This window comes from Pseudomonas sp. DY-1 (assembly GCF_003626975.1).
Lineage (GTDB): Bacteria > Pseudomonadota > Gammaproteobacteria > Pseudomonadales > Pseudomonadaceae > Metapseudomonas.
Map to the genome: position 1 here is coordinate 899,167 of NZ_CP032616.1, position 53,683 is coordinate 952,849.

58 protein-coding genes (2 of these 58 running past the window's edge) are annotated in these 53,683 nt (G+C 63.1%); 29 read left to right on the forward strand and 29 right to left on the reverse strand.

Annotated features, from left to right (window positions below):
• Positions 1-4,759, forward strand: partial view of a PAS domain S-box protein gene (locus D6Z43_RS04525; protein ID WP_162945802.1) — the 3' portion only. Its footprint begins 122 nt before the window's first position; 4,759 of the gene's 4,881 nt are visible here — the last part of the coding sequence; the start codon falls outside the window, past its left edge; the stop codon is at positions 4,757-4,759.
• A 1-nt stretch (position 4,760) separates the two neighbouring features.
• Complete coding sequence (locus D6Z43_RS04530) at positions 4,761-5,693, forward strand: diguanylate cyclase domain-containing protein (RefSeq protein WP_120655184.1); 933 nt, start codon at positions 4,761-4,763, stop codon at positions 5,691-5,693.
• Between the two features lie 179 nt (positions 5,694-5,872).
• Here D6Z43_RS04530 and D6Z43_RS04535 read toward each other — a convergent pair whose 3' ends face one another.
• A complete protein-coding gene (locus tag D6Z43_RS04535; RefSeq protein WP_120650805.1) occupies positions 5,873-6,466 on the reverse strand; it encodes a TetR/AcrR family transcriptional regulator in 594 nt (197 codons plus the stop codon).
• A gap of 214 nt (positions 6,467-6,680) precedes the next feature.
• On the opposite strand from D6Z43_RS04535, the gene D6Z43_RS04540 reads away from it, so the two are divergent.
• Positions 6,681-7,082 (forward strand): MbcA/ParS/Xre antitoxin family protein, encoded by a 402-nt coding sequence (locus tag D6Z43_RS04540; protein WP_120650806.1) that lies wholly within the window; start codon positions 6,681-6,683, stop codon positions 7,080-7,082.
• Positions 7,082-7,768, forward strand: a complete 687-nt coding sequence (locus D6Z43_RS04545; protein WP_174235572.1) for an RES family NAD+ phosphorylase — start codon at positions 7,082-7,084, stop codon at positions 7,766-7,768. Before D6Z43_RS04540 ends, D6Z43_RS04545 begins: the two co-directional genes overlap by 1 nt.
• A gap of 15 nt (positions 7,769-7,783) precedes the next feature.
• Here the strand turns inward: D6Z43_RS04545 and D6Z43_RS04550 are convergent, their stop codons facing one another.
• Complete coding sequence (locus D6Z43_RS04550) at positions 7,784-8,923, reverse strand: carboxylate-amine ligase (RefSeq protein ID WP_120650807.1); 1,140 nt, start codon at positions 8,921-8,923, stop codon at positions 7,784-7,786.
• Positions 8,924-9,130: 207 nt separating this feature from the next.
• Here D6Z43_RS04550 and D6Z43_RS04555 point away from each other — a divergent pair, with 207 nt between their 5' ends.
• Positions 9,131-9,361 carry a hypothetical protein gene (locus tag D6Z43_RS04555; RefSeq protein WP_162945803.1) on the forward strand — a complete coding sequence of 77 codons (231 nt, stop codon included), beginning with the start codon at positions 9,131-9,133 and terminating at the stop codon, positions 9,359-9,361.
• Positions 9,361-9,663: a hypothetical protein gene (locus D6Z43_RS04560; RefSeq protein ID WP_120650808.1), complete on the forward strand. Its 303-nt coding sequence runs from the start codon at positions 9,361-9,363 to the stop codon at positions 9,661-9,663. The genes D6Z43_RS04555 and D6Z43_RS04560 overlap by 1 nt, the downstream gene beginning before the upstream one ends.
• 166 nt (positions 9,664-9,829) lie before the next feature.
• Here D6Z43_RS04560 and D6Z43_RS04565 read toward each other — a convergent pair whose 3' ends face one another.
• The 5 genes from D6Z43_RS04565 to D6Z43_RS04585 form a co-directional block, all read right to left on the reverse strand.
• A complete protein-coding gene (locus D6Z43_RS04565; protein ID WP_120650809.1) occupies positions 9,830-11,284 on the reverse strand; it encodes an amidase in 1,455 nt (484 codons plus the stop codon).
• Between the two features lie 64 nt (positions 11,285-11,348).
• On the reverse strand, positions 11,349-12,383 hold the full coding sequence (locus tag D6Z43_RS04570) for an extracellular solute-binding protein (RefSeq protein WP_120650810.1): 1,035 nt from the start codon (positions 12,381-12,383) through the stop codon (positions 11,349-11,351).
• A gap of 16 nt (positions 12,384-12,399) precedes the next feature.
• On the reverse strand, positions 12,400-13,206 hold the full coding sequence (locus D6Z43_RS04575; protein ID WP_120650811.1) for an ABC transporter permease: 807 nt from the start codon (positions 13,204-13,206) through the stop codon (positions 12,400-12,402).
• The gene (locus D6Z43_RS04580; protein ID WP_120650812.1) at positions 13,206-14,132 is read right to left on the reverse strand and encodes an ABC transporter permease; all 927 of its coding nucleotides are present in this window, start codon (positions 14,130-14,132) and stop codon (positions 13,206-13,208) included. Before D6Z43_RS04580 ends, D6Z43_RS04575 begins: the two co-directional genes overlap by 1 nt.
• A gap of 28 nt (positions 14,133-14,160) precedes the next feature.
• The gene (locus D6Z43_RS04585) at positions 14,161-15,282 is read right to left on the reverse strand and encodes an ABC transporter ATP-binding protein (protein WP_120650813.1); all 1,122 of its coding nucleotides are present in this window, start codon (positions 15,280-15,282) and stop codon (positions 14,161-14,163) included.
• 245 nt (positions 15,283-15,527) lie between these two features.
• Between D6Z43_RS04585 and D6Z43_RS04590 the strand changes: the two genes are divergently transcribed.
• Positions 15,528-16,448 carry a LysR substrate-binding domain-containing protein gene (locus D6Z43_RS04590; RefSeq protein WP_120650814.1) on the forward strand — a complete coding sequence of 307 codons (921 nt, stop codon included), beginning with the start codon at positions 15,528-15,530 and terminating at the stop codon, positions 16,446-16,448.
• 112 nt (positions 16,449-16,560) lie between these two features.
• Here D6Z43_RS04590 and D6Z43_RS04595 read toward each other — a convergent pair whose 3' ends face one another.
• The 6 genes from D6Z43_RS04595 to D6Z43_RS04620 all read right to left on the reverse strand — a co-directional run bounded on the left by D6Z43_RS04595 (position 16,561) and on the right by D6Z43_RS04620 (position 22,383).
• Positions 16,561-17,271: an rRNA pseudouridine synthase gene (locus tag D6Z43_RS04595; protein ID WP_120650815.1), complete on the reverse strand. Its 711-nt coding sequence runs from the start codon at positions 17,269-17,271 to the stop codon at positions 16,561-16,563.
• Between the two features lie 178 nt (positions 17,272-17,449).
• Complete coding sequence (locus tag D6Z43_RS04600; protein ID WP_120650816.1) at positions 17,450-18,367, reverse strand: biotin-dependent carboxyltransferase family protein; 918 nt, start codon at positions 18,365-18,367, stop codon at positions 17,450-17,452.
• A complete protein-coding gene (locus D6Z43_RS04605) occupies positions 18,364-19,077 on the reverse strand; it encodes an allophanate hydrolase subunit 1 (protein ID WP_120650817.1) in 714 nt (237 codons plus the stop codon). Before D6Z43_RS04605 ends, D6Z43_RS04600 begins: the two co-directional genes overlap by 4 nt.
• On the reverse strand, positions 19,074-19,817 hold the full coding sequence (locus D6Z43_RS04610; RefSeq protein WP_120650818.1) for a 5-oxoprolinase subunit PxpA: 744 nt from the start codon (positions 19,815-19,817) through the stop codon (positions 19,074-19,076). The genes D6Z43_RS04605 and D6Z43_RS04610 overlap by 4 nt, the downstream gene beginning before the upstream one ends.
• A 26-nt stretch (positions 19,818-19,843) precedes the next feature.
• Entirely contained in the window at positions 19,844-21,070 is a 1,227-nt protein-coding gene (locus D6Z43_RS04615) for an OprD family porin (protein ID WP_120650819.1), read from the reverse strand.
• Between the two features lie 29 nt (positions 21,071-21,099).
• Complete coding sequence (locus tag D6Z43_RS04620; RefSeq protein WP_120650820.1) at positions 21,100-22,383, reverse strand: MFS transporter; 1,284 nt, start codon at positions 22,381-22,383, stop codon at positions 21,100-21,102.
• Between the two features lie 295 nt (positions 22,384-22,678).
• On the opposite strand from D6Z43_RS04620, the gene D6Z43_RS04625 reads away from it, so the two are divergent.
• The 3 genes from D6Z43_RS04625 (at position 22,679) to D6Z43_RS04635 (ending at position 25,351) form a co-directional block, all read left to right on the forward strand.
• On the forward strand, positions 22,679-23,632 hold the full coding sequence (locus D6Z43_RS04625) for a LysR family transcriptional regulator (RefSeq protein WP_120650821.1): 954 nt from the start codon (positions 22,679-22,681) through the stop codon (positions 23,630-23,632).
• Between the two features lie 185 nt (positions 23,633-23,817).
• Entirely contained in the window at positions 23,818-24,606 is a 789-nt protein-coding gene (locus D6Z43_RS04630; RefSeq protein ID WP_120650822.1) for a putative hydro-lyase, read from the forward strand.
• A gap of 163 nt (positions 24,607-24,769) precedes the next feature.
• Positions 24,770-25,351, forward strand: a complete 582-nt coding sequence (locus D6Z43_RS04635; RefSeq protein WP_120650823.1) for an MliC family protein — start codon at positions 24,770-24,772, stop codon at positions 25,349-25,351.
• Positions 25,352-25,364: 13 nt separating this feature from the next.
• On the opposite strand, the gene D6Z43_RS04640 is transcribed toward D6Z43_RS04635, so the two are convergent.
• Together D6Z43_RS04640 and D6Z43_RS04645 are read right to left on the reverse strand one after the other, a co-directional pair.
• On the reverse strand, positions 25,365-25,676 hold the full coding sequence (locus D6Z43_RS04640) for a DUF2892 domain-containing protein (protein WP_120650824.1): 312 nt from the start codon (positions 25,674-25,676) through the stop codon (positions 25,365-25,367).
• Between the two features lie 75 nt (positions 25,677-25,751).
• On the reverse strand, positions 25,752-26,030 hold the full coding sequence (locus tag D6Z43_RS04645) for a hypothetical protein (RefSeq protein ID WP_162945804.1): 279 nt from the start codon (positions 26,028-26,030) through the stop codon (positions 25,752-25,754).
• A gap of 289 nt (positions 26,031-26,319) precedes the next feature.
• On the opposite strand from D6Z43_RS04645, the gene D6Z43_RS04650 reads away from it, so the two are divergent.
• A complete protein-coding gene (locus D6Z43_RS04650; RefSeq protein ID WP_120650826.1) occupies positions 26,320-26,823 on the forward strand; it encodes a DUF1772 domain-containing protein in 504 nt (167 codons plus the stop codon).
• A gap of 92 nt (positions 26,824-26,915) precedes the next feature.
• Here the strand turns inward: D6Z43_RS04650 and D6Z43_RS04655 are convergent, their stop codons facing one another.
• From D6Z43_RS04655 to D6Z43_RS28255, 5 genes are all read right to left on the reverse strand, one after another.
• Entirely contained in the window at positions 26,916-27,479 is a 564-nt protein-coding gene (locus tag D6Z43_RS04655) for a DUF4256 domain-containing protein (protein ID WP_120650827.1), read from the reverse strand.
• Positions 27,480-27,521: 42 nt separating this feature from the next.
• Positions 27,522-27,977 (reverse strand): hypothetical protein, encoded by a 456-nt coding sequence (locus tag D6Z43_RS04660; RefSeq protein ID WP_120650828.1) that lies wholly within the window; start codon positions 27,975-27,977, stop codon positions 27,522-27,524.
• Positions 27,978-28,281: 304 nt separating this feature from the next.
• Positions 28,282-28,935, reverse strand: coding sequence for a DUF2931 family protein (locus tag D6Z43_RS04665; RefSeq protein ID WP_120650829.1), 654 nt, complete (start codon positions 28,933-28,935; stop codon positions 28,282-28,284).
• The gene (locus D6Z43_RS28250) at positions 28,928-29,974 is read right to left on the reverse strand and encodes a DUF2235 domain-containing protein (RefSeq protein WP_256660944.1); all 1,047 of its coding nucleotides are present in this window, start codon (positions 29,972-29,974) and stop codon (positions 28,928-28,930) included. The genes D6Z43_RS04665 and D6Z43_RS28250 overlap by 8 nt, the downstream gene beginning before the upstream one ends.
• The gene (locus tag D6Z43_RS28255) at positions 29,956-30,777 is read right to left on the reverse strand and encodes a PAAR domain-containing protein (RefSeq protein ID WP_256660945.1); all 822 of its coding nucleotides are present in this window, start codon (positions 30,775-30,777) and stop codon (positions 29,956-29,958) included. Before D6Z43_RS28255 ends, D6Z43_RS28250 begins: the two co-directional genes overlap by 19 nt.
• Before the next feature lie 507 nt (positions 30,778-31,284).
• Between D6Z43_RS28255 and D6Z43_RS04675 the strand changes: the two genes are divergently transcribed.
• The 3 genes from D6Z43_RS04675 to D6Z43_RS04685 all read left to right on the forward strand — a co-directional run bounded on the left by D6Z43_RS04675 (position 31,285) and on the right by D6Z43_RS04685 (position 32,542).
• Positions 31,285-31,671, forward strand: coding sequence for a GNAT family N-acetyltransferase (locus D6Z43_RS04675; RefSeq protein WP_256660946.1), 387 nt, complete (start codon positions 31,285-31,287; stop codon positions 31,669-31,671).
• 71 nt (positions 31,672-31,742) lie between these two features.
• A complete protein-coding gene (locus D6Z43_RS04680) occupies positions 31,743-31,967 on the forward strand; it encodes a VF530 family DNA-binding protein (protein WP_120650831.1) in 225 nt (74 codons plus the stop codon).
• 56 nt (positions 31,968-32,023) lie between these two features.
• Positions 32,024-32,542 (forward strand): thioredoxin family protein, encoded by a 519-nt coding sequence (locus tag D6Z43_RS04685; RefSeq protein ID WP_120650832.1) that lies wholly within the window; start codon positions 32,024-32,026, stop codon positions 32,540-32,542.
• A gap of 91 nt (positions 32,543-32,633) precedes the next feature.
• Here the strand turns inward: D6Z43_RS04685 and D6Z43_RS04690 are convergent, their stop codons facing one another.
• Complete coding sequence (locus tag D6Z43_RS04690) at positions 32,634-33,092, reverse strand: Ohr family peroxiredoxin (RefSeq protein ID WP_120650833.1); 459 nt, start codon at positions 33,090-33,092, stop codon at positions 32,634-32,636.
• 324 nt (positions 33,093-33,416) lie between these two features.
• Here D6Z43_RS04690 and D6Z43_RS04695 point away from each other — a divergent pair, with 324 nt between their 5' ends.
• Together D6Z43_RS04695 and D6Z43_RS04700 are read left to right on the forward strand one after the other, a co-directional pair.
• Complete coding sequence (locus D6Z43_RS04695) at positions 33,417-34,157, forward strand: sulfite exporter TauE/SafE family protein (protein ID WP_120650834.1); 741 nt, start codon at positions 33,417-33,419, stop codon at positions 34,155-34,157.
• 61 nt (positions 34,158-34,218) lie between these two features.
• Positions 34,219-35,043, forward strand: coding sequence for a bifunctional 2-polyprenyl-6-hydroxyphenol methylase/3-demethylubiquinol 3-O-methyltransferase UbiG (locus D6Z43_RS04700; protein WP_120650835.1), 825 nt, complete (start codon positions 34,219-34,221; stop codon positions 35,041-35,043).
• A 331-nt stretch (positions 35,044-35,374) separates the two neighbouring features.
• Here the strand turns inward: D6Z43_RS04700 and D6Z43_RS04705 are convergent, their stop codons facing one another.
• On the reverse strand, positions 35,375-36,160 hold the full coding sequence (locus tag D6Z43_RS04705) for a hypothetical protein (RefSeq protein WP_162945805.1): 786 nt from the start codon (positions 36,158-36,160) through the stop codon (positions 35,375-35,377).
• A gap of 124 nt (positions 36,161-36,284) precedes the next feature.
• On the opposite strand from D6Z43_RS04705, the gene D6Z43_RS04710 reads away from it, so the two are divergent.
• Positions 36,285-37,742 (forward strand): HAMP domain-containing sensor histidine kinase, encoded by a 1,458-nt coding sequence (locus D6Z43_RS04710; RefSeq protein WP_120650837.1) that lies wholly within the window; start codon positions 36,285-36,287, stop codon positions 37,740-37,742.
• Positions 37,743-37,746: 4 nt separating this feature from the next.
• Here the strand turns inward: D6Z43_RS04710 and D6Z43_RS04715 are convergent, their stop codons facing one another.
• The 3 genes from D6Z43_RS04715 to D6Z43_RS04725 form a co-directional block, all read right to left on the reverse strand.
• A complete protein-coding gene (locus D6Z43_RS04715) occupies positions 37,747-38,082 on the reverse strand; it encodes a DUF3703 domain-containing protein (protein WP_120650838.1) in 336 nt (111 codons plus the stop codon).
• Between the two features lie 150 nt (positions 38,083-38,232).
• Positions 38,233-38,619 (reverse strand): VOC family protein, encoded by a 387-nt coding sequence (locus D6Z43_RS04720; protein ID WP_120650839.1) that lies wholly within the window; start codon positions 38,617-38,619, stop codon positions 38,233-38,235.
• Positions 38,620-38,864: 245 nt separating this feature from the next.
• Positions 38,865-39,821, reverse strand: coding sequence for a GlxA family transcriptional regulator (locus tag D6Z43_RS04725; RefSeq protein WP_218569236.1), 957 nt, complete (start codon positions 39,819-39,821; stop codon positions 38,865-38,867).
• Between the two features lie 152 nt (positions 39,822-39,973).
• Between D6Z43_RS04725 and D6Z43_RS04730 the strand changes: the two genes are divergently transcribed.
• Positions 39,974-40,579, forward strand: coding sequence for a cysteine hydrolase family protein (locus D6Z43_RS04730; RefSeq protein ID WP_120650841.1), 606 nt, complete (start codon positions 39,974-39,976; stop codon positions 40,577-40,579).
• Between the two features lie 49 nt (positions 40,580-40,628).
• On the opposite strand, the gene D6Z43_RS04735 is transcribed toward D6Z43_RS04730, so the two are convergent.
• Complete coding sequence (locus tag D6Z43_RS04735) at positions 40,629-41,063, reverse strand: helix-turn-helix domain-containing protein (protein ID WP_120650842.1); 435 nt, start codon at positions 41,061-41,063, stop codon at positions 40,629-40,631.
• Between the two features lie 81 nt (positions 41,064-41,144).
• Here D6Z43_RS04735 and D6Z43_RS04740 point away from each other — a divergent pair, with 81 nt between their 5' ends.
• The 3 genes from D6Z43_RS04740 to D6Z43_RS04750 are packed head-to-tail and all read left to right on the forward strand — an operon-like array spanning position 41,145 to position 42,469.
• Positions 41,145-41,630: a DUF2938 domain-containing protein gene (locus D6Z43_RS04740; protein WP_120650843.1), complete on the forward strand. Its 486-nt coding sequence runs from the start codon at positions 41,145-41,147 to the stop codon at positions 41,628-41,630.
• Positions 41,631-41,669: 39 nt separating this feature from the next.
• A complete protein-coding gene (locus tag D6Z43_RS04745) occupies positions 41,670-42,245 on the forward strand; it encodes a flavodoxin family protein (RefSeq protein WP_120650844.1) in 576 nt (191 codons plus the stop codon).
• Complete coding sequence (locus tag D6Z43_RS04750; protein ID WP_120650845.1) at positions 42,242-42,469, forward strand: DUF2798 domain-containing protein; 228 nt, start codon at positions 42,242-42,244, stop codon at positions 42,467-42,469. Before D6Z43_RS04745 ends, D6Z43_RS04750 begins: the two co-directional genes overlap by 4 nt.
• 81 nt (positions 42,470-42,550) lie before the next feature.
• On the opposite strand, the gene D6Z43_RS04755 is transcribed toward D6Z43_RS04750, so the two are convergent.
• Positions 42,551-43,117, reverse strand: coding sequence for a hypothetical protein (locus tag D6Z43_RS04755; protein WP_120650846.1), 567 nt, complete (start codon positions 43,115-43,117; stop codon positions 42,551-42,553).
• Positions 43,118-43,310: 193 nt separating this feature from the next.
• Between D6Z43_RS04755 and D6Z43_RS04760 the strand changes: the two genes are divergently transcribed.
• The 3 genes from D6Z43_RS04760 to D6Z43_RS04770 all read left to right on the forward strand — a co-directional run bounded on the left by D6Z43_RS04760 (position 43,311) and on the right by D6Z43_RS04770 (position 47,409).
• Positions 43,311-43,802 (forward strand): sigma-70 family RNA polymerase sigma factor, encoded by a 492-nt coding sequence (locus tag D6Z43_RS04760; protein ID WP_120650847.1) that lies wholly within the window; start codon positions 43,311-43,313, stop codon positions 43,800-43,802.
• A gap of 83 nt (positions 43,803-43,885) precedes the next feature.
• Positions 43,886-44,857, forward strand: coding sequence for a FecR family protein (locus D6Z43_RS04765; protein ID WP_120650848.1), 972 nt, complete (start codon positions 43,886-43,888; stop codon positions 44,855-44,857).
• A 116-nt stretch (positions 44,858-44,973) separates the two neighbouring features.
• The gene (locus D6Z43_RS04770; RefSeq protein WP_120655187.1) at positions 44,974-47,409 is read left to right on the forward strand and encodes a TonB-dependent receptor; all 2,436 of its coding nucleotides are present in this window, start codon (positions 44,974-44,976) and stop codon (positions 47,407-47,409) included.
• 178 nt (positions 47,410-47,587) lie between these two features.
• On the opposite strand, the gene D6Z43_RS27780 is transcribed toward D6Z43_RS04770, so the two are convergent.
• The gene (locus tag D6Z43_RS27780) at positions 47,588-47,731 is read right to left on the reverse strand and encodes a hypothetical protein (protein ID WP_162945806.1); all 144 of its coding nucleotides are present in this window, start codon (positions 47,729-47,731) and stop codon (positions 47,588-47,590) included.
• Positions 47,732-47,883: 152 nt separating this feature from the next.
• Here D6Z43_RS27780 and prpD point away from each other — a divergent pair, with 152 nt between their 5' ends.
• Positions 47,884-49,368, forward strand: coding sequence for a 2-methylcitrate dehydratase (gene prpD, locus D6Z43_RS04775; RefSeq protein WP_120650849.1), 1,485 nt, complete (start codon positions 47,884-47,886; stop codon positions 49,366-49,368).
• Between the two features lie 85 nt (positions 49,369-49,453).
• Here the strand turns inward: prpD and D6Z43_RS04780 are convergent, their stop codons facing one another.
• On the reverse strand, positions 49,454-49,780 hold the full coding sequence (locus tag D6Z43_RS04780; RefSeq protein WP_120650850.1) for a hypothetical protein: 327 nt from the start codon (positions 49,778-49,780) through the stop codon (positions 49,454-49,456).
• Between the two features lie 272 nt (positions 49,781-50,052).
• On the opposite strand from D6Z43_RS04780, the gene D6Z43_RS04785 reads away from it, so the two are divergent.
• The 4 genes from D6Z43_RS04785 to D6Z43_RS04800 all read left to right on the forward strand — a co-directional run.
• Positions 50,053-51,075 carry a hypothetical protein gene (locus D6Z43_RS04785; protein WP_256660947.1) on the forward strand — a complete coding sequence of 341 codons (1,023 nt, stop codon included), beginning with the start codon at positions 50,053-50,055 and terminating at the stop codon, positions 51,073-51,075.
• Positions 51,076-51,307: 232 nt separating this feature from the next.
• Complete coding sequence (locus D6Z43_RS04790; protein WP_120650851.1) at positions 51,308-52,288, forward strand: quinone oxidoreductase; 981 nt, start codon at positions 51,308-51,310, stop codon at positions 52,286-52,288.
• A gap of 11 nt (positions 52,289-52,299) precedes the next feature.
• A complete protein-coding gene (locus D6Z43_RS04795; protein ID WP_120650852.1) occupies positions 52,300-53,148 on the forward strand; it encodes a TauD/TfdA family dioxygenase in 849 nt (282 codons plus the stop codon).
• Positions 53,149-53,218: 70 nt separating this feature from the next.
• Positions 53,219-53,683: the 5' end (the start) of a 3-keto-5-aminohexanoate cleavage protein gene (locus D6Z43_RS04800; RefSeq protein ID WP_120650853.1), read on the forward strand. 588 nt of this gene lie beyond the right edge of the window; 465 of the gene's 1,053 nt are visible here — the first part of the coding sequence; it begins with the start codon at positions 53,219-53,221; the stop codon falls past the right edge of the window.

Below are 53,683 nucleotides of genomic sequence, written 5' to 3' on the forward strand. Positions count from 1 at the left end.
GGCTGCTCTGACCAGGGCGGTCGAGCGCACCAGCCAGGCCGTGACCAACCGCATGCACATCTACCAGTTCGGTCTGCGTGGTGCGCGGGGTGCCATACAGGTAGTTGGCGAAGACCAGATTACCCGCAGTCTGTTCCACACCTACGGTCGGACGCGTAACGTGGAGAGCGAGTTTCCCGGGGCTCGCGGATTTGGCTTCATTCGGCGCGTTCCTGCTGTGGAAGAGGCAGCGTTCCTGGAACGGGCGCGGGCCGATGGCAAGCCGGATTTCTCCATTCGCCAGTTGACGCCCCATGATGGTGAACGCTTCGTCATCCAATACATTGAGCCCGTGGAGCGCAACCTGGCCGCAGTCGGGCTGGATATTGCCTCAGAGCAAAATCGGCGGGCGGCCGCCGAAGCGGCTATCCGCACCGGAGAGGCGCGTCTAACTGGCCCCATTACCCTGGTCCAGGCGACCGGAAAGCCACTTCAGTCCTTTCTCTTCCTGATGCCCATCTACCGGACGGCGGTCACGCCGGCATCCGAGGCAGATCGGCTGTCGCAGAGTTTCGGCTGGAGCTATGCCCCGCTGTCGATCGAGGAAGTGCTCACTGGCCTGCCGCTGCCGTCCGAGGGCGTCAGACTGCTGCTCCGTGACGTGACCGACCCTAACGCGCCAGTTCAGTTCTACGAACGTCCGCAGGTTGATAGCAGTGACGTGGAGCTGATGCGCACCCACGTTTCCCAAGATGTATTCGGGCGGCGCTGGAACATTGAACTGGTGGCCTATCCCCGTTTCGCCCGTGAGTTGAATCAGACCTCGCCCCGAACTGCTTTCGGCGTCGGGGGACTGCTTACCCTGCTGCTCTCCACCCTGGTCGGGGTCCTGGGCGTCAGCCGCAGGCGTCGCGCCGATGTGCTGTCGGAGCAGGCCAAGCTCGCGGCCATCGTCGAGAACTCCAATGACGGAATCATCGGCCAGAACCTGGACGGCATTGTGACCGCCTGGAACCGTGGTGCTGAGAAGATATTTGGTTTCAACAGCGACGAGGTGATTGGTCGGCCCCTGGCGGGGCTCATCCTGCCCCTTGACCTCGCTGAAGAAGAACGGGCGCTGCTCAAGAGCACGGGGCGGGGCGAGCGCATCGAGCACTTCGAAACTCGCCGCCTGCACAAGGATGGCCGGCAGCTGAACGTTTCTGTGACCGTCTCACCGATCTGTGACGAGAGCGGCGCGGTGATCGGTGCCTCCAAGACCGTGCGCGACATTTCCCTGCAGAAGCAGGCTGAGGCCCGGATCCTGGAACTCAATGCCGGCTTGGAGCATCAGGTCGCCGAACGCACAACGGAGCTGCGCGAACTCAACCTGCTGCTGGGCAATGTGCTGAACTCCGCGTCACAGGTGTCCATCATCGCCACTGACCTGAACGGCATCATCACCGTTTTCAACAGCGGAGCGGAGCAACTGCTGGGCTACCGTGCCGATGAGATGATCGGTGTTCGGACGCCCAACATTCTCCACGTGCTGGAGGAGGTTGAGCAGCGCGGCGAGGAGCTGAGTCAGGAGTATGGCGAGAAAATCGAAGGCTTCCGCGTCTTCGTCCATAAGCCTGAACTGGAAGGGGCAGAGGCGAGGGAGTGGACCTACATACGCAAGGACGGCACACACTTCAGCGTTACCCTGGTCGCGACTGCAATGCGTGACTCCGAGGGAAAACTGGCCGGCTATCTCGGCATTGCCATCGACACCAGTCAGCGCAAGGAGGCAGAGCAGAGGCTGGCTGACAGCCTGGCCGTGACACGCACCATCCTGGATACCGCGGTCAACCCTATCATCAGCATCGACCAGAGCGGCGTCATTCAATCCTGCAATCACGCCACGGAAAAGGTCTTCGGTTACCAGCCCGACGAACTCATCGGGCAGAACGTACGCATCCTGATGCCGGAGTCTTTCAGTCGCGACCACGACCAGTATCACGATGCTTTCCGTGACCGAGACGCCGCCGGGGAAGTTGGCATCAATCGCGAGGTGGAAGCCCATCGCAAGGACGGCAGCGTCTTCCCGGTGGAGATCAGCCTGGGCGCCATGCAAATAGGCGGGCAGCCCATGGTGGTGGGCGTGCTCTTCGACATTTCCGAGCAGCGCCGGCAGCGCGACGCTATCGCTTCCGCTCGTGACCAGTTGGCCCTGGCCTCCGATGTGGCGAAGCTCGGGGTCTGGTCCTGGACACCCGATGATGATTGCCTGCAATGGAACGACCGGATGTTCGAAATCTACGAACAACCGATGTCTCTCAGGGACAGTGGGCTGAATTACCAGCATTGGCTGGAGCGTTTGCACTCTGACGATGCCGCCGACAGCGTCGAGCGACTCCAGGGGCTGGTAGACGGTCGCGGCGCCTTTGAGACAATGTTCCGACTGACGTTGCCCAGCGGCGAAGTGCGTTACGTGCAGGCGGCTGCGCGGATCGAACGCGCTTCCGATACCGGACGGCAGAAAGTCACGGGCATTAACCGCGATATCACGGAGGAGCATGAACTGCAGTCGCGCCTGTTCTTCGCCAAGGAACAGGCCGACGCGGCCAGCGCCGCCAAGAGTGCCTTCCTGGCCAACATGAGCCATGAGATCCGTACTCCCATGAACGCCGTGCTCGGCATGCTGCACCTGGTTCAGTCCACCGAGTTGAGTACTCGCCAGCTCGATTACATCCGCAAGGCCCACGGTGCGGCAAAATCCCTGCTGGGTTTGCTCAACGACATTCTCGACTATTCCAAGATCGAGGCAGGCAAGCTGCAGCTCGACCTTCATGCGTTCGAGCTGGAGGGGCTGATGACAGACCTGGCAGTGGTGTTGGGGGGCAACCAGGGCGGGAAGGATGTCGAAGTGCTATTCGACCTGGATGCATCGTTGCCCAAGGTCCTGATGGGGGACAGCCTGCGCCTGCAACAGATCCTCATCAATCTGGCGGGCAATGCGTTGAAGTTCACCGAACGGGGGCAGGTCACGGTAAGCCTGCGCGAACTCGCTCGCCGGGGCGCGCGGATTAAGCTGCGGGTTTCGGTCAGCGATACCGGTATCGGCATCAGCGAAGAACAGCTCGGGCGTATCTTCGAAGGTTTCAACCAGGCAGAAACGTCCATCAGCCGACGCTACGGCGGAACCGGCCTGGGCCTGGTGATCTGCAAACGGCTGGTCGAGCTCATGGGCGGGACCTTGCAGGTGGAAAGTCGGTTGGGCGAAGGCAGCCGATTCTGGTTCGAAGTGGAATTGGGCGTGGTGGAAAGCGTCGATTCCTTGCCCACGGACCCGGCGAGTGACCTGGACTTGCGCGTCCTGGTGGTGGACGACAACGTGGCTGCCCGCGAGCTACTGGCCCGGACCGCCACCGAGCTGGGCTGGGAAGCGGACCAGGCGTGCGGCGGGCGTGAAGCGTTGTCGCGCGTGGCCTCTGCTGCCGCGGAAGGTCGCCCATTTGACGTCGTCCTGATGGACTGGCGCATGCCCGATGTCGACGGACTGGCCGCTGCTTACATGCTGCGAGAGGCGGCGGGTGATGCGCTGCCGCCCCTTGTGGTGATGATCACGGCATACGGTCGCGAAGTGCTTGCGGACATCCAGCAGGATGGCCGGGCTCCCTTCGCCGCGTTCCTGACCAAACCTGTCACGCCGCAACAACTTGCCGCCACTTTGCGCAGTGTCGTGACCGGGCAACAGGTACTGTCTGAAGGCGCACCAATTCGCGCGGAAGGTCGCCTATGGGGTATGAAACTATTGGTGGTCGAAGATAACGCGCTCAATCGACAAGTGGCCCAGGAACTGCTGCAAGGTGAGGGGGCCGACGTTTCCCTGGCTGAAGGCGGCCATCAGGGGGTCGATGCCGTCTTGCTAGGGACGCAAAGATTCGATGCCGTGCTGATGGATATCCAGATGCCCGATATGGATGGTCTGGAAGCTACTCGCCTGATCCGCCAGAGCCCGCTTCACAAGACGTTGCCCATTATTGCCATGACCGCCAATGCCTCGACTTCCGAGCGTGAGGCGTGCCTGGCTGCTGGGATGAATGAACATGTGGGCAAGCCCGTGGACCTGGAAAGACTGGTGACCGTGTTGAGGCAGTCGCTGTGTGGGGGGCAGGCCGCCCCCGCTTCTGAAGGTACTGCACACGCAACGGAGATTGAGTCCGCTGAAGGCGTGCTCAGGAGATTTGGTGGAAATCTAGTGCTGTTGCGGCGTGTGTTGGGCAACTTCGCCGGGGATATGAGTAATCAAATGGCCCGTCTGGAGCAAATGGCGAAGGCTGCCGACACACGGGGCGTGCTGATGCAACTGCATACGCTCAAGGGAAGCGCTGGAACCATGGGCGCCAGTGGTCTCTCTGCCCGCGCGGCGGCGCTGGAGCAGGAGCTCAAAAAAGCCGATGAGACCGAGGCGCAGGCGTTCATGGCCGACACCGGCTGGCTGCTGGAACTGGGAGGTCTGCTGGCTCGTAGCGATGCTGAACTCAAGGCGCTCTTCGCGGCTTCTGGCGATCAGGCGCAGAGCGAGATTGTGGAGGTCGGCAACGGGAACGACTGGCAGCGCACTCTCAAACAGTTGCAGGAGCTGCTCGCCAGCGGCAATCTCCTGGCCATCGAACGGACCGAAGCCCTCGAAGCCACGGTTCCAGCCCGCTGCAGGGAGGTCTACGACGATCTGCGGCGGGCTGTCGAATCCCTGGATTTTCGTGCTGCCAGGGTGTTGAGCGAGAAACTCATAAATGCGTTGGAAGGGGCTTGAGATGGAAAAGGGGTCCTATGCTTCAAGGGTAAAGCCCAGGCTGTTGCTGGTGGATGACCAGCCGCTCAATATTCGCGCGCTGAGCGAGTTATTCCGCTTTGACCACGAGATCTACATGGCCACGGATGGGGAACAGGCGATCGAGTTGGCCGAGAGGCTGCATCCAGACCTGGTCCTGCTCGATGTGGTCATGCCCGGTATCGATGGCTATGAAGTTTGCCGCCGGTTGAAGAGCAGCCCGATTACCGTTGATATTCCGATCATCTTCGTCAGCGCCATGGGAGAGGAGGAAGACGAGGCAAGGGGGCTCGAGATGGGGGCTGTCGACTATATCGGCAAGCCGTTCCATCCGGGAATCGCCCGTGCCCGGGTGAAGACACACCTGACCCTCAAGCTGCAGAGCGACCGGCTCCGAAACCTGGCGACGCTGGATGGCCTCACGGGGATTCCCAATCGTCGTGCGTTCGACCAGCGGCTAGCCGCGGCCTGGAACCAGTCTTGCCGTGATGCTGGATGGCTGGGACTGATCCTGATCGATATCGACTACTTCAAACGGTTCAACGACCACTACGGGCATCTGATGGGCGACGAGTGCCTGTGCAGGGTGGCCGCGGCACTCGAAAATGCGATCAGGCGGCCATTCGACATGGTCGCTCGTTATGGTGGTGAGGAATTCATCTGCATCCTGCCAGGCACCAATCTCAATGGTGCCGCCACTGTCGCGACGCAGCTGGCAGCGAGTGTCAGGGACATGCAGATCCCCCATGCCCAATCAGCGGTAGCGGACAGCGTCACGATTTCCCAGGGCGTTGTCAGCCTCATGCCTGTGATTGGCCAGGATCCGACCCAGCTTGTGTCCCTGGCGGACAAGGCACTTTACAAGGCGAAAGAGGACGGTCGCGCACGGTTCAGCTTGGGCGAGCCGGTGCTCTGAAGGCTCTCCGCCAAGGCCACGTGTCGGCAACTCGCCCCTGAACGACGGACCAGTTCGATGGCTGCCCGCTTGAATTCGGGGCTGTATTTCTTGCGCTTCATGAACACTCCTTCAGCTCTGTGTGAGCTTACTCGAAAGTGTCTGTGTTAACGGGGTAGAACCCCGACGGCGCTACCGCCTCAGGGCAGGCGCATGGCACCGTGCACGCTGCCCAGTACCATCCGCTTCATCAACTCCAGCCCTTGTTCAGCCGGCAGGCCGCTGGCGTCCAGCCAGGCAGGCAACTGGTTGAGCAGTGACACGATGCTGGCTACGGCACCGCGTCCGGCGGCATCCAACGGGTGGCCGGCCAGTTGCTGCAAGGGTTCCAGCAGGGCGGCTTCATAGGCCTGGCGCAGTGTGCGGGCCTGTTCCAGGCGCTCGCCGGATAGGCAGCGGGCTTCCAGTTCGGCGAGGCGAAAGTGCAGGCCCATGGGCTGATGCAGGGCGAGGTGGGCATCGATCAGCGCGGCCAGGCACGCGGCCGGGTCGCGGTGTCGTCGGGTGGCCAGGGCGGCATTGTCCAGCAACTGCTCGTAGAGTTCTTCGATGAACTCGAACAGCAGCGCTTCCTTGCTTTCCACATGGTAGTAGATGGAGCCTGCCTTGATTCCCAGCTGTGCCGCCAGGTCGCGCATGCTCACCTGGCCGTAGCCTTGCTCGGCGAACAGAGCCAATGCCAGGTGACGGTTTTCCAGATAGCGGGAGGGGCGGGTGGTCGTGGCGTCGAGCATGGTGTTGGCCCTCGAATGGCGTGCCCCGGCACTCTATCCAGCGCATGCGGCAGGGCCTAGGTCGAAAGCGCTCCAGTACCTTGGCGTTTTTTTCCATTGATCGGCTGTGGGCCCGCAATCGAGGCCTGGCCTTACTGCGTATCAGAACTGAATGCTTGAAATAATTCGGATCAGGAGTAGAGTTGAAGCCATAGCAAATCTCCCAGGAGACGCCATGAGCATTCCCGTCGGCCATGTCATTCCGGACCTTCAGAGCGGCGAAGCCGGCCGTGTGGCCCTGAAGTTCTTCTTCAACCTGATGGACAAGTGGGGTTGCACCAAGGAACAGCAGCGCACGCTGCTGGGCTCCATCGGTAACACCACCTACTTCAGCTACAAGAAGCTGCCCAGTGTGCGCCTGCCCCACGACACGCTGGAGCGCATCTCCTACCTGATGGGCATCCACAAGTCCCTGCGCATCCTCTTCAGCAACCAGGAGGCGCGAGCCTACGAGTGGGTGCACAAGCCCAACAGCGCCGCACCCTTCAACGGCCGTAGTGCCCTGGAGTACATGCTTGGCGGTCAGGTGGTGGATGTTGCCGATGTGCGTCGTTACCTCGATGGAGTGCGCGGCTGATGACCCAGGAGTTGCTGGTGGAACGGATTCCTGACTGGAACAAGGCCTATCGCCTGGTCAACAGCGCCTTCCCGCCGATATCCGTATTCGAAGACACTCTCGATCCTGCTGACCTCGAGTTAGCCTTCGCCATCGAGGCGATGACCAACGACCGCCTGCGCGACCAGGTCGGGGAGATTTCCCGTGTCGCCGCAAAGGACCGTGTCAGCGGCACTGGCGCCACAGTGGTCATGGCCGTGTTCACCCATATCGGCCGCAGCAGTCGCTTCACTGATGGCAGCTTCGGTGTCTATTACTGCGCCAGCTCGATCGACGCCGCCATCGCCGAGACCCGCTACCACCAGGAACGCTTCTGGCGTGCCACCCAGGAGGAGAGCATAGAGGTCACCCTGCGTGCCTACGTCAACAAGGTGGTCCAGCCGATGCTCGATGTACGTGACCGCACGGAACTGCACGACCCCGACCCGGCGAGCTACGCCACCAGCCAGGTCTTCGCCGGGCTGCACCGCAACGAGGGCAAGTGGGGCTTGCTGTACAACAGCGTGCGCCTGCGGGGGCATGAGTGCGTGGCGGCTTTCCGTCCGCCAGCACTGACGCTTCCGGTACAGGGAGCGCACTTCCGCTACATCTGGGATGGCCGCACGCAGAGCTTTTCCTGCGTGATGAAGATGAGCCCCGTCGGCTGACCGCTTCCCCCGAGATCACCCGCCGGAGGTTTCCGCGATGAGTTCGTCCACGACCGCCACCAGCGCCTGCTGGCGAGGCAGGCCGGCCTGCAAGGCCTCGCGGTAACGCAGCAGCTGACGGTCCGCGCTGCTGCCGTAGCGCAGCACATGCCGGCCGCGCACGAACGCCTGGCTATCTCCCTCGGACTCGGCCAACGCACCGAAGCAGCCATGGGCCCTCGCCAGCCAGGCACCGGCGGAGAGGCTGGCCTCGCCCGAGGCATCCAGGTACATGCCGTGGATGCCGAAGCGCATGGCACGCCAGTAGTTTTCCTTGAGTACCAGGCGTTGCAGCTGGGAATCCTGCGGATCGCCGTCGTCCTGGGCCATGGCCCAGCTCACCAGCGCGCGGAACAGGGCGACGATGCACAGCGCATCTTCCACCGAGGGGCAGGCATCCGCCGCCATGAGCTCCAGGCTGGGGAAGCGCGGCGATGGGCGCACACACCAGGCCAGGTCGCTTTCGCGGCGTATCGATCCCGAAGCCATCAGCCACTGCACGTAGGCATCGAAGGCAGGTTCGTCCGGGAAGTGCTCGGGAATGCCCTTGTGCGGCCACTCGGCGCAGACAGCCTGGCGATAGCTCATCAAACCGGTCGGTCGGCCGTTCCACAGGGGTGATGAAGTGCTCAGGGCGAGAAGTAGCGGGAGCCAGCCGAGCACCCGGTTCATCACCCGGATGCGGTCGATGTCCGGCGGGACCAGCACATGCACGCGCATGCCACAGACCAGACTGCGGTGGGCAATCATTCGCTGGTCTTCGAAGAGCGGTTGGTAGTGCGAGTCGTCTGATGGCACCTGCACGTGCCAGTCGGCGAACGGATGGGAGCCGGCGCAGATGGGCGCCAGCTGAAATTCCCCGGCGAGGCTCGCGAGACGCGTGCGGCGTTCCAGCAGGCAGGCGCGTGCTTCGGCAATTTCAAGCAGGCTGGGTTGCACCATGTCCAGCCGAATCAGGCTCTGGAACATCTCCTGGCTGAAACCTTCCTTGAACGCATTGCTGGCCGCCTGCAGGAAACCGTCGGGTAGCTGCGACGGCAGATTGCGGCTGCGCTTGTCCACCAGAAAGAATGTTTCCTCGACGCCGAATCCGGGTGCGAGCGGATCTTTAGGCATGCCGGCCGCCTCAATCTTGCCTAATGCAAAGTGACGTACCGGCTGGCCGAGGTTTCAAGGACCGTTTGTCAGCAAAGGCTCTGCAATGGGAGTGTCATCGGGGCGAGGGATGCTTTCCGAAGAAAAAACCGACCGAAGACATTTACGTGGTGAGTTTCCCTGCTAGGTTTTTCAGTCCGGCCACTCGATTGGTGGGGAGGACTGAGAATGAATAATTTGATGCTTCGCCAGGTTGAGGACACCTTGAACAAGATGAGCGTCACGTTTCAGTTCGAATGCTTGTGGGAGCCCGATGGCAGCTACTCCATCACTCTGCGCAACCAGCATCTTGCGATACCGCGAACCAAGGTGGCCGGCATCAGCCAGCGTGAGCTGAAGGATGAGACCAGTACCCAGCGGCTGGGACTGGAGCTGATGGACCGGGTCCTGGAAGACTGATGAAGCACCAATCCCAGTCGCCGAAGCTGCAGGTCCTGCACCAGCCTTCCGGCAAGAACCCCAAGGTGGTCGAGCGTGTCGCCATCTTCATGGTGATCGGTGTTTTCATGCTGGGTGTCTACGGCCAGTATTCCGGCCGTGGACCGGGCATCGAAGTCGCGAAGAGCAAACCGGTGAAAATGCCGGTGTTCGAGTTCCAGCGCCTGAGCGCCAACCCCGCTGAACGGACTGCCTCTTCCGGGCAGCGCCCCCAGCAGGACAACCGCAGCGCCCAGGGGCAGCAGGCGCGGGTGCAGTTGTAGCCGACTGCGCATGATCCCCCTGTAGGAGCGACTTCAGCCGCGAAGCGGGCTGAAGGTTTGCCTGTCAGGCTTGCAGGCCGGTGCGTGGTAGATCGCGAATGAATTCGCTCCTGCAAGGACGAGTGCCTTCCCGTGGGGGCGGGTCCAAAAGGTCGGTCGTTACTGCTCAAACCACCAGGCACCCTGGCACATGCCGGGTCCAGGCGCTGGCCTGTTCATAGGCATGGGCCAGTTGCAGCACGGCGAGGTCCGCCCTGGGCGGGCCAATGATCTGCAGCCCCATGGGCAGGCCGCGGCTGTCGAAGCCCACCGGAACGTTGGCCACCGGGCAGCCGGAGAGGGTGGCGGGGATCACCACTTCCATCCATCGGTGGTAGGTGTCCATGGCTCGGCCCGCAATCTCCTTCGGCCAGTGCTGGGTCTTGTCGAACGGGAACACCTGGGCGCTGGGCAATAGCAGGTAGTCGTAACGTTCGAACAACTGGCAGATGGCGCGGTACCAATCGGTGCGTGCCGCAGAGGCGCGGGACACGTCCATGGCCGAGAGCCCGAGGCCGTTCTCCACTTCCCAGATAGCTTCCGGCTTGAGCTGCTCGCGCCTGGCCAGGTCGGCATAGTGTCCACCTAGCGAACTGGCCACCTGCCAATGCCGCAGGGTGCGCCAGGTGTCCCAGAGCTGGGGCATGGCGTACTCGGGCCGGGCATCGTCGATGCTGCAACCGACGGATTCGAAGTCCTTGAAGGCTGTGCGGCATAGCTCAAGTACACCGCGTTCCATGGGCAGGTAACCGTCGAAGTCGCCCAGCCAGCCGAGGCGGGCACCCTTGAAATCCCGCTGCAGGGCGCCGGCGAAGTCCTGGCCGCCTTCGGCGATGGACAGCGGCGCGCGTGCATCGCCACCGGCCTGTACCGACAGGAGCAGGGCGACATCACGGGTGTTGCGGCCCATTGGGCCTTCGTAGCCGAGCTGGTCGAAGAACAGGTCGGCGGCATCATCGAAAGGCACCCGTCCCTGGGACGGGCGAAAACCGATGATGTTGTTGAAGGCCGCCGGGTTGCGCAGCGAACCCATCATGTCGCTGCCGTCGGCCACCGGCACCAGGCGCATGGCCAGGGCTGCCGCCGCGCCACCGCTGCTACCACCCGCGGTGCGGCTCGGGTCGTAGGCGCAGCCGGTGGCGCCGAACAACGGGTTGTAAGTCTGCGAGCCGAGGCCGAATTCCGGTGTGTTGCTCTTGCCAATGATGATTGCGCCAGCGGCCTTCAGGCGTTCGACCATGATGCCGTCGCGTTCGGGAATATGGTCGCGGTACAACGGTGAGCCGAGGGTCGTGCGTATGCCTCGGGTCAGTGAAAGATCCTTCACTGCATGGGGTAGACCGTGCATCCAGCCCTTGTACTCACCTCTGGTGAGTTCCGCGTCACGCTGGTCGGCTTCGGCGAGCAGTTGCTCGGCCGGTTGCAGGCTGACCAGGGCGTTCACGTGCTGATTGAAGCGTTCGATATGGGCCAGGTAATCCTTCATCACCTCGCGGCAGGACACCTGGCGCTGGCGGATGTGCAGGGAAAGCTGGTGGGCCGGCAGTTGCACCAGCTCACTGATGGGTTCGTTCTTGCTCATGTTCCTGCCTTGGGCAAACGGCGGGTTGCGGGAAGCCCCGTCCGCTTGGACGGGACCGGGCGGGTCAGCGCATCAGGTTGGTCCAGACGCGGTCGGCCAGGCGGATGGCGCCGGCGCCGCAGGTCTTGCTGAAGAGCACCTTGGTGCCGTCGGGGATATGCAGCTCCGGGGCATCCTTCAGGCTGGCATCCAGATAGGGCTCCACGCCCTTGACCGGGCTCTGGTGCTTGAGGAAGTTCTGCGTCAGCGCGGCGTTTTCCGGCTGGCTGAGGAAGGCGATGAAGCGCTTCGCGTTATCCGGATTGCGCGCCCCCTTGGGAATCACCAGGTTGTCCACCCAGGCCATCACGCCTTCCTTCGGATAGAGGTAGTGCAGGCTCGGCTTCATTTCGCGGGCACGCATGGACGAGCCGCCCCAGAACAACGACATGTCGATCTCTCCCGAGGCCAGGTTCTCGCGGATGGAGCCGGCCTTCGAGCTGTAGGTCTTCACAAAGGGCTTCTGCGCCTTCAACAGGTTCAGCACCTGCTGCATCTGCTTGGGGTCTTCGCTGCACAGGGGGATGTCGAGGTAGACGCTGGCGGCATCGATCACTTCGCTGGCCGAGTCGAACATGTTGATCTTGCCCTGCAGTTCGGCTGGCGGCTGGAACAGCAACGCCAGGCTGTCGGTCGGACCCTTGTAGATGCTGGTGTCCACCACGACGCTGGTGGTGCCCCAGATGAAGGGCACCGAGTAGGCGCCCTCAGGGTCCCAGGTCGGTTTCTTCAGGTTGTCGACGAGACCGGCATAGTAGGGCTGTTGTGCCGGGTCGAAGCGTTCTAGCAGGTTCTCCTGCACCAGGATCGGAATGAACTGGTGGGAGGGGATGGCCACGTCGTAGCCGGTGCCGCCCTGCTTGAGTTTGGCCAGCAGGGTTTCGTTGGAGTCGTATGAGTCAACCGTGACCTTGATGCCGGTTTCCTTCTGGAACTTCTCGAGGATCTGCGGCGAGAAGTAGCCGCTCCAGCTCACCACATTGAGTTGGCCATCCGCCTGGGCAGACAGGCTCAAGCCAAGCGCCAGGCCGGCGGCCAGGGTTTTCATCACTGTATTCATGGGTTGGCTCTCCGGTTCAGTGTTTCTTCTTGCCGAGCAGGTAGGACAGGGTCACGAACAGCACGGAGACCCCGAGGATCAAGGTGGAAACGGCGTTCACATCGGGCGTCACGCCCATCCGCAGCAGGCCGAAGATGAAGATCGGAAGCGTAGTGGTGCCGGCCTGGGAGACCATCATCGAAATCACGAAGTTATCCAGCGAGACGATGAAGGCCAGCATCAGCCCCGAGACGATCCCCGGCATCAGCAAGGGCAGGGTGACCTTGCGGAAGGTTCGCCACTGGCCGGCATAGAGGTCGGCGGCAGCCTGTTCCAAAGAGAGGTCCATGTCGTCCAGGCGGGCACGGATCGGCAGGTAGGCGAAGGGGATGCAGAACACCGTGTGGGCGATGATCAGGTTGCCGTAGCCCAGCGATAGGCCGAGGGTCGAGAACAGCGCCAGGGTGGCGACGCCGACCACGATCTCCGGCAAAACCAGCGGCAGCATAATGGCTCCGATGGACAGGCGCATGCCCTTGAACTTCGCGCCCCGCGAGGTGCCCAGCGCCGCCAGGGTGGCGATGGCCGTGGCCGCCAGGCTGGCGCACACGGCGATCAGCAGGCTATTGCCGGCGGCCTGGCGCAGCGCCTGGTTGGCGAAGGCGGCTCGGTACCAGTCGAGGCTGAATCCGGTCCAGATGGTGGCCGACTGGTTGGCGTTGAAGGAGAAGACCACCAGCACCAGGATCGGAGCGTAGAGGTAGAGATAGAACAGGAAGCTGAATCCGCCGAAACCGGGGAAATCCTGCACGCCCAGGCGGGCCTTGCCGAACAGGCGCAACATCAGACACCTCCGCGAGCGGCGCGCTGGCGTTCGGCACGCAGCGCATAAACGGTCAGGACCAGCATCACCGCGGCCATCAACACCAGCGACAGGGCTGCGCCGAAGGGCCAGTTACGGGCGTCGCTGAACTGCCGGAAGATCAGGTTGCCGAGCATCATCTTCGTCCCACCGCCCAGCAGTTCCGGGGCGATCATGGCGCCGAGGCAGGGCACGAAGGTGAGGATGGCGCCAGCGAGGATGCCCGGCTTGGCGATGGGCAGGACGACCTTGCGCAGGGTGCGCACGCGGCCGGCGTAGAGGTCTTGGGCGGCCTCCAGCAGGCGCATGTCCATTTTTTCGAGACAGGCGTAGATGGGCAGCACCACAAAGGGCGCATAGGTGTAGACCAGCCCCAGCAACACTGCGCCGTCGGTGTAGAGCAACTCCAGCGGCTGGTCGATCAGCCCCAGGCCCATCAGGCTGGTGTTGATCACGCCGCTGCCACGCAGTAGCAGGATCCAGGCGTAGGTACGAATGAGCAGGTTGGCCCAGAAGGGCACGGTGATCAGGAAGATCAGCAAACCACGGCGATGGGGCGGCTGCATCGACAGCCAGACCGCCACTGGGAAACCAACCAGCAGGGTGACTAGGGTTGTGGCTGCGGCGATACCCACCGAGCGCAGGGCGATCACCAGGTAGGAGTCGGCGAAGGCGAGGCTGTCGTCCAGTTGGCGCTCGAAGAGCAGCGACAGATAGGACTCGGTGCTGAAGACGCGATTGACGCCGCCGTAGGGGTTGGCCTCCATCAGCGAATAGGCGACCACTATCAGGATCGGCAGGATCAGGAACAGGCCGATGGCAACCAGGGCGGGTGACACGCCGAGGAAGCTCTGCATGGCCTGGCGGCGCGCAAGCAGGGCACCGGACGCAAGGGATGTCGGATTCATGGCAGTTGACCGTTGGCAGGTGGCGGGTTCAATCCAGCAGCACGCTGGCGCTGTCCGGGTCGAGCAGCAGGGCGGCGGCTTCGCCAGGGCGGAAGCGCTGGCCCTGGCCACCACGGTTCGGCGTACGCACGGTCAGGCGGCTGCCATCACCGAGGCTGACGTGGTAGTGCAGGTCGGTGCCGAGGTAGATCTGGTTGTCGACGCGGCAGGGAATGGCGCCGCCCTGGGCCGGCTCTACCAGATGCAGGCGTTCCGGGCGAATCGACAGGCAGACGTCCTGACCAGGCCTGACGCCTTCACGGGCGGCCGCGCGGAACGGCTTGCCGCCCGGCCCCTGGTAGATCGCCTGGTTGCCGTCTTCCTGCAGCAGCCGTGCCTCGATGAAATTGGTCTCGCCAATGAAGTCCGCCACGAAGCGATTGCGTGGTTGCTCGTAGATCTCGTCCGGGCGTCCGACCTGCTGGACCTGGCCTTCGGAGAGCACGGCGATGCGGTCGGACATCGCCAGGGCTTCTTCCTGGTCGTGGGTGACGAAGATGAAGGTAATGCCGGTGCGCGCCTGGATGCTCTTCAGTTCCTCGCGCATGGCCTGGCGCAGCTTGAGATCGAGGGCTGAGAGCGGCTCGTCCAGTAGCAGGACCTTGGGATGCGGCGCCAGGGCGCGGGCCAGGGCCACACGCTGTTGCTGGCCGCCGGAGAGCTGGCTGGGACGGCGCTCGGCGAAGCGTTCCATCTGCACCATCGCGAGCATCTCGCGGACCCGCTCGGCCACCTGGGTGCGGTTCATGCGCTTGCCCATGGGGTGGGACTCCAGGCCAAAGGCGAGGTTCTCGGAAATGGTCATGTGGGGGAACAGGGCGTAGTGCTGGAACACAGTGTTGACCGGCCGTTGGAATGGTGGCAGGTCGGCGATGTTCTCGCCGTAGAGGAGGATTTCCCCAGCGCTGGGGAACTCGAACCCGGCGATCATCCGCAGCAATGTGGTCTTGCCGCAGCCGGAGGGGCCGAGGAGGGTGAAGAACTCGTTGTCGTGGATATCCAGATCCACGCTCTTCAGGGCTACCGGCCCGTTCTGCGGGTCGCCGTACACCTTGCGTACCGAACGAACCGAGACCGCCGCCGCAGGCAACGGGACATGCACAGCATTCATCACTACTTCTCCTGTTCCCTGTGGTTCGGGCGGCCGCGTATGCTGGCGGACGTCCCGGGCCTCGGGCTTTCGATTGTTGTTCTAGGCAGTCCCGGCAGTGCCGGGGCAACAGGGAGTTGATCGGGCGAGGTTGTTGTTCTTCGTGCCTCGGGACCGATCATCTGGCAGGGGATGCGGCCTATAAAGCTCAATTTTCTTACATGTGCTATTAAAAAAACTAACAACTTGAAGGTGCCTTCGCGTCCATGCCCATTCGCCGTTTGCCACCCCTCAACGCCGTGCGCGCCTTCGAGGCTGCCGCTCAGTTGGGCAGCTATGTCGCTGCATCGAAGGCCCTGCATGTCACCCAGCCCGCCATCGGTCGCCATGTGAAGCTGCTGGAAGAGTGGCTCGGTGTGCGGCTGTTCGACCGCACTCCGCGTGGCGTCGAGCTCACGCCGGCTGGGCGTCAGTACTATGCGTGCATCAGTGCCGCCTTGGCGCAGATCGCCGATGCCGGTGACGAGGTGTCGAAGAAGGGCACCGTGCGCTGGCTGAAGATCCTCGCTGTGCCAGCCTTCGCCAAGCGTTGGCTGACCCCCAAACTGGAGGCCGTCAGTCGCATGCGGCCGGGGCTGAAGATCGTTATCGAGCCCAATTCCACCTTCACCGAAGTCGATGGCAAGAGCGCTGACCTGGGCATCGTCTATGGCATGCCGGGGGACTACAGCGGTGCCCGCACCATCCTCATGCAGCCAAGGGTTTTTCCTGTGTGCTCACCGGAATACCTGGCCCGCACCGGACCGATCGAAGGTGCTGAGGCGCTCGCCCGCCTCGATCTCATCCACTACGACAGCGAATGGTGGAACCTCTGGTTCGCCCGTGTCGGCGTCGACGTGCAGGTGAGTGCGGATGTGCTCTACGTCAGCAACGACTACGTGTTGTCACTGGCCGAGGGCGGGCGTGGGATTGCCCTGGCCAATGAAGTGCTGGTGCGTCGTGAACTGGAGAATGGCCTGCTGGTAAAGGCCGTCGATGTGGATGTGCCGCTGGAGAGCTACCAGCTGCTGACCCCGCCGGGGCCGGTGTCGGCGGATGTGGAGTGGTTCAGCGAATGGATCTCGATGGTCTTGCGGGAAGAGTTTCCGGAGGCGTTCGAGGGGGATGCAGGGGTGAAATCGTTGTAGGGGCGATTTCAATCGCCAAGCAACCCGAAGGGATGCCATGCAGGGCCAGAGGGGGACACTGCGTGTCCCTTGGCCAATGAATTCGCCTCTACAACAAAAGGCTCAGACGGCCTCAGAACTTCTCGGCTTGCCCCAGATAGCGCCACTGTCCCACCGGCACCTTGCCCATGGGCACGCCGCCAATGCGGATGCGCTTCATGCCAACTACCTTCAGGCCAACGGCTGCGCAATAGGCCGCAATCAGTCCCTGCTTCGGGTTCTTCAGGGCGAAGCGCAGGTTGGTCTCGTTCTGCCAGCTGGCCTTCACCGGGGGCAATTCGCCGCCTTTGATGCGGATGCCGCGCTTGAGCTTGTCCAGACCGTTGTCGGCCATGGTGCCGGACACCTCGACCACATACTCCTGTTCCAGTTTCGCGGCGTCTTCGTTGAGCTTGCGCAAGGCGCGCCAGTCCTGGGTCAGTACCAGCAGGCCACTGGCGCCCGGCTGCAACGGCAGGGTGGTGGTCAGGCGGGCGAAGTGGCTACGCAGCAGGCGTACGCTGGCGCGATCTTCCGACCAGCGGCTTTCAGCGGTGAGCACGCGCTGAGCGGCTTCGAAGGAAAGGCCGGCGGGTTGGTTCATCAGCAGTGTCACTGGCTCCTGTGGCTCAGGCGTAGCGCCAGGGAGCAGGGCGACTGTCTGACCCTCTACCTTGAATTGCGGCTGTTCCACCACCTCGCCATCGACGGTGACCCAGCCACCCTCGATATAAAGTTCGGCCTCCCGGCGGGAGCAGCCGGTGAGTTCGACGATGCATTTGGACAGGCGGATGGGGTCGGTCATGGGAACTGCCAGTGGAGGGGAAAGGGCGCAATGGTAAACCCTTTGGCGGCTTTCCTGTGGGCTTCCTGCCTGTAGGGGCGATTTCAATCGCCAAGGGCTGCGTAGCAGCCCATTCCCGGTCGGTGGGGCAGGTCTGCGGCCTGCTTGGCGAATGAATTCGCCCCCACCGAAGGAGCGCTCAGCTCCACCACCCGGCCAACGCCTTGCGATGTTCCTGATGGGCGGCTTCCTGCACCGTAGGCACGAAGTGCAGTGCGGCACCGGGCAGGCATTGCGCCAGGCGTGACACGGCCAGCGGAGTGAGGGCGCCGAGACGGGGGTAGCCGCCGATAGTCTGGCGGTCGTTGAGCAGGGCGATGGGCTGGCCGTCCGGTGGAACCTGCACGGCGCCCAGGGCGATGCCTTCGGAAATCATCGACTGGGTCCTGCATTCCAGTTTCGGCCCGAGCAGGCGCACGCCCATGCGGTCGGCGCGGGTGTCCACTGTCCACTGGCTGTTGAAGGCGTCGAACAGGCTCTGCCCGGAAAAGTCGCCGATCTGCGCGCCCAGGATCAGCTCCAGGCGGGCTGCTGCGCTGAAGTCTGGTATCTGCGCGCGCGGCATGTTGCGCACTTGTGGAGTCTCGTCCTGCCAATGGAGTTGGTCACCCACGGCCAGGGCCTTGCCATTCGCGTTCAGGCCGCCCAGCTCTTCACGAGCCACCGTGGACAGGCTGCCCAGTTGCCGCTCGCCCTGGAAGCCGCCCGGTGCTGCAAGGTAGGCGCGAGCACCCTGGCGAGGATGGGCAAAAGCCAGGCGCTGGCCGCTGCGTACCTTGAAGGCGCCCCAGGCGGGCAGTGGCTGGCCGTCGAGCGCGGCGCCCAGGTCGGCACCGGCGATGGCCAGGTTGCCGTCCCGCTGGCAGGTGAGGCTGAAGGCGCCAAGGCCGACCTCCACAACTGCTGCATCCAGCTGATTGCTCAGCAGCCAGTTTGCCCAGCCCATGGATACCCAGTCCAGCGCGCCGCCCTGGGTAACGCCCAGGTGACGGCAGCCGAAACGGCCCCGGTCCTGGAGCAGGATGAAGGGCGTGCTGCGGTCGATCACGAGGCTCATGGCAGGGTCTCCAGCGGGGTGTCGTCGCCGCCCAGGCGGATGAATTCGGCACGGTCGACGGGCTCGAAGCGCACTCGGTCGCCAGCCTGCAGCAGGCTGTAGCCGGGAAGCTCCAGGTCGAACAGGCGCACCGGCGTGCGTCCCAGCAGGTTCCAGCCGCCGGGGCTTTCCACCGGGTAGACCGCAGTCTGCCGTTCGGCGATGCCGACGCTGCCGGGGGCGATGCGCTTGCGTGGCGTGGTCAGTCGTGGCGCGGCGAGCGCTTCCTCCACCAGACCCATGAAGGCGAAACCGGGGGTGAAGCCGAGGGCGAATACCTGGTACTCGCGCTGGCTGTGCCGCTGCACCAACTCAGCCACGCTCAGGTGCTTGCGCTGGGCCAGCGGCTCAAGGTCCGGGCCCACGCTCGGGTCATACCACGTGGGGATGACATGGCTGCGGCCGCTGGCACGGGTTTCCGGGCAGAGGTCGGCGAGGGCACCGGCAATCAGTTCACGGGCCTGGCGCGGGTCCAGTTGCTGGAGGTCGTAGTGCAGCAGCAGGGTGGTGTAGGAGGGCACCAGATCTACCAGCGCGGCGCCGAAGGTTTCACGCAGGCGAATGCCGGCTGCCAGCATCCACGGCATGTTGGCTTCGTCGATGCGGTCGAACAGGCGCAGGATGAAGGCGTCGATCGAGGCGACTTCGATGCGCAGGAGCGGCGTGGTCATTGGGCCTCCAGTGCTTCACGTATGCGTTTGACCGCGGCGATCGAGCCGGGGTTGTCGCCGTGAACGCAGAGGGTGTGGGCCTTCAGCGGCAGGTCGCTGCCATCGCTGGCGCGCAGGGAGTCGCCACGGGCGAGGGTGATGGCCTGGGCCACCACCTGCTCCGGGTCGTGGTGTACCGCACCGGGCAGGTTGCGCGACACGAGGTAGCCGTTGCCGTCGTAGGCCCGGTCGGCGAAAGCTTCGAACCAGAGTTCCACTCCATGCTCATCGCCGATGGCCTGGGCAGCGTCGTTGTCGCGGGTGCTCATGAGCATCAGTGGCAATTGCGCGTCGTAGGCCGCCACGGCGCGCATCACGGCGGCGAGGATGGCCGGGTCGCGCATCATGTCCTGGTACAGCGCACCATGGGGCTTCACGTAGCTGACGCGGGCACCCTGGGCGCGGCACAGGCCGTCGAGGGCGCCGATCTGGTAGAGCATCAGGTCTTCCACTTCGGCTGGCGAGCAGGCCAGGGAGCGGCGCCCGAAGCCCACCAGGTCCGGATAGCCGGGATGGGCACCGATGCTTACCCGGTGCTTCACCGCCAGTGCGATGGTGCGGCGCATGGTGCCGGGGTCGCCGGCGTGGAAGCCGCAGGCGATGTTGGCGCAGTCGATCAGCGGCATGACTTCGGCATCCAGGCCCATGGTCCAGGCTCCGAAGCTTTCACCGATATCGCAATTCAGCAGCAGTCTGCTCATGGTCTGTTCTCCAGGCAGGTCCCGTCCTACCACAGCGCCAGGCTGTAGCTGAGGATCAGGCGGTTCTCATCGAGGTCATTGGCGAAGTTGGAGCGCACCGTGGCGTTGCGCCATTTCAGTCCGAGGTTCTTCAGCGGGCCGCTCTGGATCACGTAGGCGATGTCGGTGTTGCGTTCCCACTCCTCACCGTCGTTGCCAGTGGCGCGCTGGACGTGATCGCCAGCGATATAGCGGCTCATGAAGGTCAGGCCGGGCACGCCAAGGGCGGCGAAGTCGTAGTCGTAGCGCAGTTGCCAGGAGCGTTCGCCGGCATTGGCGAAGTCTCCGATCTGCACGAAGTTCACCAGGTACGGGTCGCTGCCGGCGATGTAGGGGAAGGGGTCATCTCCCGACATGCGCTGGTAGCCAGCCCCCAGGGCATGGCTGCCAGCCTTGAGAGTGAAGAGGGCGCCGCTGGCCTTGTTGTCCAGGTCGCGGAAGTTGCCGTCCTCGCGGGACAGGGCGTAGCGCAGGTCGCTCTTGAGCGACAGCTGTTCGCCCAGGGCGAGGGTGTGCACCAGCCCGGCAAAGGTCTGGCGGTAGATGTCTTCCAGCTGTCCGTAGTGCAGGCTCGCGGTCAGCGCCGGGCTGACGCGATAGTCGCCGCCGCCGAAGTTGAAGGCGTCGCTCTGGCCACCGATGCGGTTGGCGCTGAACTCCTGGTAGTCGCTGGAGCTGTTCAGCTTGATGCGGTCGAGACGGCCGCCCTGCAGGGTCAGGTTGTCGATCTCCTGCACGTTGAGCAGCGCGCCACGGAACAGTTGCGGTAGCAGGCGCGAGTCGTTGGCTGAAACGATGGGACTCTTGAAGTGCAACGCGCCAGCCTTGAGTACGCTGTTGGATACCTTCAGCTTGCCGGTCAGGCCGAGCTTGGAATAGTCGTCCTGGGAGCCGCCGGATTGGTCGGCCGGCAGCAGGCCGGTGCCGGCGGTGCCGTCGCCGGAGTCCAACTTGACCCCGAGCAGGCCGATGGCATCGGCGCCAACGCCGATGGTGCCTTCGGTGTAGCCCGATTCCAGGCGCAGCAGGAAGCCCTGGGCCCATTCTTCGGCCTTGTCGCGGGCGCCGCTCTGGCGGAAGTCGCGGCTGAAGTAGAAATTGCGCAGCTCCAGGCTGGCGTGGCTGTCTTCAAGCAGTTCCGACTGGGCGAGCAGGGGCCAGCCCAGTCCGCTGCCGGCTATCAGCACGGCAGCCAGACGGGTGTTCGGGTGCATGGGGGAATCCTGGGTGGGATGGGGCTCGGTCAGATTTCCAGTTGCTTGCCGCGTGTTTCCGGCAGGCTGAGTGCCGCGAGGATGACCACCCCGTAGGACACGGCGGCGAACCCGCCGATGCCCACGCCCAGCGAGACGTGCTGGCTGAGGATACCGATCAGCATCGGGAAGAGAGCGGCGACGGCGCGGCCGATGTTGTAGCAGAAGCCCTGGCCCGAACCCCGGATGCGGGTGGGGAACAGCTCGGTGAGGAAGGAACCCATGCCGCTGAAGATGCCCGAGGCGAAGAAGCCCAGGGGGAAGCCCAGCCAGAGCATGGCGGCATTGCTGACCGGTAGCTGGGTGTAGAGCAGCACCACGATGAAGGAGCCGACGGCGAAGAGGATGAAGTTCTTCTTGCGGCCGATGAGGTCAGTGAGGAAGGCACTGATGACATAGCCCACGTAGGAGCCGAAGATCACCATCGCCAGGTAGCCGCCGGTGCCCAGTACGGTCAGGCCGCGCTCGGCCTTGAGGAAGGTCGGCAGCCAGGACGTGATGGCGTAGTAGCCGCCCAGGGCTCCGGTGGTCAGCAGCGAGGCGCGCAGGGTGATGCTGAGCATGCCGGGGGCGAAGATCTCGTAGAAATTGACCTTCTCGGCGCCCTGGTTGTGCTTGCGGGCTTCCTTGTAGATTTCCGGCTCTTTCACCAGGCGACGGACGACGATGACGAAGATCGCCGGCAGCAGGCCCAGCATGAACAGGGCGCGCCAGGCGTCTTCCGGCGCGAGGATGCTGAACATCAGGGCATACAGCAGGGCGGTCATGCCCCAGCCGAGGGCCCAGCCGGATTGCACCAGGCCCACGGCCTTGCCACGATCCTTGGCCTTGATGACTTCGCCGATCAGCACTGCACCGGCAGTCCACTCGCCGCCGAAACCGAAGCCCATCAGGGTGCGGGCGATCAGCAGTTGTTCATAGCTCTGCGCGAGGCCGCAGAGGAAGGTGAAGAAGGCGAACCAGAGCACCGTCAGTTGCAGGGTCAGCACGCGGCCGATGCGGTCGGAGAGGATGCCGGCAACCCAGCCACCGGCGGCGGAGGCGAGGAGGGTGAGGGTGTGGATGAGGCCGGCTTCACCGGTGGTGATACCCCAGATGGCGATCAGCGTAGGAATGACAAAGCTGAGCATCTGGGTGTCCATGCCGTCCAGGCCGTAGCCTATCTTGCAGCTCCAGAAGGTCCGTCGTTCCTGCTTGCTGAGGGCCCGGTACCAGCCGAAATGGCCGCCCTGGTCGATGTCCAGGCCGCCCGCGTGGGTCGCGTGTTTTTCCATGGGGTTCTCCGATCGCTGTTCTTGGCGTTGTATGAGCATTCGGCGGATGCGGAGTCGACGCCCGCAGCCTGTGGGCGGATTCTTGTGCCGGGGTTGGTGGACCGTCCAACTAATTAAAGCGGCCGCCGGGGATAAGAAATTCCGATACCCGATCAGTGGTGCCAGGATCGAAGATGCACGCGCTGTGCGCAGACGGCGTTCGTCGTTCCGAAGACGGCCTGGCACAGGAAGTGCTTGAATCTACTGTATCTTTTCGCCCTTGCTGCGTTTGACTCATTGCTTGCCGGTAATCGCCATGAACCTGAAGTTCCTTGAAACCTTCGTCTGGGTCGCCCGCCTGAAAAGCTTTCGCCTGACCGCCGAAAAGCTGTTCAGCACCCAGGCGTCCATCTCCAGCCGTATCGCCGTGCTGGAGGATGAATTGGGCGTGAAACTGTTCGTGCGCGATTCCCGCGGCGTGACGCTTACGCCGGAAGGGCACAAGGTGCTGGAGTACGCCGAACAGATGATGGACACCATGCATGCCTTGCGCCAGGCCATCGATACCAGTGCGGCCACCCAGGGACGCATCCGCATCGGTGCCATGGATACGGTGATCCACACCTGGCTTAGCCCGCTGGTATCGAAGGTGAACGAGCTGTACCCAGCGGTGGAGATCGAGCTGATGGCCGACACCGCGCGCAACCTCTCCGATCAGCTGCAGAAGGGCTACCTGGACCTGATTTTCCAGACCGACCCGCTGCGCCACGAGTCGGTGCTCAACCTCGAACTGGGCGCCTACCCGCTGTGCTGGATCGTCTCCACCGGCTCCATTTACCACCGTGACTACGCCTCCCTGGCCGAACTGGCCCGCGAGCGTATCGTGACCTTCTCCAAGCACTCGCGTCCGCACCAGGATGTGCTCGGCCTTCTGCATGCCAACGGCGTGACGACGCCACACCTGAGCTGCGTGAATTCGGTGGCGGCCATGACCCGCCTGCTGCGCGATGGCTTCGGCATCGGTGCCTTGCCGCCGGCCCTGGTAGCCCAGGAACTGGAGCGCGGCGAGCTGACCATCCTGCGCATCGGGCCGATGCCGCCCGTCCTGCCGCTGGTGGTGTCCTGGCGCGGCGGCACCGGCCTGGAACTGGTGGACCAGGTGGTCGATGTGAGCAAGTCGGTGGTGGCGAACTATGCCGAGAACGTGGGCAGGGAGTGCTTTGTCCCGGCCGAACTGAAAAAGGGAGAAGGGCGCCCGCGCAGCCTCTGACGTGAGTGTCTCGCGGCAGGGGGCGCCGTGCTTACCCTGCGATGCGACAGGGTGCGGAGCCAAATTCAGGCTCTTCCAGCCTGGATGTTCAACTTTCCCGATGCCCGGTCCCGGAAAATTCTTGTTGGACGAGCCGGTTCCCGCGCTTCTAAAACAGCGTCCAGAACAATAACCGGAGCAGGCCCATGACCATGCAGCAACTCGCCCAACTTCCCCCTCGTGAACTGCGCCGGCTGATCCGCCGTGGCGACTACAGCGGCCACACCAGCGGCTTGGGCCAGCGCCACCTGCAGGCCAATATCGTGATCCTGCAGAAGTCCTGGGCGGACGAATTCCTCCGCTTCTGCGTGCTCAATCCGCGCTCCTGCCCGCTGCTGGACGTGACAGAACCAGGCTCGCCGTACTTCGAGAAGCTTGGTGTGGACGTCGACGTGCGCAGCGACGTGCCGCGCTACCGCGTGCATCGCCGTGGACGTGCGCTCGAGGAAGTGACTGATATCGGCGAACTCTGGGAGGCGGATTTCGTCGCCTTCGCCATCGGTTGCTCCTTCTCCTTCGAGCAGGCCCTGCTGGATGGCGGCATCCATCTGCGGCATATCGAGATGGGGCGCAACGTCGCCATGTATCGCACTGCCATCGACACTCACCCGGCGGGACGACTGGCGGGCAAGACGGTGGTTTCCATGCGTCCGATGAAGGCCGCCGATGCCGTGCGCGCGATCGAAATCACGGCGCGTTTCCCCATGACCCACGGAGCGCCGGTGCATATCGGCGACCCTGCCCTGATCGGCATTCGTGACATCGCCGCCCCGGATTACGGCGATCCGGTGCCGGTGCATGCCGACGAAATCCCGCTGTTCTGGGCCTGCGGCGTTACCCCCCAGGCCGTGCTCGCCGAGGCCGAGCCCGAGCTCTACATCACCCACGCGCCGGGGCACATGCTGGTGAGCGACAAGCTCTACGGCGAGGTGTGAGGGGCGCCTCTCCTTGCGGGAGCGATTTCAGTCGCGAATGAACTCGCTCCCGCATCGGTGGAGTTGTTGAGCTGGGAAGCCCCTGGCTTGATGACTTGCGACATTTCCGACGCTTTGGTCTTAACTTTGTCTCCAGACTCCCACGGAAGGACTGGAGACCGACATGATCCCCGCAAAAGGACTGATCCTGGCGCTCAGCGCCACCAGCCCGCTCGCCATGGCCGACGCCGGTCCATCGTTCGACTGTGCAAAGGCCCAGGGCATCGAGCAACAGGTCTGCACGAGTGCCGAGTTGAGCGCACTCGATCGGCAGATGGCCGACGCGTACAAGAAAACGCTGGCTGCCACGGATGCGGCCACCCAGAAACGCCTTCGCGCCGAACAGCGCGGTTGGCTGAAGGGGCGTGATGATTGCTGGAAGGCCAGCGACCAGAACCAGTGCCTGGCCCTCAGCTACCAGACCCGTCTGGTGGAACTGCAGATCCAGTCCGGCGCGGTGACGGCGCCGAAGGCGGTGGAGTTCGCCTGCGGTGACAACAGCAAGCCCTTTGCCGCGAGCTTCTACAACAACGTCGAGCCCAACGCCGCTGTCCTCACCTACGGCGGCGACCAGGTCATCGCCATCAGTCAACGAACTGCCAGCGGCGCCCGCTACGGCAATGACGGCGTGGACTTCTGGGAACACCAGGGTGAAGCCAGGGTGGACTGGTACGGCACCCAACTGACCTGCAAGGCCATGCGCTGAGCCCAGCCACTGCTCAGGCCTGGGGCGCCTTGCCGGGACCTTCCTTCGTCAATTTGTCTGCCGCTCTCTGTAAACGCTGCAGGTCGATGCGGAGTTGGTGCAGTGCCTCACGACGGTCGTGCAGCACTTCCTTGACATAGCAGTGGCCGGTCAGCCCGCGCAGCAACAGTGCGGCGCCGACCCCGATATCCCAGACGCCCAGCACGCCACCGCGGTGAAAACCGTGCCTGGCCATCAACAGGCCACCGACTATGGACCCGGCCCGCTCCAGTCCATGCACGTTCTGTTCGTACGCCGGGCCGTTGATCTGCCATTGGTTATCCATGGTGCGAATCCTCCCGTGTTGGTTTGAACCTTGACCGGTCAGTGGCTCGTCGCGTTCAGGTGCCGGGACGAGCGGTCAGCTGCGCGCCTGGTTCTTTTCGGCCTTCTTCGCCGGGCTCATCAAGTACACGGTGAGGATGAAGCGCGCGGGTACCAGAGACAGCAGGCCGAGCATGCCAAACACCGCAACCAGGATGACGCCACCCGGGGTGGATGTGACCTCGCTGAACATCGCCAGGCCAACGGCCAGCAGGAACATCACGACCCCGAACCATTGCAGCCCCTGGGCCCAGCGGAAGATCGGCGACTGGCGAACTTCGCGCAAATGCCGGTTCGATTCGTTCTCTTCAACCATGCTCGTGTCCTCGTAGGTTGCAGTTGCGACCGGACGGCGGCGGTTCCCGGCATTCATCAGCATGCATGGGGTGGAGCGGTTCAGCCAGATGGGCGACGAGTGGGCGGAAACTGGTCATCCCGTCGTTGCTGGACTATGCCTTTATCGATTCCAGATACATCTGGAAGTGGCCTGCAGGGCGTCATGCCGCCCAAGGCACCCGAGTCGGGTCGAAGCTTCAAGGCCCGATGACGCCCGGGAAGGGCTCCGGGAAACCGCCGTGAATGAAAGGAGTCCGGAGAGACAGACCATGCCCTTCATCGATGACCTGGCCTTCTTGCTCGCGTTCTTCACCAGCATCGCCTGCGGCCTCATGGGCGGGTTGTTCTTCGCCTTCTCAAACTTCGTCATGCGGGCGCTGGAGCGCATAGCGCCGGAAGCCGGCATTACCGCCATGCAGGCCATCAATATCACGGTGATGAACCGCATCTTCCTCGGCGCCTTCCTGGGCACCACGGCGGCCTGTGCGCTGCTTGTGCTCTACGCCTTCGTGCATTGGGAGGTGTCTGGCACCTTCTTCCTGCTCACCGGTAGCCTGCTGTATCTGCTGGGCAACTTCGGTGTGACGCTGTTCTGCAATGTGCCGCGCAACAACGCCTTGGCGAAGCTGGATGCGGAAAACCCGGAATCGGTCGCGCCTTGGCGTACCTTCGTCGTGCAATGGACGCACTGGAACCATGTGCGCACCGGCACCGCGTTGAGCGCCTCGATGCTGCTGATGATCGGGCTGTTCCTGATGCTGGCGATGGATTGACCAGACTGGCTCGGGCCTGTGCGTGCACCTTGCGGAGCAATGCGAGCAGTTCCCGTGGTGACCCTGTTCCCCCTTGAGTCGGGCGCTTCCGATCAGCGCGAGGCCGAACGCGGAATACTCAACGCACCACGGAACCCCCTGGCCGCGTAATAGGACTGCGCACCGTTGTGATAGACAAACACGCAGTCGTAGCGACGGTCGCAGAAGAGGGCGCCGCCGAGCTTGCGGATGGCGGCAGGTGTCTGTATCCAGCTGGAGGTCTTGCTATCGAAACATCCCAGCTCCTGCAAAGCCCGATACTTTTGCTCCGTCAGGATCTCGATGCCCATGGCGGCGGCCATGTCCATGGCGCAGCCGGTAGGCTTGTTCTCCTTTCTGGAATCCAGACTCTCCCGGTCATAACACAGGCTTCTGCGTCCGATAGGGCTTTCCGCGGAGCAGTCGACGAAGACGTAGGCATCGCTTTCCCGAAGGTGAAACACCACATCCGGCTCGCCACCCGTTCGTTCCATCTCGGCCAAGGCGTGTAGTTTTTCCGGCTGGCATTCCAATCTGGCCCGCACCGCGGGCCAATTGATTTCCTGGTGTCGCCCCATGTTCGCTTCGAAGCGCGCTTGCAAGGTTCCGAGTAAAGCTTCGCGTTGCCCGATGTCCATGACGTTTCCTCCCTGTGATTCGTGACTTTTCCGTGGTCGTGGCTACTGGGTCAGCTCGTATAACCGGTTGTGGATGGCACTCTGCTTGAGTCCGTGCATCAGCTGACCTTGGGAGAACGCCTTGTCCACCTCCATCAGGCAGGTTGCAACGGTCTTGCTGTTCGCCCCGTTGGTTTGTATCGCCCAGTTTGCCCAGCCATTGTCGATACTCTGCAGATCGAGACGGTAATCGGCGGTGGTGGCATGTCCCTCCCATTTCTGCGAGCCCGCCGTCTGATACATGCAGAATCCGGCCTTGAAGCGAATGCCGGTAGGGGTGTGGATTGGCAGCATCCGGCCGTTGACGTTGGTCATCGTGAATCCTTGGGGAGCTGCCCCCAACTGATTCCAGCCAACCCCCACTGCAGCCTGCGCCACCAGGTTAGCTACGTCGCGAATCACGCCTGCCGCATGGCCGCTGGTGAGCCCGTCGTGCGCTCGAAAATTGAACGTCGCCATCCGTGGAGCCCTCTCGTCCTCAGGTTGTACGGGAGAGCAAGCATAGACGCTACCGACAGCTCGGCGAGTGCAGGGAATGTTCGAGGATCTCAGGGCGGATGGCCTCAGTCTGCTATTTCCAGGCTGCTCCGCAAATCCAGTCGCTCGATCCTCGGGCTTCTATCGCGATCTTGGCTGGGCTCCCAAGAGGGCGCTGGATGACCGTGGCGATGAAATCGTTAAGCCCGCCCCCCCAGGGGAGAATCTTTCCCACGAGACGCGCTGTAGCCTTGTGCAGGGAGCGGTTGATACTTTCCGCTCGGGCTTACCAGGAACAATAGGGAATCCCGTGCTTCTCGATATAGGATTTGGATGTGTCAGACAAAGGCCTATGTTGTCCCCCTGACGTACCATCATAGGGGCCCACTTTCACGACAGTGGCCTGCACTCGTGTCACATCGATAGCGGAGAGACAGGGCCCCAAGAGCCAGACCTTGGCAATTCCGCCGGGGGCGAGGCCGACAGTCAGCATCTTGCGATAGTCCTCGCGCCACTGGCCCCTAGCCGCGCAATAGCCCAACTCCGACTTCACCATTGCTTCCCGGGTGGCTTCGGGAATGACGATATAGGCCTCATAGGTCTGCGGCTCGGCCAGCGACTGCCAGCGCACATAGAGCAGGCGTGGAAGGTCGGCGCCTAGTACCTGTTTGCCCGCGCCGGCCCCCGGCTGCTCTGGCCAACCTCGTGGATCGCTTCTGAGGTTTTTCGGACTCTGGGTCGAGGCAATACCACTCATGGCGCTGCGAAAGACACGATCACGCACGTCCACCGCATCGGCGGTCTCGATCCAGACCTCCATGTAATTTGGGGTGCCGAAGCCCAGCCTCCAGGAATCGTAGGGTAGCCGGTGGGTGCCATTGGCGCAGCCGACCAGCCAGAGCAACAATCCCAGCGACACAAGGGTCCTGAGCTTATTCATTGGGGTGCTCCCTGCGCTGCATGCCCTCGGCGGGGCGGTTGATGAATACGACATCCAGGGCGCTGTTGTTCCAGCCCTTGGCGGCATTCCAGTGGGCTGAGAGGTGGATGTAGCGGCGGCGCAGCAGGGCGTCTTCCTCAGCGGTCAGCGGCGTGTACGCTTCCCGCAAGGCAAAGGCCTGTAGCTTGGCGGCGATAGGTTGCAGCTCGGTGGGCAATGCCGTGCGCCAGTCGTTCGGGTCAATCGGGTCGAATGCCACCCCGGCGCGTACCGCCAAGTCACGCATGATGCGCAGGTACACCAGCGATAGCTCGCCGCGTACCTGGCGCTCACTGGAGATTGCGGCGTACACCCGTTTTTCGGCCTGGGTGTCCCGCGCCCGGCGCTTGGTCTGTACCGACCAGGTGACGATGTCGAGTCCTTCGGGCGGTACATAGGCGCGCCAGTGGCGTGATTCATGGCTGAAGTGCAGTTTGGTGCGCGTGTACGCGGCACTGCGTTCGTTGGCCAGTCGATCGATTTCGAAACTGCTGTCAGGCTTGCTCAGCAGCAGCTTCTCCCTCGCCAGGGGCAGATAACCGTCGCCGATATCCGAATGGCTGCCGGGGAGTTCGATGTCCTGCTCGGCCTGGGTCAGGGAGCAGTTGTGGCGGTACTCATCGCGGGCCACCAGGTGAACCACCTTGCGGGCCATGCCCGGTGCAAGCCGCAGGTGGAGCCCAGGGTTGTCGGCATTGTGTGGACTGAAGTCGCCGTCACGCAGCGAGACGATGCCAGCCACGGTGTCGAACAGCCCGATGAAGTTGAGGACAAAGTCACTCCGATGACGCCAGGCGAACCCGGTCGCCAGTAAGGGCGAGCCGACGGGTAATGAGCGGGCCAGTAGGCTGTTTGGCCCCATGAGCAAGTCATTGGCACAGTGTCTTGCCGCTGCCGCCCCCCGGTTGAAGCCGAACAGGTCGACCTCGATCCGACGAACCTTGAGGCCAGGATTAGCATCTTGTAGCAACCGCAACTGCTTCAGAGCCAGTGCAGGCATCTGTTCGACCCTCGCCACCACACCGGTTCCCCCTTGCCGCTCCCCTGACTGTAAACAGAGTCGCCCAGGCCGCTGCGGGTGCCGATGCCTTCGAGGTAAACCTTGAGATAGACCTCTTCGGCTCCTCGCGGCAGCTGTTCCTCGGTTTGGTCCGGATAATAGAGGCCATAGAGCCGCGCCACATTGCTGACTTCATTGCCGTAGCTGTTGTCCGGCGTGTTGCCCTGGCCGTCATAGCCGTAGTTGGCGCAGTACTGGCGGATGTCTTCGCCCACTTCCGCCGACATGCCCAGGTTGACTGCATGGCAGCCAGCCGTCGCTGCGCTGTTGGCCTGGTTGTTGCCGGTGCCGTCGAAGAACAGCCCGAGACGCAGCACAATGCCGGTGTCCTCCAGTTCCTCTTCTTCCTCCTCCTCTTCCAGCAGGCTGTTCGTGACCGGCTTGGGGGTGGCCTCTGGCTGGACAGAGGAGAGCGGCATGGCCGCTACAGCAGGCGAGGGGATATCCGCTGGTCCGGAGGGGGCACCATCGGAGCGGTAGGTAGCGCTTGGCAACGAGTGGATCAGCTGGGCCCGGCATGGGCAGGTGCTGAAACTGTCCAGGGTGCCAGCCGCACGGGCGCCCGTCATGAAGTGATGGATGCCGCCGGCGATCACGTATGGCTTGCCGTCCTTGCCGCAGGTCACTTGGTCCCCCTCGCGCGCGAGTGGGACGCCATGCAGGCAGAAGCTCGGGTGTCCTTCCAGCACCACTCCGCCACAGGTGGTCTTGTCGCCACGACGAATGAAAAATCCGATAGCCACTGAGTTCCCTCTCTACGAGGCGCCCAACGCAAGCGGGGCGCACATCTACGTTGATGGTGGATGGCGCCGGCTTGCCGGTAGACCGGTTCTAGAAAAGCGCCCGGTCATAGGTTCGAAGGCGGGGCTGAATCGGGTAAATAGGAAATGTCAGAAGCCGCTGGAGTGAAGGACGGCGCGACCACTCAGAGGTGGCCGCGCAGCGCCGTAGGCGAAAAGGCGAGGGGACGGAATACTGAAAGGAGTGAGTGATTGGCACCGGCTTGGGTCACGGCAGCCGAGCCCGAAGGCAATTGCCCGGATACACGCGTTCGCGCGTGAGTCGGGGAACGACCACACGGCCCCGTTGCGGAGAGTTGACGCAGCCCTCCATCAGTTCAAAGGCTTGGGAAGCAATCGCGGCGGGCGCGGCTCGATTGCCAATTCAACGAATGAACAGGCGGCAGAACCTACCGCAAGGCAGTTCCCGGCGATGCGCCGGCGTGCATCGACATTCGCGGGCGCACACGCGTGAACGCTTTTTCCGAGCGAGAATTGCGGGCACTTGGAATTACTGTCGAGACCTGGAGCGCGGGCATCGAGGTCGGCAGCTCTCCGGGCCATATCTGTTGCGAAAACGGTGCCGTGGTCGGCTACTGCTTCGGTGATCGGGACAGTGGCGAAATCATCGTATTGGCGCTCTTGCCCGAGTACGAAGGGGAGGGAATAGGGAAGGCGCTCTTGCAACGGGTGGTCGAGGATTTCAAGGCCGTGGGCTTCAACCGACTGTTCCTTGGCTGCTCAGCCGATCCGGGCGTTCGGTCTCATGGTTTCTATCGTTATCTGGGCTGGGTTCCTACGGGGGAGCTGGATGACCTCGGGGATGAAATCCTGGAGCTCCGGCTCGACGCCAGCTAAGCGCTGTGGCCTTGTTCCGGCAGCTGCTCTAAGCTGCCGGCTTTCTTCACGATCACCGCCCAGGGCAGGCCATGACCAAGACTTCGAACGACCCGCTACATGGCATCACGCTGGAAAAGCTCCTCAACGAACTGGTGGCCCATTATGGCTGGGACGGCCTGGCCAGCCGGGTCGATATCCGTTGTTTCAAGAACGATCCCAGCATCAAGTCCAGCCTTGCCTTCCTGCGCAAGACGCCCTGGGCTCGTGAAAAGGTCGAGGCCCTTTTTACTCAGTTGCGCCAGAGCCAGGGCTGAGCCGGCCTGTCATCGCCGGTTCCGGTCGCGTCCATTCCCTTCATCGAGGAACCCCCATGGCCTCCTACGAAGAACTCTTCTCCATCGGTGAACGCTTCGAGGCCTTCGTCGGCCACGGACTGCCGGCGGAAGTCGCTGCGGTGCAGACCGTGCAAGACAAGCTGGCTGAGCCAGACGCCATTGGCGTAGCCACCCGGCAACGCCTGCAAGCCGTCCAGGGCCGCTATCACCTGCTGGTGGCCGGAGAAATGTGGTGCCCGGACTGCCAGATCAACGTCACGGTCATGGATTACCTGCAGCGCGCCCATTCGAATATCGACCTGGCGATCATCACCAAGGGGCGTGCCGAAGACGATCTGCTCGAGCGCCTGGAACTGGATCGAGTCCCGATTCCTCTGGTGGCGGTGCTGGATGCGGATTTCCAGCTGGTCGGCCGATTCGTCGAACGGCCGCAGGAGGTAATCGCTGGTGGTGAGGCGATGAAGCCGGACTATCGGGCGGGGCAGTACCTGGAAAGTACGCTGCGGGATCTTCTCTCTATCTTCGAGGCAGCGGAGGGTCGCAAGGCTGGTTGAGCCACGGAGCAATGATTGGCAAATGAAAACGCCCCGGATTTCGACCGGGGCGTTCTTTTTTGCGCGGGCTACAAGCCCGGCGGCTGGGGCGTCAATCCACGACCACATTCAGTGCAACGTCGATGTTGCCGTGGGTAGCCTTGGAGTACGGGCAGATCTCGTGTGCTTCCTTGGCGATGGCCTCGGCGACTTCGTACGGCAAGCCCGGAGCGTTGACGTTGAAGCGCGCCTGGATGAAATAGGCGTTGCCGGTCATGCCCAGATCCACTTCGATCTCCACTGCCAGGTCTTTTGGCAGCTCCACTTTCCGCTGCTGGGCCACGAGGCCGATGGCGGCGATGTAACAGGCCGACCAGGCACCGGCAAACAGTTGTTCCGCGGTGGGATGAGGCTGGGTGGCATCGAACTGAATTGCCGAATCCGCGCTGCCACCACGGGGGGCCGAGAGCTTGATATCCAGGCGACCGTGGTCATTGCGCGGAGCGCCTTCACGGTGGGCTACGGTGGTGTGGGTCTTGCCGGTGAACAGTACTTTTTCGATCTTGCTCATGGGGGAGTTCCTCAGTGTCTGGTGTGCTTGAAGCCAGGGTGCAAACTTGTGAATCGCATAAGATCAAATCGGATGCGATGTATGAATACTCACGCACTAACCGGATGACGTCAATAGGAGTGAGGTGTGTTTCTGGATGAACGGTCGCGTGCGATTGAATCAAGGGGCGCAGGACGCGCTGAGGTTCTGGCAGGAGCGAGCGTTGCTCGCGAAAAGTGAGGGCGTTCGTTCATCGCCCGCTTCACACAAGTCGGCGTCGGCGTCGGCTGAATTGCCCGCCATAATGCTGCGCTTCATGTTTCCCATTCATGCAGGCCGTCCCCGATGTCATTCGCCGAGCTGTTTCTCCTGGGTATTCCCGCTGTCCTGCTGACGGGCATCTCGAAAGGCGGCTTCGGCGGCGCACTGGGTGGCATCGCGGTGCCGTTGCTGGCGCTGATGATGCCGCCGACCCAGGCGGCGGCGATCATGTTGCCGATCCTCTGCATGGCGGATATCACTGGCCTGCGCCGTTTCTACGGAAAGTGGGACCTGCACAACCTGAAGATCATGCTGCCTGGTGCGCTGCTGGGCGTGCTGGCCGGCACCCTGAGCTTCGGCCTGCTCAGCGAGCGGCTGCTCGGCCTGATGATCGGCGGCATTGCCATCGTCTTCTTCCTGCTCAACGTATTGAACGCAGCCGCGACCCAGTCGCCCAGCACGCCGAAGGTGGTCAAGGGCACCTTGCTGTCGGGGATTGCCGGCTTCACCAGCTTCGTTGCCCACGCCGGTGGCCCGCCGATCATGATGTACCTGCTGCCGCAGCAGATGGACAAAGTGCGCTACGTCGCCACGGTGAACTGCTTCTTCCTGCTGACCAACGCCATCAAGCTGGTGCCCTATGCGTTGCTCGGGCAGTTCACCACCACCAGCCTGACTGCCAGCCTGGCCCTGGCGCCAATCGTGGTGGCTGGCGTGTGGCTGGGCATTTGGCTGCAGGGCCGCGTCAACCACACCTGGTTCTACCGCATCGCCTGGGCCGGACTATTGGTGACGGGCATCCAATTGCTCGTGCAGAACTGGTAGACGGCGTTTTGGCACAGGGTTAGCGTTTCGACCTTTACCGGGAAGAAAGGAGTTCTGCCCCATGAGCGATTACCTCCGTCTGAACAAGGCCAACTGGGACCAGCGCGCGCCCTTGCACGCAGCCTCCAGTGGCTACGGTACCGAGTCGTTCGTCAACGATCCCGCGCACCTCTCGAACGTGGTGCGTTTCGACCTGCCGCGCCTGGGCGATATCGCCGGGCTGCGTGGCGTGCATCTGCAATGCCATATCGGCACAGACACGCTTTCCCTTGCGCGGCTTGGCGCACGGATGACCGGCCTCGATTTTTCGCCCGCGTCCCTGGAACAGGGCCGCTTGTTGGCCGGGCGCTGCGGCGCGGAGATCGGCTTCGTCGAGTCGGATGTTTATGCCGCCGATCAGGTGCTGCCGGTCGGTGCATTCGACTTCGTCTACACCGGCATCGGCGCGCTGTGCTGGTTACCGCGCATCGACGATTGGGCCCGCGTCGTGGCCGCGCTGTTGAAACCGGGCGGACGTCTGTTCATCCGCGAAGGGCATCCGGTGCTCTGGGCGGTCAATGAGGCGCGCGAGGATGGCCTGGTGATCGAGTATCCCTACTTCGAACGTCTTGAGCCGATGGTCTGGGACGACGACAGCACCTACGTGGAAACCGATGCGTCGCTGACCGCCACCCGCACCCATGAGTGGAACCACGGGCTGGGCGAGATCATTTCCGCCCTGCTCAGGCATGGCCTGCAGATCACCGCCCTTGAAGAACATGACAGCGTGCCCTGGGAGGCGCTACCGGGACGGATGCGGGTGGACGAGGCAGGCGAGTGGCGGTTGGAAAAAGACCGCTGGCGGTTACCGCTGAGCTACACCTTGCAGGCACTGAAACGAGGGTAGGGCCGCCCGTAATCGCGACTGGAGTCGCCTTCTCCTGAACAAAAAAAGGCCGCCACGGTGCGGTCAACTTACGGGGGGAGGTGGCGACCGTGGCGACTCCAGTTGTCCTCTGCAAGGGGACAGTTTCACGTTAGTTCATGCCAGAAAAAGTGCGTCGGCTTTCCGTCGGGGAAATGGGCTAGATGTAACGCCATTTGTCCGGGATGCCTGGCGTCCGCGGATCGCGGTAGCTGTGAATCAGTCAGTTCTGCACTTGGTTCTCGAATTCCGACCCTTGGTCGGATCAGTCGGGGCGGCGCGCCAGGACTGTCGCACTCAGCCATGGGAGCAGTCAGTCGTAGTCGTCGGGATTCAGCAGGCCGCCCACATTCAGGATCATGTTCAGCTCCGCATTCGACTGCGGAACCGTGACGGGGACGTTGTAGGTCTTCTGATTGAACGGACCGGTCGGGGCTCGCAGCACCTGCCCGTACCTGTTGATCTCCGCCGCTTGATTGGCGTGACCGGCGTACCTGACCTGCGGATCGTGGGTGAACGGATCGACGGTACTGTGCATGTACTGGTTCAGGGTCACTGGATTGCGCCACAACCCGGAGAGATTGTCGCGCCGCACGGTGTGGGGAATGCGGTACATGTTCAACCAGCCGGCGCAGTTGGGGCAGCAGCCCTTGGACGTCGACGTGGCGATGGTCAGGTTCCGGTCGCTCAGGGCGTGCTTGGAAATGTGCTGCTCCACCACCAGGAAGCGGACGATCATCATTTCGGCATGCAGACCGGTGAGGTTGCCCAGCCCGAGTGAGGTATTGGTGATGAAATGCACCACATCCCTGGACGGATCGAAGTCGTAGTACTGCATGACTTCGTCCTGAATATCCGCCAGGTGCCGGGTGAAGGTGAAGCCCTGGGTGGCGATCATGAGGTGCCCGGGCAGATTGCCGACAGCGATGGTCGCGTTCGAGTTGCCGTTGGTGTACCAGCGCTCGAGGTCGTCACAGACGCCTGTCAGCTTGTTTACTTCGTCGGTGATGTTGTTATGGATTTCCTGGGACCAGAGCATTCGCTTGATCAGTGCGCGCTGGACATCCTGCAGGCTCTGCTTTCTGGATGAGTAGTCCATGGTCGGCATCGTCTTTTCCCTCCCTGGCTTTGGCTGTGCAGCGATTGAAACTAGTAGCGCCTGGACTCAACGGCAATGCTCGGGGCTGCTATAAGTCTGGAATGTTCGAGTTGGGGGACTCCAGATGGACGTGGCGGCAATGCTGGGAAGGCGGATTTGGGGAGCCGGGAGCGGGGCGGTTGCACCAGACGGACAGTTCAATCTCCTGCGCTGGTTCTCGCTGGTCAGCCTGGTGATCATCGGCACGGTGGCCATCGGTATCGGCACCGTTTCAACGCGGTTCCTGGTGAGCGAGAGTCTGGAGCGCGACGCCATGCTCTCGGCGCAATTCATCCAGACCCTGGCACTCGGGGAGATGCGCCACCACGGTTTGGAAGGCATGGAAATGGGCGATGTGCTGGTGCCCCATCACTACGGCATGCTCACCCACAGCACTGCGCAGAGCCGCGAACGCGCCCGTTCTGAATTCCTCGATCACCTGTCCCATGTGCCGGATTCTCTGCTGGCCACCATCTTCTCCCCCGATCGTACGGTGATCTGGTCCACCAATCCTGACCTGGTGGGGCAGCGCATCGAGGATGACGATGCGCTCGACGAGGCATTCCAGTCTGGCGGCCGCATTTCCGCCGAGTACCAGGATGTGGAAGAAGGCAGGGTGAAGCAGAAGTTCCTGCGCCCGCCGAAGATGTTCTTCATTGAGAACTACATCCCGCTCACCGACGCCGATGGCGAGGTAAAGGCCATGGTGGAAATCTACAAGGAGCCGGTAGACCTGATCGACCGCGTCAATCGTGGTTACCGGATGATCTGGCTGGCCACCGCCATCGGCGGCCTGCTGATGTATTTCGGGCTGTACTGGATCGTGCGGCGTGCATCGCTGCTTCTCGCGGCGCAACAGGCGCAACTGGTGGCCAACAGTACCTACGTGGGGCTGGGGGAGATGTCATCGGCTGTCGCGCACAGCCTACGCAATCCGTTGGCGTCCATTCGCTCAAGTGCCGAGCTGGCCCAGGAGATGGATGGGCCACAGGTGCGCAAATGCGTCGACGACATCATCACCCAGGTCGACCGCATGTCTGCCTGGGTGCGCGACCTGCTGCTTTGCCTGCGCCCGCTGCAGGGCGATTCGGAGCAGGTGGATCCGATGGAAGTTGTGCACACGACACTCGGTAACTTCGACCACCAGCTGTCGAAGTCGGCCATCGAAGTCGAATTCAGCGATATCGCCACCCCTCGGGTGGTCAGTCATCAGCTGCTGCTCGCCCAGGTGCTCAACAGCGTGGTCGCCAACGCCATCGAGGCAATGCCCAATGGCGGCCGCCTCAGCGTCACCGCGACACCTGACACCAGCGGGGAGTGGCTGCATCTGACGATCAAGGACACCGGCAAGGGCATGTCGCGGCAGCAGGAAATGATGGCCTTCAAGTCCTTCTACACCACCAAGCAGGGCGGCCTGGGCATCGGCCTGATCATGGTCAAGCAGATCATGGAGCGCTTTGGCGGCAAGGCCAGCCTGACCAGTCGCGAGAACGAAGGCACCAGCGTGTGCCTGAGCTTCAAGGTGGCGGAGCACGCCGCCTGAAGCTTCAGCCGAGGAGTTGGCGCAGCTCCTCGGCCATGGACATTGGCTTGAACGCACTGACCCTGGCCCTGCCGGTGTTCCCCAGCGGCACCCAGATTCGCGAGAAGAGCAGGGCGGCCGGCATGCGCAGGGCCTGGCCGAGCACTTCCCGGTAATCCCGTTGTTGCCAGCCGGCACGCAGCATCCACCAATGACTGCGAGTGTGTGCCAGTGGCAGGCGCTGCGTGAGGATGTGCGCGCGTTCGAGCCAGGGCCAGGCGCGCTGAGGATCGCCGGCATCGAGGGCCTGACTGGCTAGCTGGAAGGCCTGGTCGATGGCGATGCTTAGCTCGGTTTTCATGGTGGGCGTTCCTGCGGAGGGATAGTGGACGCAGTGAACACCCTGTAGTTACTTCAAGGTCAAGCGGCTCTTTTGCAGCGACGCATCCATGAATTGAGGGGCAGACCTGCAGTCTGCTTGGCGAATGAATTCGCCCCTGCAACAAACGCCTCAAGGCTGCCGCGCATAACTCTCTGTCAGCATTTCCCACTGATGCCCGTCCGGCTCGTTCCAGTAGACGATGGAGCCGCCATGTTCCTCGTCCACCCTGTGGTCGATCGGTCCGTGAACAGCGCTGCGATAGGCGATGCCCGCCGCCTTGATACGCCCCAGGATCGCCTCGAATTCTTTCGGGCTCACTCGGAAGCAGAAGTGGATCAGCGGAAACGGCTCACCCCATTCATCGAAGTCCAGCGTCAGCCCGTCGTTGACATAGACCGGCACGAACGGACCGATGCTGGTTTCCGACCAGGGCACATCGAGCAGTTCAGCAAGGAGTCTTGCTGAGCGCAGTTTGTCGCGCGCCGGCACCATCAGGTGGTCGAGTTGGATGGCCATGACAATCTCCGTGCAGGTTTGCGCCTTCCTCCCGATCTAACTGCAGCGCAGAAGCGCTACCTCCGCCAATCCGTCTGACGAGGGGGCAGTGCTGCTCGCTGGCGCGCAGGGCAGGGGCCGGGGTGAGGGGAGCAGGTTAGTGCGACAGCCTGTACGGCCTGTGTCAGAGGGTTCCCTTCATCGCGGAACCAGCTAACGCAGGCATAGGCGGCTCATTCGCCTGGGGCAACGTAACTCTCCCAGGCTCATGCCCGGCGGAACTGCTTGCGGTAGGCAGACGGGGAGATCGAGAAGGCTGCTGTGAAATGCCGACGCAGCGACACGGTAGAGCCGAAACCAACGATATCGGCGATGTGCTCCATCGGCTTGTCACTGGTTTCCAGCAGGCGCTGCGCCGCGGACAGGCGATGGCCGAGGAGCCATTGGGTCAGCGTGGCGCCGGTCCTGGCCTTGAAGCGCCGGGTAAAGTTGCGTCGGCTCAATCCTGCGCGACTGGCCAGTTGGTCCAGTCCCAGGGGCTGATCGAGGTGTTCGATCGCCCAGTCCAGGGCCTTGCTCAGCAGGTCGTTGCCAGTGGGCTTGGGCAGCGGCTGCTCGATGTACTGCGCCTGGTCGCCGTTGCGGCAGGGGGCGACCACCAGGCGTCGTGCCACGTTGTTGGCCACTTCGGCGCCGTGGTCCTGGCGCAGCAGGTGCAGGCAACAGTCAATGGCCGCAGCGGTTCCTGCCGAGGTGAGGATGTCGCCGTCGTTGTGGAACAGCGCCTTCTGGTCCAGTTGCACATTGGGGTACTTGCGGGCGAAGTCGCTGCCCCATACCCAGTGGGTGGAAGCCGTGCGTCCATCGAGCAAGCCTGCCTCGGCCAGCACGAAGGCGCCCAGGCACAGGCCCACGATGCGCGCGCCGCGCTGGTGCGCCATGCGCAGGGCCTCGAGGAGGGCTTCCGGCGGCCGCTCATCGGGGTCGCGCCAGGCAGGAATGATCACGGTATCGGCTTGAGCCAGCGCCGACAGGTCGTGTTGCACGGCCACATCGAACCCAGACAGAGTCGGCACAAGGCCGGTTCGCTCACCGCAGATCAGCAGGCGATAGCGGGCCACGCCCAGTCGGGCGAGGTTGTCGCCGAAGACGATGCAGGGCACCGAGAGATGAAACGAACTGATCCCGTCGAACGCGATCACCGCGATGGTGTGCTCTTCCATTGAGTTCCCGGCAGTCATTGATTTGGCCCAAAACGATCACTTGTTGGCTTCCGGCGTGCTTTCGGCCAATGCGTTGCTGCCGGAAGCTTTCACCACTTTCCGGCAATGGCCGGGAAAGAGCGTTGAAGCATACAGACGAGTGAGGCAAAACCATGAGTCACCCAACCATTCGCAACCTGACCGGCGCCGCCGCGCCCGAGTCCATCGACCCGACGCGCAGCGCGTTGCTGCTGATCGACTTCCAGAACGAGTACTTCACCGGCCGCATGCCGCTGCCGGACGGCGAGCGCGCCCTGCGCAATGCCCGGCGCCTCGCTGAGCACGCCGACCAGTCGGGCATTCCGGTATTCCACGTCCAGCATGTGACCCCGGCGGGCAGCCCGATCTTTGCCGAAGACAGTGCCAGTGGCGCCTTCCATCGTGATCTGCAGCCCGCAGCGCAGCACCGGGTGGTGCGCAAGACTTCGGTCAGCGTGTTCCCGACCACCGATCTCGATCAGCAGTTGCGTGATGCGGGCGTCGATACGCTGATCATCGCCGGCTTGATGACCCATGCCTGCGTGGCGGGCGCAGCACGCGATGCGGTGCCCCTGGGGTACTCGGTGCTGGTGGCTGGCGACGCCTGCGCCACCCGCGACCTGGACAGCGGCGATGGCGTCGATCACGCCGCCCTGCACCGCGCTGCGCTGGCGAGCATCGACGACACCTTCGGCGACATCCTCAGCACCGAACAGATCCTGGCGCTACAGCTGCGCTAGTCTCTCGCGCCGCACAGTGAGGGCCGGGCACGGCCTTCACTGCTCGCCACTACGCCTTGCTCTTCGGCTTGGGAGCCGTCTTGCTCCAGCGCCGCTCGATGGCGCCGCTCGATGCTGCCTTCAGCAGCCGCTTGAAGGTCGGGCACTCCGAATGGCTCGGGGCGGGGCAGGCGGCCGCATGGCGCAGGCCATCGCTCATGGCTTCCAGACGCTTGACCAGGGCATCGATCTCATCGGCCTTGGCCGCCAGCAGCTCACGGTCGATGTTCGGTTCGCCGTTGGGCGAGAACATTGAGCGGATCTCATCCAGGGATAAGCCGGCCGCCTGCCCGAGGGAGATCAGTGCCAGCTGGTCAAGGATGCCGGGCGCGAACCAGCGCCTGGTCCCTTGTTGGCTGAGGGATGTGATCAGCCCCTTCTTTTCGTAGTAGCGCAGCGTGGAGGAGGGGAGTCCCGTGCGTCGGGCGACCTCGGCAATGTCCATCTGTAGCCCCTTGACTTGAAGTTGACTTCAACTTGCAGAGTGAGCTCGACACTTCCCGTCGTCAACGAACAAGGGGCTCACATGAACGACATCATCAAGGTGGTCTGCATAGGAATCGGCGCCACCGCCGTCATGGACATCTGGCTGCTCTTTCTCAAGCGCCTGGGCGTTCCATCGCTCAACTTCGCCTTCATCGGGCGCTGGGTTGGCCACCTGCTACAGGGCCGCATCGCTCACGATGCCATTGCCAAGGCAGAACCCATTCCTGGTGAGCTGGCATTGGGCTGGGGTACCCATTACGCCATCGGCATCGGATTCGCGAGCTTGCTGGTGATGCTGGCCGGAACCGACTGGGCGGCCAACCCGACCCTGCTGCCTGCCGTACTGGTGGGCATGGGTACGGTCGTCGCGCCGTTGCTGGTGATGCAGCCGGCCATGGGTGCGGGCTTCTTCGCAAGCAAAACCCCAACGCCACTGAAGAACTGCCTGCGCAGCCTCGCCAACCACAGCGTCTTCGGCCTGGGGATGTTCCTCGCCGCCATCCTGGTGGACGGGATCGTCCGCTGATTTCCACCCTCGTCACCCCATCACGTGGAGCCGCACTTCATGAAAAAACTTGCCGTCATCTACCACAGCGCCCATGGGCACACTGAACACATTGCCCGGCAGATCTGCGAAGGCGCCCAGGACATGACCAATACCGAAGTCCACCTGCTCAGGGCGGACGACCTCGCCACGGCGCCTGATCAACTGTTGCAATTCGATGGATTCGTCCTGGGCTCGCCCACCTATTTCGGCGGCGTTTCCGGGGTCTTCAAGACGTTCATGGATGCCACAGGGCCGCTTTGGCGTGCCCAGAAACTGAAAGGGCGCCTGGCAGCCGGCTTCACCGTGTCGTCACTGGCGGCAGGCGATAAACAGTCGACCTTGATGGCGCTGTTCGTCTTCTCCATGCAGCACGGCATGCTTTGGGTGGGCAATCCCATCCTGCCAGAGCAGCACGCGGGTGTTCCTTACCAAGAAGCTGCCAACCGACTGGGTTCCTGGTCGGGTCTCATGGCCCAGTCCAGTCACTCGGCACCAGCCGACCAGTTCGCGCCGGGAGATGTGAAGACCGCAAGAATGTTCGGCCGGAACGTCGCCGAGGCCCTTCACCGGCTGAACGTGGAGGCAGTGTCATGATTCCCCGCCGTTTCGCCCCGCTGCTGTTCGGCCTGATCCTTTCCGGGCTCATGTCCCTGCTGGTGTCCGGCATCTCCACCTGGCGCGCCGCCGGGCCGGTGCCGGACTTTCCCGCGCTCTGGCTCGGTGCCTGGCTCATGGCCTGGCTGGTCGCCTTTCCCGTGGTGCTGCTGGTGTCGCCAATGGCGCGCCGGCTGGTGGAGGTGTTGGTAGGGAGGGGCTGAAGCACGTCACGAGGGCGTAGATTGAGTCGGGCGGCGTTCCGCGAGCGAAGCGAAACCCAACGCCTGGCGGATTGGCCCGCCTCAATTCAACCGATACTTCGCCAGCTCATCCTTGGTCAGCACGCGCATGCGCGTCGGCTCGATGCTGTTCATCTCGTCCAGCAGGCTCAGGGGGACGTTCATGTCCCTGAGGTAGGCGGTCGGGCTGTAGCCGACGCCGGTGGGGGCTGCGAGGGCGGAGTCGCCGTGGGGGAAGTAGGGGCGGTGCAGGCCCACGTAGCCGCGTACGGTCCTGGTGCGACCGGCGGCCAGCAGGTAGACGCAAGTCCCCTGGCACACACCGTCGGTGGGCACCATCACGTCGAATCCGGTTTCCCGCAGCAACCGGCCCATGCGGATGGCTTCGGTGACGCTGCCGCCGATGCTGTCCAGCAGCGCAAGCTTGCGGTCGAACTTGCCGGGGTTGGCACGCAGGCCCTTCATCAGCGCTTCGTAGTCACCGGGGGCGATGTCTTCCGAAACCTGCACGGCGAGTATCCGGCCCGCCTTGGTGTTCTGGACGGGCTGGACTTCCACCTTGGCGAAGGTGGCGGCCGAGCAAAGGGTGGCAAGGCAGAAGACGACGGCCCGGATTGCGGTACGGCTCATGGAGCAGGCTCTTTCTGGGGAACGGTTGGCGACGGTCGGAGAAGATACCGAAAAAAGGTGCCAAGTCTCCATATGACTTGAAAAGGGGCGTTCGTCGGGCGGGCAATCAGGGGGGATGAGGGGAAATTGCGGCAATATATGAGAGGCATTATCATTCGCGACTTTCTGTTTCCGGCTTCTCCCAATCCCCTAGATGCGCAAGCGCGAACACGGATTCTTCGAACATTATGAAGAGCTCATCGGCACCTGGACCCGCCGACTGAGAAGCCGCCATCGCGCCGAGGATTTCGCCCACGATGCATTCGTCCGGGTGCTGGAGACCGAGCAGGAAAACGTCAAGCAGCCCCGTGCCTACCTCCACCAGACGACCCGCAATATTGCGGTCGACCATTTCCGCCGCGAGGAACGCCGCGCCCAACTGGAGGTGGGCATCGCAGGTGACGGCGATGAGTCGAAGGATGATCCCGAATCCTATATGCACGCAGTCCAGTTGGCGGATTCCATCGAAAAGGCCCTGGCCGAATTGCCGGTGAACTGCCGCCAGGTGTTCGTCTGGCAGAAGCTCGAAGGGCTGAGCCAGGCCGAGATCGCCGAGCGCCTGGGGTTATCCAGGAACATGGTCGAGCGGTATATGATCCGCACCATTCGTCACCTGCGTGAGCGCCTGGATTTGAGCGCCACATGAACCGGAACCACCCCACAGGGCATCAAGCCCCGAGCCATGGACACCAACCGCAGCCTGATTCCCGCCATCTGGATGGCAGCCTGATGAAGCAAGCCGATTCCGCCGACTGCAAGGTGCGCGATGAAGCCGCCCGGTGGTTCAGTCGCAACCGCGACCCCGAGCAGGGCATCGACGAACGCCGCCTCTTTGAATCCTGGCTGGCGGCGGATGCGTCGCACCGATCCGAGTACCGCCTGCTGGAACGGATGTGGATCGCCGTCGATCTGATTCCCGAGCAACGCTTGCGTGAGTTCTGCACCGCAGAAGTCCGACCTCTACCGGTGCGGTCGCGCCGGCGCTTCCTGCAAGGCACGCTTGCCGCAGCGGCCAGTGTGGTGCTGGCGGGCGGCGCGACCTACGTTTTCGATCCGTTCTCGTTACGGGGCGAAAGCTACGCAACCCAATTAGGCGAACGCCGCCAGGTCACCCTGGCCGACGGCTCGACCCTCGACCTCAATGGACGCACCCGTATCACCGTTATCTACAGCGCAGACCGCAGGCTGGTGCGCCTGGAGGCCGGCGAAGCGATGTTCGGCGTGACGCCGGACAAGGCACGCCCCTTCGTGGTCGAGGCCGGAGCAGGTCGCGTCACCGTCACCGGCACTCGTTTCAATGTTCGCCGGGATGCGTCAGGCGTGCGCGTGGCCGTGGAGTCGGGGCGAGTGCTGGTCGTGGGCGAACAGGGCGAGGCCAGCCGTCCCCTGCTGGGCGGTGACGGGGTCCGGGTGGCGGCAGATGGCGTGGTCGGGCCTGTGCAGCGCATCGATATCGCGAGCATTACCGCCTGGCGCGAGGGCAAGCTGATCTTCAATGACGTGCCGCTCGCAGAAGTGGCGCAAGAGGTGTCCCGTTACCGGGAACTACCCCTGAGGGTTGTGCCGGAAGTGGCCGATTTGCGCTTCTCCAGCGTGTTCCGCGCCGATGATACAAACGCCTTGCTGGCGGCCCTTCCGCGCATCCTTCCGGTCAAGGTCAGGACCCTGCCTGACGGTTCAAGCGAAATAATTCCGTTTTAGATTCAGGTTTTTCTTCTGTCGTTCGTCTTCTCGTCCGACTCTTTGCGCCCAGTGAAGTGCAGGGCGCTTTCTTTCAGGACCGGACGAACGTGAACAACGAAGTAACGCAACAAGCTGTGTCGCCAGATTCCTCCCGCAAGACTCCCCGCACACAACGCTGGCTGCCCCTGAGCCTGGCCATCGCCCTGGCTGTCGGCAGCCTCGGCGCTGAAGCTGCCGAGCGCACTGAAGTCCATATTCCCGCGCAATCCCTGGCCGGGGCCCTGGGGCAACTGGGCAAGCAGACGTCGCTACAGCTGTTCTTCAGCCCTGACCTGGTGGCCGGCAAGCAGGCTCCCGCAGTGGATGGCAACCTGCTGCCGGAAGAAGTCCTCGCGACCTTGCTGCAAGGCAGTGGCCTGACCTTCGACCTCACCGACGGTACCGCCATCCTGCGTCGCGTCTCCAGCGAAGAGCAGGGCGCTTCGGCGATGGAACTGCCAGCTTCGAGCATCACCGTCGTAGGTGACTGGTTGGGTACTGCCGAAGATGCCGTGGTGCAGAACCATCCCGGAGCCCGCACCGTGGTGCGCCGCGAGGCGATGGTCGAGAAGGGCGCAATGAACGTGCGTGACGCCTTGCGCGCGGTACCCGGCGTGCAGGTCCAGGAGTCCAACGGTACCGGCGGCAGCGATATTGCCCTCAACCTCGGGGTGCGCGGCCTGACTTCGCGTCTTTCCCCGCGCTCCACTGTACTGATCGACGGTGTGCCGGCCGCCTTCGCTCCCTATGGCCAGCCGCAGCTGTCGATGGCACCGATCTCCATCGGTAACCTCGACAGCATCGACGTGGTCCGGGGCGCTGGCTCCGTGCGCTATGGCCCGCAGAACGTTGGCGGCGTAATCAACTTCGTGACCCGCGCCATCCCGGAGAAGTTCTCCGGCGAAGTCGGCACCACCATGGAAGACACCGCCCACGGTGGCTGGAAGTACCTCAACAACGCTTTTCTCGGCGGTACCGCCGACAACGGCATCGGCGCCGCGCTGCTCTACTCGGGCGTGAACGGTGACGGTTACCGCGACGGCAACAACAACAACGACATCGACGACGTCATGCTCAAGACCCACTGGGCGCCTACCGAGCAGGACGACATCTCGCTGAACTTCCATTACTACGATGCCACCGCCGACATGCCGGGCGGCCTCACCCAGGCGCAGTACGATGACAACCCATTCCAGTCCGACCGCGACTGGGATGACTTCAGTGGCCGTCGCAAGGACGTCTCGCTGAAGTACCTGCGCCAGATCGACGACGTCACCCAGTTCGAAGTCCTGACCTACTACAGCGACAGCTTCCGTGGCAGCCATATCGCCAGCCGCGACAAGGCTTTCCTGAGCTCCTTCCCGCGCAGCTACTACACCTACGGCTTCGAGCCGCGTGTTTCGCGCATCTTTTTCGCCGGTGACAGCACTCACGAAGTGGGTGTTGGCTATCGCTACCTGAAGGAAGCCATGCACGAAGAGACCAGCCGCGTGCGTTTGGTGAACAACGTGCCGACGCCCACTACCGGCCCATCGGCAGACGGTCACGTCTACCAGGACCGCACCGGTGGAACCGAGGCCAATGCCTTCTACATCGACGACAAGATCGATGTCGGCAACTGGACCATCACCCCCGGAGTGCGCTTCGAGAGCATCAACACCGACTGGCATGACCGCCCGGTGCGCGGCACCAACGGTGTGCCGGTGCAGGAGAAGAACCGCAGCAAGGATTACAACGAGCCGCTGCCGGCTATCAGCGTGATGTATCACCTCTCCGATGCCTGGAAGCTGTTCGCCAACTACGAGACCTCGTTCGGCAGCCTGCAGTATTTCCAGATCGGCCAGGGCGGCATCGGCGACAGTACTGCCAATGGCCTGGAGCCTGAGAAGGCCAAGACCTACGAGGTCGGTACACGTTACAACGGCGACACCTGGGGCGGCGAAGCGACGCTGTTCTACATCGACTTCGACCATGAGCTGCAGTACATCAGCAACGACGTGGGCTGGACCAACCTGGGCGCCACCAAGCACCAGGGCCTGGAATTGTCCGGCCACTACAACCTGGATGAACTGCTTTCCGGCCTGAGCCTGACCGGCACCTACACCTTCACCCGTGCCACCTACGAAGGCGACATCCCGGGCTTCAAGACCCGTGACCTGCCGTTCTACTCGCGTCATGTGGCCAACGTCGGCCTGCGTTACCAGGTCGATCGCTGGACCTACAACTTCGACGGCTACGCCCAGTCCGGCCAACGCGCACCGGGCACCGGTATCGATGCCAACGGCAACTTCACCGGCGACTACATCACTGAACCGACCGCCGATGGCCAGTTCGGCGACATCCCCGGCTACGTGACCTGGAGCGCCCGCGGTGCCTATGACTTTGGCGAACAGCTGTCCAACCTGAAGCTGGGTGTGGGGGTGAAGAACATCTTCGACAAGCAGTACTTCACCCGTTCCAGCGACAACAACGCGGGCATCTACGTCGGCCAGCCGCGCACCTGGTACATCCAGGCCAGCGTAGGGTTCTGACGCGAGGGCATTAATCTCCTGTGGGGCGATTTCAATCGCGAGTGAACTCGCTCCCACAGTAGAACCCGTGCTCTAGCCAGTCTGCGTCGAGCAACTCCCTCCTCAAACCGTTGGGCAGACCTTTGGTCTGCCTGGCGAATGAATTCGCCCCCACCGGAAATCCATCCCCCAGCCGGTCTCAGTCCCAATCATCCGGCTTCTTGTCCTTGCTCGGCGCCTTGTCGCTGATGCGTTTCACGTCTGCCGCCGGAACCTGCTCCGGCGGCTGGCTCGGGCCCTGGGGTTTGGGCGCGGGCGTGCGTACGTTGGGGTCGCTGTTCATCACGGGCACCTCCGGTTTCTCTGTCTCGTAAGCCCAGCACATGGTGGCGTATCGCGCTGGCCACTGGTCGCCCGGCGGGTTTCATCGGCTGGACGCTGCCTTTGCCAAGGCAGGGCCTAGACTGGAAGCCATCGCCACAAGGAGGCAGGGCCATGAGCAGCAACGTTGACCTGAACCAGCGACCACCCTACGACCCGGTGATCGAGACCATTGCGGACTACGTGCTGAATTACCGGGTGGAGTCTGCGGAGGCGCTGGACACGGCCCGCAACTGCCTGATGGACAGCCTCGGTTGCGCACTGATGGCATTGCGCTTTCCCGAGTGCTCCAAGTTGCTCGGACCACTGGTCGAAGGTACCCAGGTTCCCCAGGGTGCAAGGGTGCCGGGCACCGCCTACCGGATGGACCCGGTCAAAGCGGCCTGGGACCTTGGCGCGATGATCCGTTGGCTGGACTTCAACGACACCTGGCTGGCAGCGGAGTGGGCGCACCCGTCCGACAACCTGGGTGGCATCCTTGCGGTGGCCGACCACCTGTCGCAAAGGCGCGTGGCCAGGGGCGAGTCGCCGCTGAGCATGCGCCTGGTGCTGGAGGCCATGGTCAAGGCCCATGAGATACAGGGCGTCATGGCCCTGGAGAATTCCTTCAACCGCGTCGGGCTGGATCACGTGGTGCTGGTCAAGCTGGCGTCCACCGCGGTCTGCGCCTGGTTGATGGGCGCCAGTCGCGAGCAGATGCTCTCGGCCATCTCCCATGCCCTGGTGGATGGCCAGGCCCTGCGCACCTACCGCCATGCGCCAAATGCCGGTTCGCGCAAGTCGTGGGCGGCGGGTGATGCCACCAGTCGGGGAGTACGCCTGGCCGATATCGCCATGCGGGGCGAGATGGGTGTCCCCGGCGTGCTCAGTGCACCCCAATGGGGCTTCTACGACGTGTCCTATAGCCACACCAACAAGGACCTGGCCACCAAGCCACTGGAAAAACACCACTTCAGCCTGCCGCAGGCGTTTGGCAGCTACGTGATGGAAAACATCTTGTTCAAGGTCAGCTATCCCGCCGAATTCCACGGCCAGACAGCCTGCGAAGCGGCGGTGCGGTTGCACCCCCTGGTGCGCAATCGCATCACGGAGATCGACCGCATCGTCATCACCACCCAGGAATCGGCCATTCGCATCATTTCCAAGGAAGGCGCCCTGGCCAACGCAGCCGACCGCGACCATTGCCTGCAGTACATGACTGCGGTTGCCCTGGCCTACGGCGACCTGACGGCCGAGCACTACGAAGATGACTTCCACCAGTCCCATCCGATCATCGACCGCCTGCGCGAATGCATGGAGGTGGTCGAAGACCCACGTTACAGCCGTGAGTACCTGGAGGCGGACAAGCGGTCCATCGCCAATGCCGTGCAGGTTTTCTACAAGGACGGCCGTCACACCGAGAAGGTGGAGGTTGAGTACCCCATGGGCCATCGTCGCCGGCGCAATGAGGGCATGCCGTTGCTGGAAAACAAGTACAAGGCCAGCCTGGCGACCCGCTTTGCCCCCCATCGCTGCGCGCAAATCCTGACCTTGTGCAAGGACCAGGCGGCCCTGGAGGCGATGCCGGTCGACCGTTTCGTGGAACTCTTCGTTGGCTAGATGACCCAGTGTGAAGGGAGCCCGGACCGGAACTCCCTGGCGGGGCTCGCCGGTTATTCACCTGCGAGGCTCCAATGCAGTCGCATCAATCGTCGTAATGGTCGCGCCCGCGGCACACCTTTTCCTTGTCGAAGACTTCTCTGGACGCGTCGATGCGTACCCGACAGGGACCGTCACGGTAGTCGCGGTGCCAGTCGCCACGGCGCCAGGTCTTGCCGCGTCCGTCCGGGCAGCGGATGACCTTCCGGTAGTAGCCGCGGTCGGTAATCTCCTTCACCCGGCAGGGGCCGTCGCGGTAGTGCTCGACCCGGCCATCATCCCTGTCCCGTCTGTGGTCGGCCTGGGCACTCTGCACGGTGCCGGCAAGGGTTGCGACCAGAATGAACACACCCACTAGCGGGCCTGTTTTCATTGCTTTACCTCGATTCCGATACGACTGGAGTTGGCCAGTGACCACGCGCTCATCGCGATACTCGACCTGGCGACGATTAAGACCGCGCGGCGGCAGTTTTGCTCCGTGGTGCAGCGCGTCCGAACGAGGTACGGGGGAGGGTGGTCATACCTATACTTATGGAACCTGGGCCGACTGGCCCACGGGGCGGGCAAACCTTCATGAGCGCTGCGCAAGTTCCCCTTGGAATCCGAGTGGAACAGGTGCCCGGCAGGCTCCTCGGAACCCCGGGTATGCTGCTTTCGATGTTGATCGTCATCCTTGCGCTGACGCTCGGCGGGTGCGCGTCGAAACCGGTACCACCTCCGGTGGTGGTCTCCCAGGCCACCTGGCGACAAGTTGACCGGGACATCGCAGCCGCCTCGCTTGCCGCCACCAGCCAGGCCCGTCGCTACGCCCAGGACTCCATGGATCACTGGATGGACCTGATCTACCAGCGAACCGATAGCGAGTTCCTCCCCTGGTTCTCCAGTTTCTGGACCCGCAAGTGGCTGAGCATGAAAGTGGGCTGGTATCGCCTGAGCTCTGACGGCGAACGGGAACAAACGGTGAACCGGCTGGCCGCCTACCTGCAGGAGGAATACGACGAGCAGGTGCTGCAGCCGGTTGCCCGCGAACTGGATCCGGACGACATCATGGAGCAGACCACGCGTACCTACGTCCAGCAGCTCGACGAACGCCTGCAACTGATACCCCAGCGTTTCGGCGTGCCCGGCGACCAGTTCAACCAGCATTTACAGCAGATCCCGGCCATCGAAATGGCGCCTCCGGGCAAGAGTGCCTCCCTCTACCAGGTCCTTAGGGCTGACCCGCTGGAGGAACTGCCGGCCTATGCCTCGCTCATGGACCGGATTCGCAATGCGCCGAGCGGCGCCGGCGCCTGGACTACCGACGACGGGTTGTCGCGCATCACTCGCGACACCAGCGCGCAGCTGGAGTCGGAATTGGCTACCAGCGGTGCCGCCAGTGTCGTCACCAGCTTCATGGGGCGAGTCGCGGGGCCTGTGTTGTCCCTTGGCTTCACTGGTATCAGCGCCATGCTCCACGAGGAAGGGCGGGCTGATCGTGAAGCCACCTTGCGCAAGAGCCTCAACGAAGCCTTCGACGAAGAATGGCTGGAGATGATGCGCAATCCGGAAGTGGGTGTGATGGCCGGGGTGATCCACTTGTCCGGGCAGGTGGAAGGCAGCCTGACGCAAATCAGGACCCAGCCCATCCAGTTCCAGCCGCTGCCGCGAGTGATGCCTGCCGAGTAAACTGCCAATTCGTCGGCCGGGGGCTGGCGCTACTCCCTGGATTCCACCTGTCGAACACCGATTGCACCACTGAGTTTCGCGGCGCGACCGGTGCTTTTCCGCTGCGCGGTTGTGCCTGTCACGAAATGCGAAGCAGCTGACGCCCTATGAGAAGCAGCCGCAGGGGGGGATGCCTAGAGTCCAATCCATGGGTCCGTGACCCGACTACAAGAATCCAGATTGGAGATAAGGCATGGCCAAAGCGGTTCGGTTTTATGAAGCTGGGGGGCCGGAAGTACTTCGTTATGAAGAGGTCGAGGTTGCTGATCCTGGTCCGGGCGAAGTTCGTATTCGCCACGTCGCCGTGGGCCTGAACTACGCCGACACCTATTTCCGCAACGGTACCTATCCCATTCCGCTGCCCAACGGCATTGGCGTCGAAGCCGCCGGTGTGGTCGTGGCGGTCGGCGCGGGCGTGACCAATGTCGCCCTGGGCGACCGGGTCACCTACACCGGCTTCCTGAACACCCTCGGCGCCTACAGCACCGAGCGCCTGGTGTCTGCCGCGCCGCTGATCAAGCTGCCCGAGACCATCGCCTTCGAAACCGCCGCGGCCATGACCATGCGCGGTCTGACCTCCGCCTACCTGATGCGTCGCATCTACGACTTCAAGGAAGGCGACAGCATCCTCCTGCATGCCGCTGCCGGCGGTGTCGGCCTGATCGTCTCGCAGTGGGCGAAGCTGCTCGGCTTGACCGTGATCGGCACCGTGTCCACCGAGGCCAAGGCGGAAGTCGCCCGCTTCCATGGTTGCGATCACGTTATCAACTACAGCGAAGAAGACATCGCCCAGCGTGTGCGTGAACTGACGGGTGGCCGCGGCGTCGACGTCGTGTTCGACAGCGTGGGCAAGAACACCTTCAACGCGTCCCTGGATTCGCTCCGCCGCCGCGGCCTGCTGGTGTGCGTCGGTACTGCGTCGGGTCCCGTACCAGCCTTCGATCCGGTCCTGCTGGCCATGAAGGGTTCGCTGTTCGTCACCCGTCCGGCCCTGGCCGACTACATTGCCGACCCGGCGGAGAAGGCTGAGCTGGTGGGCGAGCTGTTCGATCACGTCGGCAGCGGTCGCATCAAGATCGATATCAACCAGCACTACGCGCTGGAAGATGCGGTCCAGGCCCATCGGGATCTTGAATCGCGCAAGACCACCGGTTCGTCCATCTTCGTCATCTGAGGTCGCTGGCCATGAAAGTCGAGCAACTTACTTGCGCCATCGGCGCCGAAATCAGCGGTGTGAACCTGGGCGATGCTTCCCGTGACGACGGCCTGTTCGCCGAAATCAAGGCGCTGCTGCTCAAGCACAAGGTGCTGTTCCTGCGCGACCAGAAGATCAGTCGTGCCGAGCACGTGGCCTTCGCCCGCCGCTTCGGCGAGCTGGAAGACCATCCGGTGGCCGGCAGCGATCCGGAACACCCGGGCCTGGTCCGTATCTACAAGGACCCGGATCAGCCCAACGACCGCTACGAGAACGCCTGGCACACCGATGCCACCTGGCGCGACGCACCGCCCATGGGCTGCGTGCTGCGCTGCGTGGAGTGCCCGCCGGTCGGTGGCGACACCATGTGGGCGAACATGGCGTTGGCCTACGAAAAGCTGCCTGAAGACGTGAAGCAGCGTATCGAGGGCCTGCGCGCCCGCCACAGCATCGAAGCGAGCTTCGGTGCGGCCATGCCCGCCGAGAAGCGCCTGGCGCTCAAGGCCATGTACCCGGACGCCGAGCATCCGGTGGTGCGCATCCACCCGGAAACCGGCGAGAAGGTGCTGTTCGTCAATGCCTTCGCCACCCACTTCACCAACTTCCACACGCCTGAGCGCGTGCGCTACGGCCAGGACTACAGCATGGGCGGCAGCGACCTGCTGCGCTACCTGGTCAGCCAGGCCTACATCCCGGAATACCAGGTGCGCTGGCGCTGGCAGAAGAACAGCGTGGCGATCTGGGACAACCGCTCTACCCAGCATTACGCCGTGATGGATTACCCGCCCTGCGTTCGCAAGATGGAACGCGCCGGAATCATCGGCGACAAGACTTTCTGACCACTGATCCGTCCGGCCGGAACTATCCGGCCGGGGTCCCCTGAACAAGAACTTACCGAGGACACCCACCATGCAATTCTTCGACGATTCCCTGCACCCTGAAAATATGGAAAAGGTGGTCATCACCGTGGCGCCCTATGGCCCCGAGTGGATGCCGGCAGACTTCCCGGAAGACATCCCGGTGACCATGGACGAGCAGGTCCAGAAAGCCGTCGATTGCTATGAAGCGGGCGCCACTGTGCTGCACCTGCACGTGCGTGAACTCGATGGCACCGGCTCCAAGCGCCTGTCCAAGTTCAATGAACTGATCGCCGGTGTGCGTGAAGCCGTGCCGGACATGATCATCCAGGTGGGCGGCTCCATCTCCTTCGCCCCCGAGGGCGAAGGTGAAGCAGCCAAGTGGCTGTCCGACGACACCCGCCACATGCTGGCCGAACTGACTCCGAAGCCGGACCAGGTCACCGTGGCCATCAACACCACCCAGATGAACATCATGGAGCTGCTCTATCCGGAGTACCTGAAAGGCACCTCCCTG

What these genes read in the sequence shown, in the direction of transcription:
- D6Z43_RS04530 (WP_120655184.1), top strand. Translation starts at nt 4,761, where the DNA reads ATGGAAAAGGGGTCCTATGCTTCAAGGGTAAAGCCCAGGCTGTTGCTG.
- D6Z43_RS04535 (WP_120650805.1), bottom strand. Translation starts at nt 6,466, where the DNA reads ATGCTCGACGCCACGACCACCCGCCCCTCCCGCTATCTGGAAAACCGT.
- D6Z43_RS04540 (WP_120650806.1), top strand. Translation starts at nt 6,681, where the DNA reads ATGAGCATTCCCGTCGGCCATGTCATTCCGGACCTTCAGAGCGGCGAA.
- D6Z43_RS04545 (WP_174235572.1), top strand. Translation starts at nt 7,082, where the DNA reads ATGACCCAGGAGTTGCTGGTGGAACGGATTCCTGACTGGAACAAGGCC.
- D6Z43_RS04550 (WP_120650807.1), bottom strand. Translation starts at nt 8,923, where the DNA reads ATGCCTAAAGATCCGCTCGCACCCGGATTCGGCGTCGAGGAAACATTC.
- D6Z43_RS04555 (WP_162945803.1), top strand. Translation starts at nt 9,131, where the DNA reads ATGAATAATTTGATGCTTCGCCAGGTTGAGGACACCTTGAACAAGATG.
- D6Z43_RS04560 (WP_120650808.1), top strand. Translation starts at nt 9,361, where the DNA reads ATGAAGCACCAATCCCAGTCGCCGAAGCTGCAGGTCCTGCACCAGCCT.
- D6Z43_RS04565 (WP_120650809.1), bottom strand. Translation starts at nt 11,284, where the DNA reads ATGAGCAAGAACGAACCCATCAGTGAGCTGGTGCAACTGCCGGCCCAC.
- D6Z43_RS04570 (WP_120650810.1), bottom strand. Translation starts at nt 12,383, where the DNA reads ATGAATACAGTGATGAAAACCCTGGCCGCCGGCCTGGCGCTTGGCTTG.
- D6Z43_RS04575 (WP_120650811.1), bottom strand. Translation starts at nt 13,206, where the DNA reads ATGTTGCGCCTGTTCGGCAAGGCCCGCCTGGGCGTGCAGGATTTCCCC.
- D6Z43_RS04580 (WP_120650812.1), bottom strand. Translation starts at nt 14,132, where the DNA reads ATGAATCCGACATCCCTTGCGTCCGGTGCCCTGCTTGCGCGCCGCCAG.
- D6Z43_RS04585 (WP_120650813.1), bottom strand. Translation starts at nt 15,282, where the DNA reads ATGAATGCTGTGCATGTCCCGTTGCCTGCGGCGGCGGTCTCGGTTCGT.
- D6Z43_RS04590 (WP_120650814.1), top strand. Translation starts at nt 15,528, where the DNA reads ATGCCCATTCGCCGTTTGCCACCCCTCAACGCCGTGCGCGCCTTCGAG.
- D6Z43_RS04595 (WP_120650815.1), bottom strand. Translation starts at nt 17,271, where the DNA reads ATGACCGACCCCATCCGCCTGTCCAAATGCATCGTCGAACTCACCGGC.
- D6Z43_RS04600 (WP_120650816.1), bottom strand. Translation starts at nt 18,367, where the DNA reads ATGAGCCTCGTGATCGACCGCAGCACGCCCTTCATCCTGCTCCAGGAC.
- D6Z43_RS04605 (WP_120650817.1), bottom strand. Translation starts at nt 19,077, where the DNA reads ATGACCACGCCGCTCCTGCGCATCGAAGTCGCCTCGATCGACGCCTTC.
- D6Z43_RS04610 (WP_120650818.1), bottom strand. Translation starts at nt 19,817, where the DNA reads ATGAGCAGACTGCTGCTGAATTGCGATATCGGTGAAAGCTTCGGAGCC.
- D6Z43_RS04615 (WP_120650819.1), bottom strand. Translation starts at nt 21,070, where the DNA reads ATGCACCCGAACACCCGTCTGGCTGCCGTGCTGATAGCCGGCAGCGGA.
- D6Z43_RS04620 (WP_120650820.1), bottom strand. Translation starts at nt 22,383, where the DNA reads ATGGAAAAACACGCGACCCACGCGGGCGGCCTGGACATCGACCAGGGC.
- D6Z43_RS04625 (WP_120650821.1), top strand. Translation starts at nt 22,679, where the DNA reads ATGAACCTGAAGTTCCTTGAAACCTTCGTCTGGGTCGCCCGCCTGAAA.
- D6Z43_RS04630 (WP_120650822.1), top strand. Translation starts at nt 23,818, where the DNA reads ATGACCATGCAGCAACTCGCCCAACTTCCCCCTCGTGAACTGCGCCGG.
- D6Z43_RS04635 (WP_120650823.1), top strand. Translation starts at nt 24,770, where the DNA reads ATGATCCCCGCAAAAGGACTGATCCTGGCGCTCAGCGCCACCAGCCCG.
- D6Z43_RS04640 (WP_120650824.1), bottom strand. Translation starts at nt 25,676, where the DNA reads ATGGATAACCAATGGCAGATCAACGGCCCGGCGTACGAACAGAACGTG.
- D6Z43_RS04645 (WP_162945804.1), bottom strand. Translation starts at nt 26,030, where the DNA reads ATGGTTGAAGAGAACGAATCGAACCGGCATTTGCGCGAAGTTCGCCAG.
- D6Z43_RS04650 (WP_120650826.1), top strand. Translation starts at nt 26,320, where the DNA reads ATGCCCTTCATCGATGACCTGGCCTTCTTGCTCGCGTTCTTCACCAGC.
- D6Z43_RS04655 (WP_120650827.1), bottom strand. Translation starts at nt 27,479, where the DNA reads ATGGACATCGGGCAACGCGAAGCTTTACTCGGAACCTTGCAAGCGCGC.
- D6Z43_RS04660 (WP_120650828.1), bottom strand. Translation starts at nt 27,977, where the DNA reads ATGGCGACGTTCAATTTTCGAGCGCACGACGGGCTCACCAGCGGCCAT.
- D6Z43_RS04665 (WP_120650829.1), bottom strand. Translation starts at nt 28,935, where the DNA reads ATGAATAAGCTCAGGACCCTTGTGTCGCTGGGATTGTTGCTCTGGCTG.
- D6Z43_RS28250 (WP_256660944.1), bottom strand. Translation starts at nt 29,974, where the DNA reads ATGCCTGCACTGGCTCTGAAGCAGTTGCGGTTGCTACAAGATGCTAAT.
- D6Z43_RS04680 (WP_120650831.1), top strand. Translation starts at nt 31,743, where the DNA reads ATGACCAAGACTTCGAACGACCCGCTACATGGCATCACGCTGGAAAAG.
- D6Z43_RS04685 (WP_120650832.1), top strand. Translation starts at nt 32,024, where the DNA reads ATGGCCTCCTACGAAGAACTCTTCTCCATCGGTGAACGCTTCGAGGCC.
- D6Z43_RS04690 (WP_120650833.1), bottom strand. Translation starts at nt 33,092, where the DNA reads ATGAGCAAGATCGAAAAAGTACTGTTCACCGGCAAGACCCACACCACC.
- D6Z43_RS04695 (WP_120650834.1), top strand. Translation starts at nt 33,417, where the DNA reads ATGTCATTCGCCGAGCTGTTTCTCCTGGGTATTCCCGCTGTCCTGCTG.
- D6Z43_RS04700 (WP_120650835.1), top strand. Translation starts at nt 34,219, where the DNA reads ATGAGCGATTACCTCCGTCTGAACAAGGCCAACTGGGACCAGCGCGCG.
- D6Z43_RS04705 (WP_162945805.1), bottom strand. Translation starts at nt 36,160, where the DNA reads ATGGACTACTCATCCAGAAAGCAGAGCCTGCAGGATGTCCAGCGCGCA.
- D6Z43_RS04710 (WP_120650837.1), top strand. Translation starts at nt 36,285, where the DNA reads ATGGACGTGGCGGCAATGCTGGGAAGGCGGATTTGGGGAGCCGGGAGC.
- D6Z43_RS04715 (WP_120650838.1), bottom strand. Translation starts at nt 38,082, where the DNA reads ATGAAAACCGAGCTAAGCATCGCCATCGACCAGGCCTTCCAGCTAGCC.
- D6Z43_RS04720 (WP_120650839.1), bottom strand. Translation starts at nt 38,619, where the DNA reads ATGGCCATCCAACTCGACCACCTGATGGTGCCGGCGCGCGACAAACTG.
- D6Z43_RS04725 (WP_218569236.1), bottom strand. Translation starts at nt 39,821, where the DNA reads ATGGAAGAGCACACCATCGCGGTGATCGCGTTCGACGGGATCAGTTCG.
- D6Z43_RS04730 (WP_120650841.1), top strand. Translation starts at nt 39,974, where the DNA reads ATGAGTCACCCAACCATTCGCAACCTGACCGGCGCCGCCGCGCCCGAG.
- D6Z43_RS04735 (WP_120650842.1), bottom strand. Translation starts at nt 41,063, where the DNA reads ATGGACATTGCCGAGGTCGCCCGACGCACGGGACTCCCCTCCTCCACG.
- D6Z43_RS04740 (WP_120650843.1), top strand. Translation starts at nt 41,145, where the DNA reads ATGAACGACATCATCAAGGTGGTCTGCATAGGAATCGGCGCCACCGCC.
- D6Z43_RS04745 (WP_120650844.1), top strand. Translation starts at nt 41,670, where the DNA reads ATGAAAAAACTTGCCGTCATCTACCACAGCGCCCATGGGCACACTGAA.
- D6Z43_RS04750 (WP_120650845.1), top strand. Translation starts at nt 42,242, where the DNA reads ATGATTCCCCGCCGTTTCGCCCCGCTGCTGTTCGGCCTGATCCTTTCC.
- D6Z43_RS04755 (WP_120650846.1), bottom strand. Translation starts at nt 43,117, where the DNA reads ATGAGCCGTACCGCAATCCGGGCCGTCGTCTTCTGCCTTGCCACCCTT.
- D6Z43_RS04760 (WP_120650847.1), top strand. Translation starts at nt 43,311, where the DNA reads ATGCGCAAGCGCGAACACGGATTCTTCGAACATTATGAAGAGCTCATC.
- D6Z43_RS04765 (WP_120650848.1), top strand. Translation starts at nt 43,886, where the DNA reads ATGAAGCAAGCCGATTCCGCCGACTGCAAGGTGCGCGATGAAGCCGCC.
- D6Z43_RS27780 (WP_162945806.1), bottom strand. Translation starts at nt 47,731, where the DNA reads ATGAACAGCGACCCCAACGTACGCACGCCCGCGCCCAAACCCCAGGGC.
- prpD (WP_120650849.1), top strand. Translation starts at nt 47,884, where the DNA reads ATGAGCAGCAACGTTGACCTGAACCAGCGACCACCCTACGACCCGGTG.
- D6Z43_RS04780 (WP_120650850.1), bottom strand. Translation starts at nt 49,780, where the DNA reads ATGAAAACAGGCCCGCTAGTGGGTGTGTTCATTCTGGTCGCAACCCTT.
- D6Z43_RS04785 (WP_256660947.1), top strand. Translation starts at nt 50,053, where the DNA reads ATGCTGCTTTCGATGTTGATCGTCATCCTTGCGCTGACGCTCGGCGGG.
- D6Z43_RS04790 (WP_120650851.1), top strand. Translation starts at nt 51,308, where the DNA reads ATGGCCAAAGCGGTTCGGTTTTATGAAGCTGGGGGGCCGGAAGTACTT.
- D6Z43_RS04795 (WP_120650852.1), top strand. Translation starts at nt 52,300, where the DNA reads ATGAAAGTCGAGCAACTTACTTGCGCCATCGGCGCCGAAATCAGCGGT.